Source organism: Micromonospora sp. NPDC005553 (genome assembly GCF_042871765.1).
Taxonomy (GTDB): domain Bacteria; phylum Actinomycetota; class Actinomycetes; order Mycobacteriales; family Micromonosporaceae; genus Micromonospora.
In genome coordinates, this window is record NZ_JBIAJD010000003.1 from 449,562 (window position 1) to 502,843 (window position 53,282).

Annotated in this window: 52 protein-coding genes, 4 tRNA genes and 1 pseudogene (1 of these 57 only partly in view); 42 read left to right on the top strand and 15 right to left on the bottom strand. The window is 71.6% G+C overall.

The annotated features are described in order from the left end of the window. Positions 1-620, top strand: the 3' portion of a protein-coding gene (locus ACFYPG_RS14585; protein WP_355005711.1) for a hypothetical protein. It extends 307 nt beyond the left edge of the window; 620 of the gene's 927 nt are visible here — the last part of the coding sequence; the start codon falls outside the window, past its left edge; its stop codon occupies positions 618-620. A 122-nt stretch (positions 621-742) separates the two neighbouring features. On the opposite strand, the gene ACFYPG_RS14590 is transcribed toward ACFYPG_RS14585, so the two are convergent. After that, positions 743-1,159: a helix-turn-helix domain-containing protein gene (locus ACFYPG_RS14590; RefSeq protein ID WP_210785506.1), complete on the bottom strand. Its 417-nt coding sequence runs from the start codon at positions 1,157-1,159 to the stop codon at positions 743-745. A 246-nt stretch (positions 1,160-1,405) separates the two neighbouring features. Between ACFYPG_RS14590 and ACFYPG_RS14595 the strand changes: the two genes are divergently transcribed. After that, entirely contained in the window at positions 1,406-1,846 is a 441-nt protein-coding gene (locus ACFYPG_RS14595) for a hypothetical protein (RefSeq protein ID WP_355005710.1), read from the top strand. On the opposite strand, the gene ACFYPG_RS14600 is transcribed toward ACFYPG_RS14595, so the two are convergent. Further along, a complete protein-coding gene (locus tag ACFYPG_RS14600) occupies positions 1,843-3,015 on the bottom strand; it encodes a class I SAM-dependent methyltransferase (protein ID WP_387352256.1) in 1,173 nt (390 codons plus the stop codon). The two genes, ACFYPG_RS14595 and ACFYPG_RS14600, sit on opposite strands and share 4 nt — an antisense overlap. Positions 3,016-3,103: 88 nt before the next feature. Further along, positions 3,104-4,819: a DEAD/DEAH box helicase gene (locus tag ACFYPG_RS14605; protein ID WP_387352258.1), complete on the bottom strand. Its 1,716-nt coding sequence runs from the start codon at positions 4,817-4,819 to the stop codon at positions 3,104-3,106. Between the two features lie 427 nt (positions 4,820-5,246). Between ACFYPG_RS14605 and ACFYPG_RS14610 the strand changes: the two genes are divergently transcribed. Then, entirely contained in the window at positions 5,247-5,888 is a 642-nt protein-coding gene (locus tag ACFYPG_RS14610; protein ID WP_387352259.1) for a ferritin-like fold-containing protein, read from the top strand. 76 nt (positions 5,889-5,964) lie between these two features. Here ACFYPG_RS14610 and ACFYPG_RS14615 read toward each other — a convergent pair whose 3' ends face one another. Then, positions 5,965-6,192: a DUF3107 domain-containing protein gene (locus ACFYPG_RS14615; protein ID WP_179781071.1), complete on the bottom strand. Its 228-nt coding sequence runs from the start codon at positions 6,190-6,192 to the stop codon at positions 5,965-5,967. A 64-nt stretch (positions 6,193-6,256) separates the two neighbouring features. Continuing rightward, a complete protein-coding gene (locus ACFYPG_RS14620; RefSeq protein WP_030489514.1) occupies positions 6,257-6,895 on the bottom strand; it encodes a TetR/AcrR family transcriptional regulator in 639 nt (212 codons plus the stop codon). 1,613 nt (positions 6,896-8,508) lie between these two features. On the opposite strand from ACFYPG_RS14620, the gene ACFYPG_RS14625 reads away from it, so the two are divergent. From ACFYPG_RS14625 to ACFYPG_RS14650, 6 genes are all read left to right on the top strand, one after another. Next, positions 8,509-10,464 carry a hypothetical protein gene (locus ACFYPG_RS14625; protein ID WP_387352712.1) on the top strand — a complete coding sequence of 652 codons (1,956 nt, stop codon included), beginning with the start codon at positions 8,509-8,511 and terminating at the stop codon, positions 10,462-10,464. Positions 10,465-10,487: 23 nt separating this feature from the next. Then, positions 10,488-11,462, top strand: a complete 975-nt coding sequence (locus tag ACFYPG_RS14630; RefSeq protein WP_355005707.1) for an alpha/beta hydrolase — start codon at positions 10,488-10,490, stop codon at positions 11,460-11,462. 5 nt (positions 11,463-11,467) lie between these two features. Further along, on the top strand, positions 11,468-12,316 hold the full coding sequence (locus ACFYPG_RS14635) for a DUF3152 domain-containing protein (protein ID WP_387352261.1): 849 nt from the start codon (positions 11,468-11,470) through the stop codon (positions 12,314-12,316). Between the two features lie 96 nt (positions 12,317-12,412). Continuing rightward, entirely contained in the window at positions 12,413-13,234 is an 822-nt protein-coding gene (locus ACFYPG_RS14640) for a DUF3152 domain-containing protein (RefSeq protein WP_387352263.1), read from the top strand. Between the two features lie 123 nt (positions 13,235-13,357). After that, on the top strand, positions 13,358-14,539 hold the full coding sequence (gene moeZ, locus ACFYPG_RS14645) for an adenylyltransferase/sulfurtransferase MoeZ (RefSeq protein ID WP_387352264.1): 1,182 nt from the start codon (positions 13,358-13,360) through the stop codon (positions 14,537-14,539). 128 nt (positions 14,540-14,667) lie between these two features. Beyond that, positions 14,668-15,555 carry a prenyltransferase/squalene oxidase repeat-containing protein gene (locus ACFYPG_RS14650; RefSeq protein ID WP_387352714.1) on the top strand — a complete coding sequence of 296 codons (888 nt, stop codon included), beginning with the start codon at positions 14,668-14,670 and terminating at the stop codon, positions 15,553-15,555. Positions 15,556-15,717: 162 nt separating this feature from the next. Here the strand turns inward: ACFYPG_RS14650 and ACFYPG_RS14655 are convergent, their stop codons facing one another. Together ACFYPG_RS14655 and proB are read right to left on the bottom strand one after the other, a co-directional pair. Next, a complete protein-coding gene (locus ACFYPG_RS14655) occupies positions 15,718-16,959 on the bottom strand; it encodes a glutamate-5-semialdehyde dehydrogenase (RefSeq protein WP_387352266.1) in 1,242 nt (413 codons plus the stop codon). 27 nt (positions 16,960-16,986) lie between these two features. Next, a complete protein-coding gene (proB, locus tag ACFYPG_RS14660) occupies positions 16,987-18,144 on the bottom strand; it encodes a glutamate 5-kinase (protein WP_387352268.1) in 1,158 nt (385 codons plus the stop codon). A gap of 13 nt (positions 18,145-18,157) precedes the next feature. Between proB and ACFYPG_RS14665 the strand changes: the two genes are divergently transcribed. Genes ACFYPG_RS14665 through ACFYPG_RS14675 form a run of 3 tightly spaced genes read left to right on the top strand, consistent with a single transcriptional unit; the run spans position 18,158 to position 21,410 of the window. Beyond that, positions 18,158-18,472, top strand: a complete 315-nt coding sequence (locus tag ACFYPG_RS14665; RefSeq protein ID WP_355005701.1) for an MGMT family protein — start codon at positions 18,158-18,160, stop codon at positions 18,470-18,472. Positions 18,473-18,504: 32 nt separating this feature from the next. After that, on the top strand, positions 18,505-19,905 hold the full coding sequence (locus tag ACFYPG_RS14670; RefSeq protein WP_387352270.1) for an MFS transporter: 1,401 nt from the start codon (positions 18,505-18,507) through the stop codon (positions 19,903-19,905). Further along, entirely contained in the window at positions 19,902-21,410 is a 1,509-nt protein-coding gene (locus ACFYPG_RS14675; protein ID WP_387352272.1) for a pyridoxal phosphate-dependent decarboxylase family protein, read from the top strand. The genes ACFYPG_RS14670 and ACFYPG_RS14675 overlap by 4 nt, the downstream gene beginning before the upstream one ends. Positions 21,411-21,468: 58 nt before the next feature. Here the strand turns inward: ACFYPG_RS14675 and ACFYPG_RS14680 are convergent, their stop codons facing one another. The 3 genes from ACFYPG_RS14680 to ACFYPG_RS14690 form a co-directional block, all read right to left on the bottom strand. After that, the gene (locus ACFYPG_RS14680) at positions 21,469-22,026 is read right to left on the bottom strand and encodes a SigE family RNA polymerase sigma factor (RefSeq protein WP_387352274.1); all 558 of its coding nucleotides are present in this window, start codon (positions 22,024-22,026) and stop codon (positions 21,469-21,471) included. Positions 22,027-22,314: 288 nt separating this feature from the next. Then, positions 22,315-23,520, bottom strand: a complete 1,206-nt coding sequence (locus tag ACFYPG_RS14685) for a hypothetical protein (protein ID WP_387352276.1) — start codon at positions 23,518-23,520, stop codon at positions 22,315-22,317. Next, positions 23,513-24,073, bottom strand: coding sequence for an RNA polymerase sigma factor (locus ACFYPG_RS14690; RefSeq protein ID WP_387352278.1), 561 nt, complete (start codon positions 24,071-24,073; stop codon positions 23,513-23,515). The genes ACFYPG_RS14685 and ACFYPG_RS14690 overlap by 8 nt, the downstream gene beginning before the upstream one ends. Before the next feature lie 195 nt (positions 24,074-24,268). Between ACFYPG_RS14690 and ACFYPG_RS14695 the strand changes: the two genes are divergently transcribed. Together ACFYPG_RS14695 and ACFYPG_RS14700 are read left to right on the top strand one after the other, a co-directional pair. Continuing rightward, entirely contained in the window at positions 24,269-24,850 is a 582-nt protein-coding gene (locus ACFYPG_RS14695) for an NADH-quinone oxidoreductase subunit B family protein (protein WP_355005696.1), read from the top strand. A 50-nt stretch (positions 24,851-24,900) separates the two neighbouring features. Continuing rightward, positions 24,901-26,217: a DUF2252 domain-containing protein gene (locus ACFYPG_RS14700; RefSeq protein WP_387352280.1), complete on the top strand. Its 1,317-nt coding sequence runs from the start codon at positions 24,901-24,903 to the stop codon at positions 26,215-26,217. Between the two features lie 16 nt (positions 26,218-26,233). Here the strand turns inward: ACFYPG_RS14700 and ACFYPG_RS14705 are convergent, their stop codons facing one another. Continuing rightward, the gene (locus ACFYPG_RS14705) at positions 26,234-27,280 is read right to left on the bottom strand and encodes a glucose 1-dehydrogenase (RefSeq protein ID WP_355005694.1); all 1,047 of its coding nucleotides are present in this window, start codon (positions 27,278-27,280) and stop codon (positions 26,234-26,236) included. Between the two features lie 105 nt (positions 27,281-27,385). Between ACFYPG_RS14705 and ACFYPG_RS14710 the strand changes: the two are divergent. Further along, positions 27,386-27,982 (top strand): annotated as a pseudogene (locus ACFYPG_RS14710) (NADH-quinone oxidoreductase subunit C); the annotation flags it as partial. 488 nt (positions 27,983-28,470) lie between these two features. After that, complete coding sequence (locus ACFYPG_RS14715) at positions 28,471-29,433, top strand: complex I subunit 1 family protein (protein ID WP_355005693.1); 963 nt, start codon at positions 28,471-28,473, stop codon at positions 29,431-29,433. Positions 29,434-29,690: 257 nt separating this feature from the next. Here the strand turns inward: ACFYPG_RS14715 and ACFYPG_RS14720 are convergent, their stop codons facing one another. Beyond that, entirely contained in the window at positions 29,691-30,710 is a 1,020-nt protein-coding gene (locus ACFYPG_RS14720) for a glutathione S-transferase family protein (protein ID WP_387352282.1), read from the bottom strand. 82 nt (positions 30,711-30,792) lie between these two features. On the opposite strand from ACFYPG_RS14720, the gene ACFYPG_RS14725 reads away from it, so the two are divergent. Continuing rightward, on the top strand, positions 30,793-31,221 hold the full coding sequence (locus tag ACFYPG_RS14725) for an ester cyclase (protein ID WP_328652088.1): 429 nt from the start codon (positions 30,793-30,795) through the stop codon (positions 31,219-31,221). On the opposite strand, the gene ACFYPG_RS14730 is transcribed toward ACFYPG_RS14725, so the two are convergent. Further along, positions 31,202-31,777 (bottom strand): Uma2 family endonuclease, encoded by a 576-nt coding sequence (locus tag ACFYPG_RS14730; protein ID WP_387352284.1) that lies wholly within the window; start codon positions 31,775-31,777, stop codon positions 31,202-31,204. The two genes, ACFYPG_RS14725 and ACFYPG_RS14730, sit on opposite strands and share 20 nt — an antisense overlap. A 95-nt stretch (positions 31,778-31,872) precedes the next feature. Between ACFYPG_RS14730 and ACFYPG_RS14735 the strand changes: the two genes are divergently transcribed. From ACFYPG_RS14735 to ACFYPG_RS14770, 8 genes are all read left to right on the top strand, one after another. Beyond that, entirely contained in the window at positions 31,873-32,478 is a 606-nt protein-coding gene (locus ACFYPG_RS14735; RefSeq protein ID WP_387352286.1) for a NuoI/complex I 23 kDa subunit family protein, read from the top strand. Positions 32,479-32,503: 25 nt separating this feature from the next. Continuing rightward, entirely contained in the window at positions 32,504-33,058 is a 555-nt protein-coding gene (locus ACFYPG_RS14740) for an NADH-quinone oxidoreductase subunit J (RefSeq protein ID WP_355005689.1), read from the top strand. Then, positions 33,055-33,417 carry an NADH-quinone oxidoreductase subunit NuoK gene (gene nuoK / locus ACFYPG_RS14745; RefSeq protein ID WP_355005688.1) on the top strand — a complete coding sequence of 121 codons (363 nt, stop codon included), beginning with the start codon at positions 33,055-33,057 and terminating at the stop codon, positions 33,415-33,417. Before ACFYPG_RS14740 ends, nuoK begins: the two co-directional genes overlap by 4 nt. Continuing rightward, positions 33,414-35,345, top strand: coding sequence for an NADH-quinone oxidoreductase subunit L (locus ACFYPG_RS14750; RefSeq protein ID WP_387352288.1), 1,932 nt, complete (start codon positions 33,414-33,416; stop codon positions 35,343-35,345). Before nuoK ends, ACFYPG_RS14750 begins: the two co-directional genes overlap by 4 nt. Further along, positions 35,342-36,850: a NuoM family protein gene (locus tag ACFYPG_RS14755; protein ID WP_387352290.1), complete on the top strand. Its 1,509-nt coding sequence runs from the start codon at positions 35,342-35,344 to the stop codon at positions 36,848-36,850. Before ACFYPG_RS14750 ends, ACFYPG_RS14755 begins: the two co-directional genes overlap by 4 nt. Before the next feature lie 114 nt (positions 36,851-36,964). Next, positions 36,965-38,452, top strand: a complete 1,488-nt coding sequence (locus tag ACFYPG_RS14760; RefSeq protein WP_387352292.1) for an NADH-quinone oxidoreductase subunit N — start codon at positions 36,965-36,967, stop codon at positions 38,450-38,452. Positions 38,453-38,568: 116 nt separating this feature from the next. Continuing rightward, the gene (gene htpX, locus ACFYPG_RS14765) at positions 38,569-39,444 is read left to right on the top strand and encodes a zinc metalloprotease HtpX (protein ID WP_124858758.1); all 876 of its coding nucleotides are present in this window, start codon (positions 38,569-38,571) and stop codon (positions 39,442-39,444) included. A gap of 137 nt (positions 39,445-39,581) precedes the next feature. Further along, a complete protein-coding gene (locus ACFYPG_RS14770) occupies positions 39,582-40,841 on the top strand; it encodes an MFS transporter (RefSeq protein WP_355005685.1) in 1,260 nt (419 codons plus the stop codon). A gap of 187 nt (positions 40,842-41,028) precedes the next feature. Here the strand turns inward: ACFYPG_RS14770 and ACFYPG_RS14775 are convergent, their stop codons facing one another. Next, complete coding sequence (locus ACFYPG_RS14775; RefSeq protein WP_387352294.1) at positions 41,029-41,523, bottom strand: YajQ family cyclic di-GMP-binding protein; 495 nt, start codon at positions 41,521-41,523, stop codon at positions 41,029-41,031. 147 nt (positions 41,524-41,670) lie between these two features. Here ACFYPG_RS14775 and ACFYPG_RS14780 point away from each other — a divergent pair. Next, positions 41,671-41,754: transfer RNA gene (locus ACFYPG_RS14780), tRNA-Tyr, on the top strand. A 141-nt stretch (positions 41,755-41,895) separates the two neighbouring features. Here ACFYPG_RS14780 and ACFYPG_RS14785 read toward each other — a convergent pair. Further along, the gene (locus ACFYPG_RS14785; RefSeq protein WP_387352295.1) at positions 41,896-42,204 is read right to left on the bottom strand and encodes a hypothetical protein; all 309 of its coding nucleotides are present in this window, start codon (positions 42,202-42,204) and stop codon (positions 41,896-41,898) included. A gap of 695 nt (positions 42,205-42,899) precedes the next feature. On the opposite strand from ACFYPG_RS14785, the gene ACFYPG_RS14790 reads away from it, so the two are divergent. From ACFYPG_RS14790 to rplL, 16 genes are all read left to right on the top strand, one after another. Further along, positions 42,900-43,025 (top strand): hypothetical protein, encoded by a 126-nt coding sequence (locus tag ACFYPG_RS14790; RefSeq protein ID WP_355005684.1) that lies wholly within the window; start codon positions 42,900-42,902, stop codon positions 43,023-43,025. A 61-nt stretch (positions 43,026-43,086) separates the two neighbouring features. After that, on the top strand, positions 43,087-45,615 hold the full coding sequence (locus tag ACFYPG_RS14795; protein ID WP_387352297.1) for a putative bifunctional diguanylate cyclase/phosphodiesterase: 2,529 nt from the start codon (positions 43,087-43,089) through the stop codon (positions 45,613-45,615). A gap of 93 nt (positions 45,616-45,708) precedes the next feature. Further along, a tRNA-Thr gene (locus ACFYPG_RS14800) sits at positions 45,709-45,781 on the top strand. Between the two features lie 24 nt (positions 45,782-45,805). Beyond that, a tRNA-Met gene (locus ACFYPG_RS14805) sits at positions 45,806-45,878 on the top strand. Positions 45,879-46,010: 132 nt separating this feature from the next. Beyond that, entirely contained in the window at positions 46,011-46,178 is a 168-nt protein-coding gene (rpmG, locus tag ACFYPG_RS14810; protein WP_007073056.1) for a 50S ribosomal protein L33, read from the top strand. A 126-nt stretch (positions 46,179-46,304) separates the two neighbouring features. Then, on the top strand, positions 46,305-46,751 hold the full coding sequence (locus ACFYPG_RS14815; protein ID WP_091402433.1) for a MaoC family dehydratase N-terminal domain-containing protein: 447 nt from the start codon (positions 46,305-46,307) through the stop codon (positions 46,749-46,751). Between the two features lies 1 nt (position 46,752). Then, complete coding sequence (locus ACFYPG_RS14820; protein ID WP_387352299.1) at positions 46,753-47,145, top strand: MaoC family dehydratase; 393 nt, start codon at positions 46,753-46,755, stop codon at positions 47,143-47,145. A gap of 129 nt (positions 47,146-47,274) precedes the next feature. Beyond that, positions 47,275-47,347, top strand: a tRNA-Trp gene (locus ACFYPG_RS14825). 213 nt (positions 47,348-47,560) lie between these two features. Next, the gene (secE, locus tag ACFYPG_RS14830) at positions 47,561-47,950 is read left to right on the top strand and encodes a preprotein translocase subunit SecE (RefSeq protein ID WP_091403530.1); all 390 of its coding nucleotides are present in this window, start codon (positions 47,561-47,563) and stop codon (positions 47,948-47,950) included. Between the two features lie 38 nt (positions 47,951-47,988). After that, positions 47,989-48,711 carry a transcription termination/antitermination protein NusG gene (gene nusG / locus ACFYPG_RS14835; protein WP_387352301.1) on the top strand — a complete coding sequence of 241 codons (723 nt, stop codon included), beginning with the start codon at positions 47,989-47,991 and terminating at the stop codon, positions 48,709-48,711. Between the two features lie 186 nt (positions 48,712-48,897). Further along, a complete protein-coding gene (gene rplK, locus ACFYPG_RS14840) occupies positions 48,898-49,329 on the top strand; it encodes a 50S ribosomal protein L11 (protein WP_354946522.1) in 432 nt (143 codons plus the stop codon). Positions 49,330-49,407: 78 nt separating this feature from the next. Then, complete coding sequence (rplA, locus tag ACFYPG_RS14845; RefSeq protein WP_238667528.1) at positions 49,408-50,124, top strand: 50S ribosomal protein L1; 717 nt, start codon at positions 49,408-49,410, stop codon at positions 50,122-50,124. Positions 50,125-50,204: 80 nt separating this feature from the next. After that, complete coding sequence (locus tag ACFYPG_RS14850) at positions 50,205-51,095, top strand: ATP-binding cassette domain-containing protein (protein WP_387352304.1); 891 nt, start codon at positions 50,205-50,207, stop codon at positions 51,093-51,095. Further along, positions 51,092-51,781, top strand: a complete 690-nt coding sequence (locus ACFYPG_RS14855; protein ID WP_387352306.1) for a hypothetical protein — start codon at positions 51,092-51,094, stop codon at positions 51,779-51,781. The genes ACFYPG_RS14850 and ACFYPG_RS14855 overlap by 4 nt, the downstream gene beginning before the upstream one ends. Before the next feature lie 334 nt (positions 51,782-52,115). Further along, on the top strand, positions 52,116-52,661 hold the full coding sequence (gene rplJ, locus ACFYPG_RS14860; RefSeq protein WP_112584808.1) for a 50S ribosomal protein L10: 546 nt from the start codon (positions 52,116-52,118) through the stop codon (positions 52,659-52,661). Positions 52,662-52,716: 55 nt separating this feature from the next. Continuing rightward, positions 52,717-53,103, top strand: a complete 387-nt coding sequence (gene rplL, locus ACFYPG_RS14865; RefSeq protein ID WP_387352308.1) for a 50S ribosomal protein L7/L12 — start codon at positions 52,717-52,719, stop codon at positions 53,101-53,103. Positions 53,104-53,282 lie beyond the last annotated feature (179 nt).

The following is a 53,282-nucleotide window of genomic DNA, read 5'->3' on the forward strand; positions in this document are numbered from 1 at the left end:
AGCTCCGCTTCCAGGTGCGCGACGCGCAGCGCCGGCCGATCAGCCGGTTCGCCATCGTGCACGACAAGCCGATGCACCTCATCGTCGTCCGGCGGGACCTGACCGGTTACCAGCACCTGCACCCGACCATGGCGGCGGACGGCACCTGGTCGGTGCCGTTGACCCTCGCGCAGCCCGGCCTCTGGCGCGCGTACGCCGATTTCACAGTGGTCGCCGACAACGGCGCGCAGACCGCTGTGACCCTCGGGGCGGACCTGGTGGCCCCCGGCGACTACCGACCCCGTCCACTGCCGGGGCCGGCCACCTCGACGATCGTGGACGGCTTCACCGTCGGCTACCAGGGCACCGTGCAGGCCGGAGCGACAGTGCCGCTGACCTTCCGGGTGGATGGTGCTGGTGGCGCAGCCCAGTTGGAGCGGTACCTCGGGGCGTACGGGCACCTGGTGGCGTTGCGCGAGGGCGACCTCGGCTATCTGCACGTGCACCCGGAGACCGAGTTGGTGGACGGTCAGATCAAGTTCTGGTTGACCACCCCTGGCCCGGGCCGCTACCGCCTCTACCTCGACTTCCAGGTGAACGCGGAAGTCCGAACGGCCGAGTTCACCCTGACCGTCCCCTAGCCCCGCTCCGGGCCACTGCCCCGTTGATCATGAAGTTATTGCCCTTCGCTTCGGCGTGTCGTGGCAATAACTTCATGATCAACGGCAGTAAGGGGCGGGGCCCGGGGCCGGGGCGGGGTGGGTTAGCTGGCTCGCCGGATGGGGCGGCGGGCCAGGTAGCGGAGCAGGTCGCGGATGTGGTGCTTCTCCTCGGCGGGGACCGTGGGGTCGGCCAGCCGGTCCAGGATGGCCCGGACGTCGGCCTCGACCGGGCCGTCGTCGTGGCGTCGGCGAGGAGCGGGACCGGCGTCGGGCAGCCCGAGCGCGCGGAACGCGGCAGCGACCGGCAGATCCAGCGCGGCGCAGAAGCCGCGCACCTTGGCCAACTCGGGATAGTCCTGCCAGTCGCCGGCCAGCCAGCGGAAGACGGTGGAGCGGCCCACGCCCGTGTGCGAGGCAAGATCAGTCACTGTCCAGCCACGTTCGTCGCGAGCGTCATCGATGGCGCGCCGGACGAAGCGAGCAAAGGCCATCTGCGGTGATACGTCGGCTGATCCCATCCCTGCGTGTCTTCCCCCCTGCCGGAGCACCGGGACGATGCGCCTTCCGAGGGTAGTACGCGAGAAGCCGGAAACAATTGACTGACCGCACAAACTGTCCCGTGGGCGAGACTTTCTCTGGAAGCGTGTGTGCAGAACGAAAATTGCATCGAGCGATCTTCATCGTTCTTCCATTAAGCTCGGTGCCCGTCCCGACATCGCGTCTGCCGCCTGCCGCCTGTGACCGGACCATCGCCGAGGAGCACCATGGCCGAATTGAGCCGCCCCCAGCCGTACCAGCCCGGTGCGGTGAGCCTCTTCTTCGTCGCCAAGGCCGGCGTCTTCGCCGCCGCGTTCTGGATCTGGTTGCTGGTCCTGGTGCTCCGCACCGATTCCGCCACCGGTCTCCAGGTGCTGGCCGCCACCGGCACCATCACCACCACGCTGGTCGCTGTCCTGCTCGGCGCCCGGATGGCGTTGCAACGCAACGCCGCCATCCGGCACGCCGAGGTGAAGAAGCTGCTGGTCGACATCTCCTGGAACGCCTTCGCGGCGGCCGGCAACGCCGAGACCGAGGGCAAGGTCGTGCCATTCCCGATCGCCCCGGTCGACGGTGACCGGACCGCCCAGCGGCCCGCCGCCGACCGGGTGTCGGTCCTCGACCGTGGTGCCAGCGAGCGCAACGGTGGCCGGGACCGTCGACGCTAGCTACCCAGGAGCTGAGCGGGCGTCTCTCCGGCGGCCAGCAGGGTCTCCAGCCGGGGAGTGACCTGCCACTGGTCCACCAGCTCGCGGTACTCCGCGCGCTGTGGCCCGGTCGCCTCGGCACCGGTACGACGGGCGCGGATCAGCAGGTTACGCGGGGTGTGCTGCGAGTCCACGAACTCCACCACCTCGGTCCGGTAGCCGTGCACCCGCAGCAACCCGGCGCGCAGCGCGTCGGTGAGCACGTCGGCGAAGCGCTCGCGCAGGATGCCCTGCCGGGTCAGCAGCTCGTACGGGGCCGGGGCGGGATGGGCGCGGAGCTGCTTCGCCAGATCGTGGTGGCAGCACGGCGCGGCCAGTACCCAGCGGGCCTCCCAGCGCACCGCGCGGGCCAGCGCCTCGTCGGTGGCGGTGTCGCAGGCGTGCAGCGCCAGCACCAGGTCGGGGGCGGGGTCGACGGCGGCGTCGGCGATCGTCCCGGCCACGAAGCTGACCTGGTCGGCCCAGCCGAGCCGCTGCGCCAGCTCGGTGTTGCGCCGCCGCTGGTCCTCTCGGACGTCCACGCCGACCAGTTGGACGTCGAGCCCCCGACTTGTCAGGTAGCGGTACGCGGCGAACGTCAGGTAGGCGTTGCCGCAGCCCAGGTCGACCACCCGTAGCGAACCCGTCAGGTCGTCCGGCAGCGTCGCGGCCAGGGCACGCAGGAACGCGTCCACCTGGCGGCGCTTGGCCGCCGAGCCGCCGATCTCGGCGAAGATCGGGTCACCGGGGTCGAGCAGGTATTCCTTCGCCCGGTCGTTCCCGGTGGGCGTCGCCACCGGACGGGACGTCGCGGCCCGGTGCACCTGCGCCTCGCCGGACTTGGTCACCCGCAGTTGAAGGGTCGCGTCGGCCGTCTCGACGTGCCAGTTGCCGAACGGCTCGGCCAGCAGTTCGTCGATCGCCGCAGCGGCCTCCGGACCGGAGGCGAGGTTGCGGGTGTAGGGGCGAGCACCGTCGGACGTGGTGATCTGCATCCGGGGCCCGGCCTTGAGCCGCACCGGCCGCAGTTCGGCCCGCTCAACTGTGGGGCGGCGACCGCGTCGACGTCCGGCGGCTACCGCCCGGGTCAGCGCGGGGTCGAGCAGCAGCGCCCGAACCTCGGTCAGGGCAGCGTCCAGTGGTTGCAGCATCGTTCCATCTTCGGCAGGTGGGGTGGGAGAAGGGAACATCCCCCGTACCGCGCGAGGCGGTGCGGGGGATGTCAGGTGTGGCTGGTGGTCAGTCCGCTGTCGCCTCGGCCGGCGTACCCGCATCGGAACCGCCACCACGGCGGCGGCGTCGGCGACGCGGCTTGGACGCCTCGCCGTCGGACGCGGTGGCCGGCTCGGACGGCCCGGCGTCGGCGGAGATCACCGCGGTCGTCTCGGCCGTGACCGCCTCGCCGGCCCGGCGGCGACGCCGGCGGCGGGGGGTACGGGTGCCTTCGTCGGTGGCGTCGGCAGCAGGTGCCTCGGCGGCGGCCGGCGTGGCGGCGGCCGGCGCGGCGGCGTCGGAGCGGTCGCGGCGGCCATCGCCCCGACCACGGCGCTCGCCGCGACCCTCACCGCGACCCTCGCCACGGCTCTCACCGCGTCGGGGTCCACGACCACCGCTGTCGCCCCGACGGGAGCGGGTCGTCCCACCCAGATCCTCTTCGATCTCGGCGGACAGCCCGGCCCGGGTGCGCTCGGCGGTGGGCAGCGTGCCGCTGACCTCGGTGGAGATGTGCAGGTCGGTGTAGAGGTGCGGCGACGTGTGGTACGTCTCCGGCGGCTCCGGCATCTCCAGACCGAGGGTCTTGTCGATGATCCGCCACCGCGGCATGTCGTCCCAGTCGACGAAGGTCACCGCGACACCCGTCGCGCCGGCCCGGCCGGTACGACCGATCCGGTGGGTGTAGGTGTCCTGGTCTTCCGGGCAGTCGTAGTTGATGACGTGGGTGACGCCTGTCACGTCCAGCCCACGGGCCGCCACGTCGGTGGCGACCAGGATGTCGATCTTGCCGGCCCGGAAGGCCCGCAGCGCCCGCTCGCGGGCACCCTGGCCGAGGTCACCATGCACGGCGGCGACCGCGAACCCGCGGAAGTCGAGATCCTCGGCGACCCGGTCGGCGGCCCGCTTGGTACGCGTGAAGATCATGGTCAGCCCGCGCCCCTCCGCCTGGAGGATGCGCGCCACCACCTCGACCTTGTTCATCGAGTGGGTGCGGTAGACCAACTGCTGGGTCTGCGGCGACGGGCCGGTCTCGGCGGTGTGCCCGGCGTGGATCGTCATCGGCTGGCGCAGGAAACGTCGCGACAGGGTGACGATCGGGTCCGGCATCGTGGCCGAGAAGAGCATCGTCTGCCGGTCTTCCGGAAGCATCGCGAGGATCTTCTCGACGTCGTCGAGGAAGCCCAGGTCGAGCATCCGGTCGGCCTCGTCGAGGACGAGTGCGTGCACCCGGTCGAGCCGGAGGTGCTTCTGCTTCTGCAGGTCCATCAGTCGGCCGGGCGTGCCGACCAGGATCTCGACGCCCTTGCGCAGCGCGTCGATCTGCGGCTCGTACGCCACGCCGCCGTAGATCGGCAGCACCCGGACGCCACGCGTCCGGCCGGCGGCGGCCAGGTCCTTGGCGACCTGGATGCCCAGCTCACGGGTGGGGACGACGACCAGCGCCTGAGGGACGCCGTCGCTGCCCTCGCCCGGGGCGAACACCCGGTCGAGCAGCGGTACGCCGAAGCCGAGGGTCTTGCCGGTGCCGGTGGGCGCCTGGCCGATCAGGTCGACGCCGCGCAGCGCGATCGGGATCGCGTACTCCTGGATGGCGAAGGCGCGGGTGATGCCAGCCGAGGCCAGGGCCTCGACGGTCTCGGCGCGGGCGCCGAGTGCGGCGAACGTGGGGGCCTCCGGTCGAACCGGGGCGGTGGGGGCCAGTTCCTGGCCGTCCAGCAAATCTTGAGTCAGGTCGCTCATGTGGATGTGGGGGTGCCCTCTCGTGGGTGCGCCCGTCATGTCCTCAGGGCGCGTTCGGTATGACGCGGGCCACACGGTCGGCGGCAGATTGCCGAGCCGGACCGGGCCGCACGCGCGCCGCGGGCTGAGCTTCGATCAGATCGGCGCCCACGGCAACTGCTCCATGTTACCTGAACAGGCATACCCCCGTCCCGATTCCCAGTCGGCCACTCGCCACGCGGGGCAAGCAATTGTGACCCATGCCACACTCGCGCCCAACCCGCCCGCGCCCCCCGCTGTCCCGCGCCCCAGGCCCCGCGCCCCCGCCCGGGTCGATCATGGAGTTGTGGTGGTGGACAAAAGGTTCAAAAATGCACCGAACCGGCACCAGAACTCCATGATCGACGGGGGCCAGCGCGGAGGGCAGCCACGCGATAGCCTGCCGCTCGTGTCCGCCTCCGGTTCCGCGTACGCCGACCTGCTGGGTCTGGTCGCCTTCGGCGAGCTGCTCGCCTTCGAGCGGATGGCGGGCGATGCCCGGCTCGCTCCTGACCTGCGCCGACGGGCCGCGCTGAACGAGATGGCCGCGGCTGAGATCGCCAACTACCGGCGCCTCGCCGACCGGCTCACCGCGTTGGGCGTACCGCCCGAGGACGCGATGGCGCCCTATGTCGAGCCGTTGCAGGCGTACCACGACTCGACCGTGCCGCGGGACTGGGCGGAGGTGGTCACGAAGGCGTACGTGGGCGACGCGATCACCGACGACTTCGTTCGCGAGATCGCCGACGCGCTGGAGGCACCGGACCGGGCGCTGGTGCTGGACGTCCTTCACGACTCCCGGTACGCGGACTTCGCCGCTGCGGAGATCCGGGTGGCCGTCGCCGACGACCCCCGGGTGGCCGGTCGGCTCTCCATGTGGGCCCGGCGGCTGGTGGGTGAGGCGTTGTCCCAGGCCGGCCGCGTCGCCGCCGAGCGGGCCACCCTCACCGCGCTGATCGCACGCGACGGCCGGGTCGACGTGCCGGGGCTGTTCGGCAGGCTCACCACCGCGCACACCGCGCGAATGGCCGCCGCCGGGCTGAACAACTGACCATCCGGCCGGGTTGGCCGGCTCCGGCCTGCGGCAGGTGGGTCGAGTGGCCGACCTGCCGCGATGGCCGGACCGGTCAGCGGACGGTGAACCCGACCGCCCGGGGCGACGCCTCGGCGATCTCGACGTAGGCGACCTTCTCGACCGGAACGATGACCCGCCGGCCCTTCTCGTCGGTCAGGGAGAGCGTGCCGCCGTTGCCGGCGAAGGCGTCGGTCACGATCTGCTCGATCTCGGCCGGCGACTGCGCGCTGTCCACTACCAGCTCGCGTGGCGCGTACTGCACGCCGATCTTGACCTCCACTGTGCCTCCTCAACTGGGGCGAGAGAACCGCCCTGCGAAGGCTATCCGATCACGGGCCCGGCGGTCAGGCTGACTCACCTTGCAGCGGGAAGCTCGCGATGCCCCGCCACGACAGCGCGGCCACCAACGCCTCAGCTTCGGCCTTCGGCACCTGTCGGCCGCCGGCCAGCCAGAACTGTGCGGCCGTCTCCGCCGCGCCGACCAGCCCGGAGGCCAGCAGCTCGGCGTGCGCCCGGCTCACCCCGGTGTCGGAGATGATGGTGTCGGTGATCGCCGCGATGCAGCCCTGCTCGACCCGCTCCACCCGCTGCCGCACTGCCGGGTCGTTGCGCAGGTCCGACTCGAAGACGAGCCGGAACGCCTCGCTCTCGTGGTCGACGAAGTCGAAGTACGCCCGTACCGACGCGCTGACCCGTTCCTTGTTGTCGCTGGTACCGCGCATCGCATCCTGCACCTGAGCGACGATGGCGTCACAGTGCGTGTCGAGCAGCGCCAGGTAGAGATCCATCTTTCCGGGAAAGTGTTGGTAGAGCACCGGCTTCGAGACCCCGGCCCGCTCGGCGATGTCGTCCATCGCGGCGGCGTGGTAGCCCTGCGCGACGAACACCTCCTGCGCCGCAGCGAGAAGCTGCTTACGACGCGCGGAGCGAGGCAGGCGGGTGGGCCTGCCAGCGGTCTGTGCACCGTTCCCCGCAGCGGTCATGGGATCCTCCGAGTTCTCCGTACGAGCCGGCATTTTCCCCCCAGACCGGGCGAGGCCCGTGACCTCGGTCGTGGAAATGGCCCGCCGCTGTAACTTATCGCCACTCTCGGCACACGGTAGCCTCAGCGGGGGCGACCAAGGAGCGCGCGGTGAGTGAAACAGGGCAACCCGGAGCCGCCACCCCGGGAGAGCACGGTGACGGAGCGGGTCAGCACGACGACCCGAGCCGTTCCGTCAGTGGGTGGGCGCCTCAGGCGGGTGGGTGGCCCCGAGCCGCCGACCACGAGGACGCCCGGGATGAGGCGCCGCGCTGGCAGCCCGACCCCGCGTCGGGCTGGCGGACCTCCTCGACACGGCATGGTGACCTGCCATCGCCGCTGGTGGGGCGGTCGGGCGACCCGGAGTCGTCGGCCCGCACCAACGGCCACCAGGTCAACGGCGTGCCCCACCCGGACGACGTCAACGGCGTCCACCACCCCGGTCTCGAACCGCCCTCGGGGCGCCCCACGCCGGTGAGCGCACCGCCCGGGCTGCCCGAGGAGGGTCGCCTCGGGGCGGCCGGCGACCGGCTCGTGGTGCCCGCCCAACGTCCCGCACCGCCAGCGGAGCAGGGTGCCGTCGAGCCCGACCCGGGCCCCGCCCCACACTCCAGTGCCGATCCGGCTGCCGCGCACCGTGCCCGCTGGGCCGAGCCCGGCTTGCCCACCTCGGCCCCGCCGGCCGTCCAGGTGCCACCCGTCGGCACTGCGGCGTCGGGTTTCGAGGTTCCACCCGGTTTCCACGCGCCGATCGCCGAGCGGCTGGCCGCCGACGAGAGTCCGACCGCCCCACGCGACTGGCGGGACCCGCTCGCACCAGAGCCCGCAGCCACCTCGGGACGCAACCCGGGCCCGGCCGCCTCCGCCGACGAGGGCGAGCCCGGTCGCGCTTCCGAGGGTTCCCGCCCGGCAGACACGCATCGCACCGGGGACGTGCACCGTCCCGGCGAAACGCCCCGGGCCGGGGAGTCGTCGGCCATCGAGCCCGACTGGTCGGGGCCGAGCTGGAACCGCCCGAGCTGGGGTGGCGGGTGGGCCCCGCCCTGGTCCCGCCAGGACGACGAGCCGGCTGGCCCGGCTGCACGGGACGAGTCGGCGCCGGACTGGGTCGGCGAACCCCACCAGCCGTACGAGCCCGTGCGCGCCGAGGTGCCCCGTCCGTACGAGCCGGTACGCGCCGAGGTGCCCCGGCCGTACGAACCCGGCCGGGTCGAATCCGCGTCCACCCCGGAACGCCCCGCCGAACCGACCAGCGCACCACCCGCCGACCGTTCCTCCTGGGCCGGTGGCGCGACGCCGACCAGTGGTCCGCCGGCTGACCGTCCGTCGTGGGCGGGTGGCGCGACGCCGACCAGTGGTCCGCCGGCTGACCGTCCGTCGTGGGCGGGTGGCGCGACGCCGACCAGTGGTCCGCCCGCTGACCGTCCGTCCTGGGCGGGTTCCGGGGCGACCGGCGGACCCCGGGCCGACCGCCCGTCCTGGGCTGGCGGGGCCGATCCCGACCCCACCAGCGCGTCGCCCGCGCGACCCTCCTGGGCCGAGGGGTCCGATCCGACGCCGACGAGCCTGCCGCCGGTGCGGCCGTCCTGGGCCGGCGGGTCCGAGGCGGCGACCAGTGTGCCGCCGGTGCGACCGTCCTGGGCCGGCGGTTCCGAACCGCCCGCCACCGGCGCGGCGGCGACGCGCCCGTCCTGGGCCGGCGGCGCCGATCCGGCACCGGCCAGCTCCCCACCGACGCGACCCTCCTGGGCCTCCAGCCCGGCATCGGCCGACCCGCCCGCACCGGCCGAGGCGACACCTCCGGTACTCGCCGGACCGCCTCCGCCTCCGCCTCCGCCTCCGCCTCCGCCTCCGGCTCCGGCCGGGCCACCCCCCACGCTGACCGACGCGCCACCGGCTCCGGCAGGCCCGTCGCTGGTCGCGGAGCGCTCGTCCTGGACCGGCGGTTCGCCGACGGCGAGCAGTTCCGGGGCCGAGCGGCCGGACTGGTCCGAGGGCCGGCTCCCGGCCACCCCGGTCGAGCGCCCCTCGTGGCCGGCCAGCCGGTCGGCCAGCGCCGGTGGGGGCGACGGAGGCGATACGCCTGGCCGGTCCCGGCCCGACGTCCGACCGACCGGGCCGTTCCGGCTCCGGCCGGCGACACCCGAGCCCGGTCCGTCACGCGTCGAGCCGCCCACACCGGCCGCGCCGGTGAACGGCTTGCCATCGACTGACGTCACCCCGCCCTCCACCGCAGCGGTCCTGCCCACCGACAACAAGGGTTCCGGCCGCCGCGATCAGTCCGCACCGACGTCCGCCTCCGCCTCCGCCTACGCGGCGCGCCGATCCGCTCCCGACCCGACGTCCCCGCCCGACGATGGCCGGCAATCGGCTGCGAGCGCTGTGGTGCTGCCGCAGCGCGTCCCCGCGGAACCGGACGTGCCCGTCGTGCCGGAGCCGCCAGCCGTGGAGCCACCCGCCGAAACTCCGGAACTCGCCCGCATCGCCACTCACCTGCGCCGGGACGACGAACCAGCCCCACTGCGCGAGCGCCCCGAGGGGTTCGATGTCAACGCGATCCTGGATGCCGTCCGGGAGGTGGCCGGTGTCCGCGACGCGGCCCTGCGCCGCACTCCGGCGGGTGCGCACAGTCTGCGACTGGACCTGGCCGACGGGGCCGACCCGGCCGAGGTGAGCCGGCAGGTGGCCCGGCTGCTCCAGGAGCGGATGGGGTTGGCCGCGGCCCCGCAGAATGTGCCCGGCCTGCCCAGCACGCCACCACCACCGGTTCGTCGTCGCGCGGCCGAGCCCGCCGAGCGGCGTACCCCGGAGACTCGAAACGCGGCTTCGCGCGATCCCGGCGAGGTTCGGTCGGCCGAGCCGCCGACGGTCGCCCGCCCGTCAAGCGGTCGGGTCGAGTCCCTGCCGGCCGGGCCGGAGCAGCGGACCGGCACGGACCCGACGCGCCGCCGCCGGTCGAACGCTCCGCACCGCGGGCGCGCCACGGTGGAGGAACCAGGGTCGGTCTCGTCCGCGCCGGCTGGCGCCGCGACCGGTAGCCCGGCGACGCTGGGTACGTCGTACTCCGGTGGTCAGGTGACCACGACGGAGTCGGCGCCGTCGCGGCCGCTGGAGACCGGCGGTACGCCGGGGCCCCGGGTGGTGATCGACCACGTGCAGGTCAGCACCTTCGGCCTGGACGCGAACGTGGAGGTCCGGCTGCTGGCCGGGGGCGACAGCGCCTCCGGGTACGCCACCGGGCCGGCGGTGGACGGCTACGTGTTGCGGCTCTGCGCGGTGGCGGCGGCGGCTGCGGTGGACGAGTTGCTGCGCGGTGCCGAGAACGCCGAGCGGGGGCGCTGTTTCGTCGAGCACGCCGCGGTGGTGCCCTTCGGCAATTGCGAGGTGGCCACCGTTGTGGCGCTGCTGGTCTGTGAGGGCTGGGTCGAGCAGCTCGCCGGGTCGGCCCTGGTCGCGGGTGATCCGCGTCAGGCGGTGGTCCGGGCGACGCTCGCGGCGGTCAACCGTCGGCTCGAGGCGCTGCTGTCCTGAGTGGTTCGAGGCAGACTGGAGCAATGAGACGCGCCACCCTCTGGCCGGACCACCTGCTCCCGGACGACCGCGTCCCGCCGCCATGGCCGGGGCGGGAGGTCCGCCTCGACGGCCGGGTCACGTACGTCCGGGACACCCCGGCCACCGCCCCCGGGGCGGAGCCGGCGTTGTACGTGCACGGGTTGGGCGGGTCGTCGCAGAACTGGACCGACCTGGCCGGACTGCTCGCCGACCGGCTGGACGGTCAGGCCATCGACCTGCCCGGCTTCGGCCGTAGCGAGCCGGGCCCGAGCTACACGATTCCGGCCTTCGCGAATCTGGTCGTCCGCTGGATCGAGCATTCCGGTCGAGGGCCGGTGCACCTGTTCGGCAATTCGCTGGGTGGCGCGGTCGCGGTCCAGGTCGCCGCGCTCCGGCCGGATCTGGTCCGCACCCTCACCCTGATCTCCCCGGCGCTGCCGTTCCTGGATTTTCGGCGCTCGTTGCAGGGGCGGATGCTGCCGGTGCTCGCCATTCCCCGAGGTGAGCGGCTGGTCGCCCGGCATCTCACCCAGCTTGCTCCCGAGGTGATGGCCCAGCAGGTGCTGGAGGCGTGCGTCGCCGACCTCAGCCGGATCTGCGATCAGCGCCGGGCGGAGGCGCTGGAGGAGATCCGGGTGCGGTACGAGGCCGAGCACTACGCCGCCGCGTACGTCCGGACGTTCCGTGGGCTGGTCTCCAGCTTCCTGCGGGCGTACCTGCGGGGGCAGGGGTCGCTGTGGCGCCTCGCCGAGGCGGTACGCGCGCCGACCCTTGTGGTGGGTGGTCTGCAGGACCGTCTGGTCGACGTGCGGGTCGGGCCGCAGACCGCCCGGCTCATTCCGGACAGCCGATTGATGATGCTCGAGGGCGTCGGCCATGTGGCGCAGTTGGAGGTTCCCCGGCTGGTCGCCCGCGCGGTGGTCGGTCTGCTCACCGAAACGGGGGACGCCGCGGGGCGGTCTGATCTGGCAGGCTGACCTGGATGCTCAGCTCAGCGCGCCATTCTGCTCGCCGTCGGCGACGCTTCGCGCTGGTCGCCCAACTGGTGGCGGTGGTGGTGGCCGTCGGCGCGGCGGTGACCGTGATCGCCGAAGGGCCGGGTGGGCATCCCGGCGCTGAGCGGTTGGCCGCCGAGGAGATCAGCGCGCCGCCGCCGCTGGTGGCCGGGCCGCTGCCGCCCGCCCCTTCGCCCTCCGGCGCGGTCACGCCGAGCCCGCCCCCGGTGTTGCGGGTGCCGGGCGCGGTTCCGAGCGCGGGCACGGGCGGGTTCGGCTACGACGCCCGTTCCGGCCCGGTGCTGGGTCGGGCGGGTGAGCTGCGGCGTTACCGGGTCGCTGTGGAGTTGGGCAGTGCGGAGGACGTCACCGAGTTCGCCGAGGCGGTGGAGGCGGCGCTGGCCGGGCCGGGCAGCTGGGTCGACAGCGGCAGGTTGCGGCTCCAGCAGGTGCCGGGGGCTGCGCCTCGGGACTTCACCGTCTACCTGGCCACCGCCCGCACCGCGGGTCGGATGTGCGCGAAGGGTGGGGTCGACATCCGGATCAACGGCCGCCCGTACACGTCCTGTCGGGCACCCGGCCAGGTGATCATCAACCTGGATCGGTGGCGGTTGTCAGTGCCGCACTTCGTCTCGGCCGGTGTGCCGCTGACGGTCTACCGGACGTACGTGGTCAACCACGAGGTGGGTCACCAGCTCGGGCATCGGCACGAGCGCTGCCCCGGCAAGGGCCGGCAGGCTCCGGTGATGATGCAGCAGACGCTGTTCCTCGACGGCTGCCGGGTCAACCCCTGGCCGTACCTGAACGGGCGTCGCTACACGGGCCCCGCCCTCTGAGTACGACACGCCGACCATTGACCCCTCCATCAGGCGTCTTGCGGCAATAGCGGCGAAAACGGAGAAATGCCCGAATAATCTGGCAGGCTTGATCCTATGACGCCGTCGTCCCCTTACGGCCCGCCCCGGCCGCCCGAGCCCAGCTCGGCGTTGCGGGATGCGCGTCCCGCGTTCGTCCGGATGCACCGGCGGCGTCGTCGCAGCATGCTGCTCGGTCTCCTCGTGCTCGCAGGCGCCATCGGGGTGACTGTGAGCCGGGGCGGCGAACCGTCGGTCGAGCCTCCGGCCACCACGCAGGGCGGAATGGGCCACGGAGGTGGGGCGGCCGCGCACCCGGCGCCCACCGGCTATCCGTCGGTCGGAGCGGGACGCTTCACGGCAGCCGACGGCGAGACACCGGTGTACGGCACGGACGGGCCGCTGCGCCGATACCGGGTCGTCGTGGAACGCGGCGCCGGCCAGGACGCCGACGTGTTCGCCTCCCGGGTGGACGAGGTGCTGACCGACCCGCGCAGTTGGATCGCGTCCGATGAGCTGCGGGTGCAACGGGTGGCCGACGCCGGGGCCGCCGACTTCACCATCTACCTGGCCACCCCGGTCACGTCCGAGCGGATGTGCGCCGAGGGCGGGTTGACCACCGAGCGCTACACCTCCTGTCGCCTGCCCGGCCAGGTCATCATCAACCTGGCCCGCTGGATGGAGGCGGTCTCCGACTACGGCGCCCCGCTGGACACCTACCGGACCTACGTCATCAACCACGAGGTGGGCCACGAGTTCGGCAAGGAGCACGAGGCGTGTCCGGGTCCGGGGGAGCCCGCCCCGGTGATGCAGCAGCAGACGTACGGGCTGCAAGGCTGCGTCGCCAACGCCTGGCCGTACCTCGACGGCCGTCGCTACGCGGGGGACATCGTCCCCTGATCCGCCGGGTCGTCGGTTATTCCCGCTCCCGCATACCGGACCACGTGTCGTCCCTCATGGCCGAGGAGGGCTCCCGCGAGCAACAATGGCGCGGTTCACACCGCCGATCCCGGGGAGTCCACCGTGTCGTTGCCCCCGCTCGTCGAGCCCGCCGCCGAGCTGACCGTAGACGAGATCCGCCGCTACTCACGCCACTTGATCATCCCGGACGTCGGGGTGACCGGCCAGAAGCGGCTGAAGAACGCCCGGGTGCTCTGTGTCGGCGCCGGTGGCCTCGGGTCGCCCGCCCTGTTGTACCTCGCCGCGGCCGGGGTCGGCACGCTCGGCATCATCGACTTCGACACCGTCGACGAGTCGAACCTCCAGCGCCAGGTCATCCACGGCGTCTCCGACATCGGCCGGTCCAAGGCCGAGTCGGCCGCCGCGTCGATCCGCGAGATCAACCCCCTGGTGAAGGTGGAGATCCACAACACCGCGCTGGACCGGGAGAACGTCCGCGAGATCTTCGCCCAGTACGACCTGATCGTCGACGGCACCGACAACTTCGCCACCCGCTACATGGTGAACGACGCGGCGGTGCTGCTGGGTAAGCCGTACGTCTGGGGGTCGATCTACCGCTTCGACGGCCAGGCGTCGGTGTTCTGGGCCGAGCACGGCCCCTGCTACCGCTGCCTCTACCCGGAGCCGCCGCCGCCCGGCATGGTTCCCTCCTGCGCCGAGGGCGGCGTGCTCGGCGTGCTCTGCGCGTCGATCGGTTCGATCCAGGTGAACGAGGCGATCAAGCTGCTCACCGGCATCGGTGAGCCGCTGGTCGGCCGCCTGATGGTCTACGACGCCCTGGAGATGGAATACCGCAAGATCAAGGTCCGCAAGGACCCGAACTGCGCGCTCTGCGGCGACAACCCGACGGTCACCGACCTGCTGGAAGACTACGAGGACTTCTGCGGCGCGGTTTCCGAGGAGGCCCAGGAGGCGACGCTCGACTCGACCATCACCGCCCTGGAGCTCAAGGAGTGGCAGGACGCCGGCAAGGACATCTTCCTCGTCGACGTACGCGAGCCGGCCGAGTACGAGATCGTCCAGATCCCCGGCGCCACCCTGATCCCCAAGGGCGACATCATCTCCGGTGAGGCCCTCGCGAAGCTGCCCCAGGACCGGCAGATCGTGCTGCACTGCAAGTCGGGCGTCCGCTCGGCGGAGGCGCTCGCCGCGCTCAAGGCGGCCGGTTTCAAGGACGCCGTGCACCTGCAGGGCGGCGTGCTCTCCTGGATCAAGCAGATCGACCCGTCGCTGCCCGCGTACTGACCGATCGAGCCGGCGCGGCCCTGGCGCGGCCACGCCGCCGCGCCGGGGCGGCCCGCGCGACCGCCCCGGCGAATCGACGCAGATGACGCCGAGCGGCCGTCCGGCCGGAGCGACGCAGCCATCCCGGGCTGGCCGATTCTCCGAGGCGGCATCGCGTCTGCGCAGGTAGCGTCTCCGCCGTGGTCGACTTGGAAGCCGCGATCGGGTTCGTCGTGGCGCACGGGGATGCGGTGGAACGCGCCCGCCTCTCCTGGCTCCGCAACGGCACGGCCGTGCCCGCCGAGTTGCTGGAGACGGCCGAGGTCGGCCAGTCACCGGACGGCGGTTGGCCGGCCACCTGGGGCGGCGAGGTCGCCTCGATCGACGCCACCTGCTTCCGGCTCGTCGAGCTGGACGACCTGGGGGCGCTCGGCCGTCCCGCCGCCCGCCGCGCTCTGGACTGGCTGGCGTCCCGGCAGCAGGCCGACGGCGGTTGGGAAGAGGACGCGTCGCTGGCCGACTCGGCACCGGAGTGGGCCCGTCCCGGCGACCCGGAGGCCGGGTTCCTCGTGTCGGCCAACGCCGGCTTCTGGCTCACCGTCGCCGGCCTGGACGCCCGGGCGTCCGGTCCGCTCGACCATCGGGTCGGTGGGGCGTACGCCGGGGTGGTGTACGCGGCTGCCCACTCGCTCGCCGCGCGGCTGCGCCCGGACGGCAGCTGGCCGTCGTACCTCGCGGCGGGCTGGCTGAGCGCGGCCGTGCTGCACCGGCAGGAGATGTTCCAGGAGTCCGCCCGGATCCAGGTGGCGCTCGCCGAGCGGATGCCGAAGATGTCCCCCGGGGACGTGGCGTGGCTGGCGGCCACGTTGCGCCGCGCCGGCGTCGACCCACAGGACTGGATCATGGTGCGGGCGCTGCGTCGGCTGACCGAGACCCAGCGCAGCGACGGCGGCTGGGAGAGCGACGACGGCCACCAGTTCGACGTGCACGCCACGCTGGCCGCGATCCGGGCGGCCCGCCCCGCGCCACCCCGCTGAGCCACCCGCGCCCCGGCCCCGCCCCGGCCCTCCAACCTCGGCGATCTTGCAGTTTCTGTCGCGTATTTGCGAATAAATGCCCCTTATGCCGGGACAGCAACTGCAAGATCGCGGGCGGGCGGGCGGGCGGGCGGGCGGGCGCGGAAGGGGGAGGGCGAGGGCTTAGCGCACGTGACCGTCGCCGGTGACGACGTACTTGGTGCTGGTCAGCTCGGGCAGGCCCATCGGGCCGCGAGCGTGCAGCTTCTGGGTGGAGATGCCGATCTCCGCGCCGAAGCCGAACTCGCCGCCGTCGGTGAACCGGGTCGACGCGTTAACCATCACCGCCGCCGCGTCCACCCGCGCGACGAAGTCACGGGCCGCGCTCGCCGAGTCGGTGACGATCGCCTCGGTGTGGCCGGTGCCGAAGCGGCGGATGTGCGCGACCGCCGCGTCCAGCGAGTCCACCACCGCCACCGAGATGTCTGCGGACAGGTACTCGGTGGCGTAGTCCTCATCGGTCGCCGGGACCACTGCGGCGGAGTGGGCGGCCACCTCGGGTGAGCCGTGCACTGTCACCCCCGCCTCGGCGAACGCGGCCAGCACCAGCGGCAGGAACGCGTCGGCGATGCCCGCGTGCACGAGCAGCGACTCGGCCGTGTTGCAGGTGGACAGGCGTTGCGTCTTGGCGTTCAGCGTCACCGCGACGGCCTTCGCCAGGTCGGCGGCGGCGTCGACGTAGACGTGGCAGTTGCCCACCCCGGTCTCGATCACCGGCACTGTCGACTCCTCGACCACTGTGCGGATCAGCGACGCGCCACCGCGCGGGATGAGCACGTCGACGAGACCCCGGGCGCGCATCAGCTCCTTGACCGAGTCACGGGAGCTGGCGTCGAGCAACTGCACCGCGTCGGCGGGCAGACCGGCCCCGGCGACCGCGTCACGCAGCACCGCGACCAGCGCGGCGTTCGAGTGCGCGGCCGACGACGAACCGCGCAGCAGCGCCGCGTTGCCGGACTTGAGGCAGATCCCGGCGGCGTCCACCGTCACGTTGGGCCGCGCCTCGTAGATGATGCCGACCACCCCGAACGGCACCCGGATCTGGCGCAGCTCCAGGCCGTTGGGCAGGGTGGACCCGCGGACCACCTCGCCGACCGGGTCGGGCAACGCGGCCATCTCCCGCAGTGCGTCGGCGATCCCGGCGACCCGACCCGCGTCGAGCGCGAGCCGGTCCAGCACGGCCGCGCTCAGCCCGGCCTCGCGGCCGGCCGCCAGGTCCGTCTCGTTCGCGCTCAGGATCTCCGGGGTACGCGCCACGAGCGCGTCGGCCATCGCCACGAGCGCGGCGTCCTTCACGGTACGGGTGGCAGTGGCCAGGTCGGCGGCGGCGTCCCGCGCCCGCTTCGCCTGCTCGACGACGCTCATCGACTACTCCTCAGCTGGGCAGTTGGCTTACAGCAGCACCAGGTCGTCGCGGTGGACGACCTCTCGTTCGTACGCCGGGCCGAGCGCCGCGGCGAGTTCGGACGTGGAGCGGCCGAGCAGCCCGGGTAGCTCCACCGCGTCGTAGTTGACCAGCCCTCGGGCGACCGACGCGCCGGCGGTGTCCACCAGGTCCACCGGGTCGCCGGCGGTGAACGTGCCGTCCACGGCGGTGATGCCGGCCGGGAGCAGCGACTTGCGCCGCCCGACGACGGCGGCGACGGCGCCCGGGTCGAGGTGCAGCCGGCCCCGGGGTGAGGTGGCGTGGGCCAGCCAGAACAACCGGGCCGTCGGACGTCGCCGCTGCGGGTGGAAGAGCGTGCCGACCGGTTCACCGGCCAGCGCCGGCGTGGCCAGGTCGGCGGCGGTGAGCACCACCGGGATGCCGAAGCCGGTGGCGATCCGCGCGGCCTCGACCTTTGTCACCATGCCACCGGTGCCGACGCCGGACCGGCCGGTCCCGCCGATGGTGATGCCGGCGAGGTCCGTGTCGTCGCGCACCTCGGCGATTCGGGTCGAGCGCGGGTTGGTGGGGTCACCGGTCCAGAGCGCGTCCACGTCGGAGAGGAGCACCAGCAGGTCGGCGTGCACCAGCGCAGCCACCAGGGCGGCCAGCCGGTCGTTGTCGCCGAAGCGGATCTCCTGGGTGGCCACCGTGTCGTTCTCGTTGACGATCGGCACCGCCCGCAGGTCGAGCAGCTTGCGCAGCGTCCGGTACGCGTTGCGGTAGTGCGCTCGCCGGGTCACGTCGTCGACGGTGAGCAGCACCTGCCCGACGGTGCGGCCGTGCCGGGCGAAGCTGGCCGCGTACCGGCCGATCAGCAGCCCCTGCCCGACGCTGGCGGCGGCCTGCTGGGTGGCCAGGTCGCGTGGGCGTCGGGACAGCCCCAGCGGGGCGAGCCCGGCGGCGATGGCGCCGGACGAGACCAGCACCACCTCGCGCCCCTCGGCGGTGAGTCGACCGAGGGTGTCGACCAGCGTGTCGACGCGCTCGTCGGCCAGCCCGCCGGTGGCGGTGGTCAACGAGGAGGATCCGATCTTGACGACGACCCGCCGGGCCGTCGTGACTGCGTCGCGCACCCGACCATTCTGCGTGGTTACCGCCGCACCGCCCGGCGGCGTTCCCATATGGTGGCGGATTGTGACTCCAGACGAGTACGTCGAGGCGGTTCTCGACCTGGTCGAGCGGATCCCGGAGGGCCGGGTCATGTCGTACGGCGGGGTGGCCGACGCCCTGTCCGAGCGCTCGGGCCGCGCCTCGGCCCGGTTGGTCGGCAGCATCATGGCCCGGCACGGGGGCTCGGTGCCCTGGCATCGGGTGGTGACCGCGAGTGGTCGACTGCCGCCGGGACACGAGCGGGAGGCGCGGTCCCGACTGCGGGCCGAGGGGGTGCCGCTGCGCGGCGAGGGTGTGGACATCGCGGCGGCGGGCTGGTCGCCCGATGAGGGGATGTGACCCCCGACTCAACGTGAGTAATGTTCGGCCCCATGAAAACGCCGCCGGGCCCCGGCTCGCTGCCTCGACGGGTGCACGCCGGCTACGCGCTCGGCTCCCTGGCGACCGGAGCGTTCGGCACAGTGCCCGGTCTGCTGCTGCTGCCGTACCTGACCGACACGCTGGGCGTGGCCGCCGGGCTGGCCGCGCTGCTGGTGCTGCTGCCCAAGGCCTGGGACGTGCTGGTCAACCCGGTCGCCGGGCGGATCTCCGACCGCACCCGGTCGCGGTGGGGCGCCCGCCGGCCGTACCTGCTCGTCGCCGGCCTCGCGCTCGCCGTCCTGTTCGCGTCGATCTTCGCCGCGCCGTTCGGTAACGGCTCGGGCGCCGCGGCGTACGTGGCGTTCGCCTTCCTCGCCACCGCCACCGCGTTCGCCTTCTTCCAGGTGCCGTACGTGGCGATGCCGGCGGAGCTGACCGGCGACTACGCCGAGCGAACCCGGTTGATGACCTGGCGGATCGCGGTGCTGGCGCTGGCCATCCTGGTCTCCGGCGCGGTCGCGCCGCTGGTGGTCAGCGCCGGTGGTGACGGCGTGGCCGGGCACCGCTGGATGGGCCTGTTCGTGGCGGTGCTGATCGCCCTCGGCGCCCTCGGCGCGTTCCTGGGCACCCGGTCCGCGCCGACCGGCACCGTGGGCGAGAGCGAGCCGACGCTGCGCGCCCAGCTCGCCGTGGCCGGCGCCAACCGTCCGTTCCGGGCACTGCTGATCTGCTTCGTGGTGCAATCCGCCGGGGTGGCGACGATCCTGGCCGGGGTCAACTACTTCGCGGGGCAGATCCTGCGCGACGAGGAGAGCGGGCCGACCCTGCTCTTCGTCTGCTTCGTCGGGCCGGCGCTGCTGGTGATGCCGGTCTGGAGCCGCATCGGTGCCCGGCTGGGCAAGCGCACCGCCCTGGTGGTCGCCTCGCTGATCCTTGCCGTCGGGGCCTTCGCCCTGGTCGCCGCGCCGCTGCTGCCGGCGGTCGCCGTCTATCTCCTGGTCGCGCTGATCGGCGTGGGGTACGCCGGACAGCAGGTCTTCGCACTGGCGATGTTGCCGGACTGCATCGCGCACGAGACGGCGCGCACCGGCCGACGGCAGGCGGGCGTCTTCACCGGGCTGTGGACCGCCGGTGAGACCTTCGGCCTGGCGCTCGGCCCGGGCATCTACGGACTGGTGCTCCAGCTCTCCGGCTACGTGTCCTCCGACACCGGCTCGGCGGCGGCCCAGTCCGACACGGCGAGGCTGGGCGTTCTCCTCGGCTTCACGCTGATCCCGGCCCTGCTGATCGCCCCGCCGATCCTCCTGCTCCGCCAGTACACCCTCACCGCCCACAGCGACCTGGCCGATCAGGGAGTTGTGCTGGGGGACGAAAGCGTTGACCGCCACGAGAAGGGCACCGTTACCCCATGATCGACGAGAGCAGGGTTGAGGCCGGAGCGCTTTCCGCCACCGGGGTTAAAGCGGAAGAGGTTCTGGAAGAGGTGCGCAAGCTGCGGGCGGGTGACGCCCCCACCCACGGGGGACGGCTGTTCGCGTACGTCTACGACCCGGCGGTCCCGGGACTGGACGAGCTGGCCGCCGCCGCCCACCGGGAGAGCGCGCACGTCAACGGGTTGGACCCGACCGCGTTCCCGTCCCTGCTGGCCATGGAGAACGCGCTCGTCGGCGCCGCCGGCCGGGTGCTGGGCGCCGGCCCCGGCACCACCGCCCCGGACGTCGTCGGCAGCGTCACCAGCGGCGGCACCGAGTCACTGATCCTCGCCGTCAAGACCGCCCGGGACGCCCACCCGGAGATCTCCGAACCCCGGATCGTGGTGCCGTCGAGCGCACATGCGGCATTCGCCAAGGCGGCGCACTACCTGCGGGTGGCGCTGGACGTCGTGCCCGTCTCCCCGGAGACGCTGCGTCCCGACCCGGCCGCGATGGCCGCCGCGATCCGCCCGGAGACGGTGCTGGTCGCCTGCTCCGCGCCGTCGTACGCGCACGGGGTGGTGGACCCGGTCACGCAGATCGCGGCCGCCGCGGCCGAGGCCGGGGTTCGCTGCCACGTGGACGCCTGCTTCGGCGGCTGGACCCTGCCGTACCTGCGTCGGCTCGGGGAGCCGGTGCCGCCGTTCGACTTCGCGGTGCCCGGGGTCACCTCCATCTCGGTCGACCTGCACAAGTACGCGTACGCGCCGAAGGGGGTGTCGGTGCTGCTGCACCGCGACGCCACGCTGCGCGCCCCGCAGTACTTCGCGTACGCCGACTGGCCCGGCTACACCATGATCAACCCGGTGATCGCGTCCACCCGCTCGGGCGGCCCGATCGCCGCCGCGTACGCCACCCTGCGGCACCTCGGCGACGAGGGTTACCTGCGGCTGACCGCCCTCACCCGGGACGCGGTGGCCGGGCTGGCCGACGCGGTCCGCGCCGTCGACGGGCTGCGGTTGATGGCCGAGCCGGAGTCGACGGTCGTCTGCTTCACCGCCACCGACGGTGGCCCCGACCTGTTCGTCCTGGTCGACGAGCTGACCGCGCGGGGCTGGCACACCCAACCCCAGCTGTCGTACGACGGCCTGCCCGCCAGCGTGCACCTCACGGTGACCGCCGCTGTCGCGCCCCGGGTCGCCGAGTTCGGGCCGGACCTGACCGCCGCTGTGGCCGCAGCCAGGGCCGCCGGCCCGGTGCGGCTGCCCGCCGAGCTGGCGGCACTGGTCGGTGCGCTGACCCCCGAGGCGCTGACCCCGGACCTGATCGTCGGTCTGGCCGCCGGGCTGGGCCTGGGTGGCGAGGAGGGGTCGGACGCGGGACCGCTGCCGGAGCGGATGGCACTGGTGAACACACTGCTCGACGCCGCGCCATCGGCGCTGCGCGAGCGGTTGCTAGTGGAATTCGTCAGTCTGCTGCAACGCCCCAACTGGGCGCCGAGCTGACCGTGCGGCAACGGGCCCGGCCTTCGGTGTCGGCCGGGCCCGCAGCCGCGGGGCGATGTCAGACCTTGCCCGTCTCCTCGATGCTCTCGTCGAGCAGTTCCGCCAGCGCTGTCCGGCCGCGGTGCAGCCAGGACTTGATGGTGCCCTCGGCCACCCCCTCCTGACTCGCTATCTCATTGACCGGCAGGTCGGCGAGGTAGCGCAGGATGACGGCCCGCCGGTGGTGGGCGGGCAGTTGGGCCAGCGCAGCGTCGATCGCCACCCGATCGGGCGTCGGCCCGGCCATCGTGGCCTCGACCCGCCGTTGCCGGAGCAGGTGGTTGCGCGCGGTTTGGAGCCGCCGCCAACGGCTCCGGGCGAGGTTCAGGGCGACCTGCCGGACCCAGGCGACCGGGTCGTCGTACCGGGCCAGCCGGTCCCACCGGGTCAGGGCCCGGCAGAACGCCTCCTGCGCGAAATCCTGGGCCTGTGAGAGGTCGCCCACGTAGGCACTCAGTTGGCTGGTCACGCTGCGAAAGTGCGCGTGGTAGAAGTCGTCGAAGCTCTCGGTCGTGCTGCGCTCTCCGGCCATCGCGGCAATTGCCGCCGGTGGCTCGTTGGCACGGGTTCCCGTCATCACTGTCACTGCCTCCCCGTTCGCCGTCGGGCCCGTACCCGAGGCGGTCGTACCACTCGCTCAGCGGGGATCGTTTCCGTGGTCCCCGCTGTCGGCGGTCCTGCTCGGCGCGCCGTACCCCCGTAGAAGCCCGGAACGGGCCTCGGGGTTGCCGCCGACGCTGTGGATCGACTGTCGTATGGGGGACTGAGTGGCGAGGCGGGGTCGGACGCGGGGCCAGCGCCCGCGTGGTGAGCGGAGCGCGGCCGCGTCGTACGCCACGGGGGCGTACGACGCGGCCGGCGACCGTCAGCCGTAGGTCAACGTCATCTGAACCAGGTTGTCGGCTCTGTTGACGTCCGGCAGGACGTCACGTTCGCTGTCCATCGGCTGGACGTCCACGTCCGCCTTGTTCGTGCTCAGCGTGATCCCTTCGAGCACCCGGAAGTCCAGGTCCAACCGCATCTCCGCCCCGGCGGCCAGCTGACCCAGGCGGCAGGTGATCGGTTCGACGCTGTCGTGGACGCCCGCGCACGTGCCCCACCCGTCGACGTCCGCGCGCACCGCCGCGGGCACGCCCAACCGCAGCACCACGTGGGCGACCGGGCCCGTGCCCCGGTTACGAATCCGTACCGTGGCCGTACCCGTCCGGGAGCCGTCGTCGGCAGTTCTCAGCACGAGGTCACCGGTGGTGACGGAGACGTCCGCCAGGTTCGGGTTCGGACCGAAGCTCGTCGGCCCGGAGACCTGGCTGAAGGCGTCACCCTTCCAGCGGTAGCCCCGCCACTGCCGTTGTGACCACCTGGCGTTCCAGCCACCCCCGGGAGCGATGTCACCGACCTGAACACGAACCGTGCCGTCGCCCACGACATCCAGCGCGAACAGCCACTCCGGCTTGTCGATGGTGGTCGCGACCACCCGGCCGACAGTCGTGGCCTTTCCTTCCTCGTCGCGGTCGAAGGCGACCACCTGCATCGGCCCGCGGGTGCCGAGCACGCACTGCACGAGAGCCACTGTCTCCACCGCGCCGTCGCCGTCGATGTCGCCGTGGTCGAGCGCCAGGAGCCAGTTCGCGCCCTCCCGGGCGTCGGCGGTGAGCCGCGTCTGCGACGTCGGGCAGCCTCGTCCGGCCCGCCATGCCGGCAGGGTCACCGGCACCCCCAGCAGTTGGGCCCGGCTGAACCGGCCGTCCGGAACCCCGATGGTCGGGCTGGCACTGGTCCCGGCAGGGCTGGGGGTCGGACTCGTCGGCGTCGGCGTCGGTGACGCCGAGATGCTCGGCGTCGGGTCGACCGGACCGGGCCGATGGTCCGGGCCGCTCAACGCCGCGTATCCGACGGCCGACCCGCCGAACAGGGCGAGCGCCGTCGTGGCGGTGGCAGCCAGCCGGCGTCGGCCGCGGCCTCGTACGGTCCGTCGAACGGCGGCGGGCCCCGGCGCCTCGACCTCCGCCAGCGCGGTACGGCGGTAACGGGCGAACTCTTCGGCGAGGTCAAGAATCTCCTGCTCAGACATCCCGCACCTCCTCATTGGTGTCGCGTAGGTGAGTGGCGAGCGCGGTTCGGCCCCGGTGCAGCCAGGACTTGACGGTCCCTTCGGCGACCTGTTCCTGGGCGGCGATCTCCGCGACCGTCAGGTCGGCGAGGTAGTGCAGTACGACGGCCCGCCGCTGTTTCGGCGGCAACTTCGCCAACGCGGTGTCGACGGCGACCCGGTCGGGGCTCGGCTCCGCGGCGTGTGTCTCGCGCTGCCGCAGCAGCCACTGCTGGGCGGTCCGCAGCCGCCGCCAGCGGTTGTGTCCGAGGTTCCACGCGACCCGACGGACCCAGGCCAGGGGGTCCTGGTATCCGGCGAGCCGGTCCCAGCGGGCGTACGCCCGACAGAACGCCTCCTGAACCAGGTCCTGTGCCTGCCCCCGGTCACCTGTGTACGCGGTCAGCTGCACCACCAGGCCGCGGTAGTGGGCGTGGTAGAAGTCGTCGAAGACCAGCTCTGCCGGCGCGGAGGTTGCGGCTCCCGGTGGGTCCGGTGGGCGCCCACCCACCGGCACATCTCGTGTCACAAGCACTTGTCCTCCCCGTGGCGACTGCCGGCATCGTGTTCGCCAGCACCGGTCACACAAGCGAGCGCACCGGTAGGTTGCGCGTCAATCGCTGCCGATCTTTGTCGGCTCGGGGACAATTGGTGGGCCGCTCGGGCCGATCACCGCCGGACCGCACTGACGCCGGCTGTGATTCACTGTCGGTGAGGAGAGGGGGCGGTCGTGCAGCTGCCGGCAGTGCTCGGCGAGCCGATCCGGTTCGTGCTGAACTGGGGGCGCCGCTACTCGCTCTGGGTGTTCAACTTCGGTCTGGCCTGCTGTGCCATCGAGTTCATCGCCACCAGCATGGGTCGGCACGACTTCATCCGACTCGGCGTGATCCCGTTCGCCCACGGCCCCCGCCAGGCCGACCTGATGGTGGTCTCCGGCACGGTGACCGACAAGATGGCCCCGGCGATCAAGCGCCTGTACGACCAGATGCCCGAGCCGAAGTACGTCATCTCGTTCGGCGCCTGCTCCAACTGCGGCGGCCCCTACTGGGATTCGTACTCGGTGACCAAGGGCGTCGACCAGCTCATCCCGGTCGACGTGTACGTGCCCGGCTGCCCGCCCCGGCCGGAGGCGTTGCTGCACGGCATCCTGCGCCTGCAGGAGAAGATCGCCGCCGAGCAGTCCGGCATCGGAGGTGTGCCGCAACGGGACGTGCTGGCCGCGCCGCTGGACGCCCCGCCTCGCGAGGCCGCCGCGCCCCGCTCGGTCGACTCGCTCACCGCCCCGCCGGTACGCCCACCAGCCGCGACCTGACAGCGTGCGTCGCCACCCTGTTGTGGACCCGCCGCACTAGCCTGCGCACTATGAGCAGCTCAGGGGACCAGCGCTCCGCCCACATCGTCGACGTGCTCTCCGAGGAGTTCGGCGCGTCGATGGCTATCGACCCGGCCGCCTTCCGCCGCAAGTTCCGCAAGATGGCGGCGTCGCCGTTCGCCTTCTACCGGGGCAGCGCAGCGCTGTTCTACGCCGACCAGCTCGGCGACTTCGCCGACGACCGGTTCTCCGACGAGCAGACCAGCCGGGTGTGGATCCACGGTGACCTGCACGCGGAAAACTTCGGCACCTACATGAACGCCTCCGGACAGCTCGTTTTCAACGTCAACGACTTCGACGAGGCGTACGTCGGGCCGTTCACCTGGGACCTGCGCCGGCTCGCGGCCAGCGTGGCGCTGCTCGGCTACGGCAAGGCGCTCTCCGACACGGCAATCGGGGAGCTGGTGGCCGGGTTCGCCCGGTCGTACCTGACCGAGCTGCGGGCCATCGCCGCCGGCGGTGACGACGCGATCGGTTCGATCACCCTGGACAACGCCGACGGGGTGCTACGCCGGGTGCTCCAACGGGCCCGGCTCAACACCCGCGTGGACCTGCTCGCCGCGCAGACCACCATCGACAACTACGAGCGACGTTTCTCCATCGGCGACGGCGTCTTCGAGATCGACGACGCCACCCGGGACCTGGTCAGCGCCGCCTTCCAGGATTACCTGGGCACCCTGCCAACCGCCTCGACGCAGCTGCGCCCGGTGGCGGCGCGGATCAAGGACGTGGTGCTGCGTAAGGGGGTGGGCATCGGCTCGGCCGGGCTGCCGTCGTACAACCTGCTGCTGGAGGGGCACACCCAGGCGCTGGAGAACGACGTCGTCATCTACATGAAGCAGGCGCAGGTGCCGGCCGTGGCGCGGTACGTCACCGACGAGTCGGTCCGCGGCTACTTCCAGCACCAGGGGCACCGGACCGCCGAGTCGCAGCGGGCGTTGCAGGCGCACGCCGACCCGTGGCTGGGCTTCACCGAGCTGAACGGGGCCGGTCAGCTGGTCGCCGAGGTCTCCCCGTACGCCGCCGACCTGGACTGGTCGGACGTGAACGAGCCGGAGGAACTGACCGGCGTTCTCGTCGACCTTGGTCGGGCGGTGGCCCGGATGCACTCGGTCGCCGACGACGAATCCAGTCACGACCTGGTGGACTACTCCACCGAGGAGGCGATCGTCGCTGCGGTGGACGCCGACGAGTCGGGATTCGTCGCCCACCTGGTGGACTTCGCGCACGCGTACGGGGTGCGCGCCCGCCAGGACCACCAGCTCTTCGTCGACCTGTTCCGCAACGGTCGACTGCCGGGCATCTGATCGGGCGCCGCGTCGCTCAGGACGCGAACTCCAGCACCACCTTGATGTCGTCCGGCCCCGGGGTGTACGCGTCGGCGTACCGGTTCACCGGCACCCGCCGCGTGATCAGCGACTCGAGCCAGACCTGGTCGGCGCGGGCGAGCGCCTGCGCGGCCATGGTCCAGTGTCGTCGGTTGGCGTTCACCGAGCCGAACACCACGTTGTTCTCCAGCACCAGCGCCCGGTTCAGCGCCCCGGCGTCGAAGTCGATGCTCCGGCCACCACTGGACACCCCGGCCAGGCAGACGATCCCGGTGGGGGCCGCCTTGCACATGACGTCGAGGACCACTGTGGGAGCACCGGTGCACTCGATCACCACGTCCGGCTCGAAGGGCAGGTCGTTGACCGGCACCGTGTGGTAGGTGGCGCCCAGCCCGGCGACCAACTCCGGCTTCGGCCCCTCGGTGTTGCGGTCCAGCACGTGGACGGTGAGCCCACGCTGGGTGCCGAGCAACGCGGCCAGCAGACCGATCGGCCCGGCCCCGGTCACCAGGACGGTCTGCGGCTGCCACTCGGCCCGGTGCCCGATCCGCTCGATGTGGTCCCAGGCCTTCGCCACCACACTTGTCGGCTCCAGCAGCACGCCGACCTGGGCAAGTGTCGGATCGAGTTTGACCGCGAACTGGGGTTCGATCCGCCAGCGGTCCCGGGCGAACCCGGGAAGCGCCTTGATGCCGTGTTCGGTGTACTGATCGTTGCGGCACATGTCCCACTCGCCGACCGCGCAGTTCGGGCAGGGCACCGGATCGGGGTGTCTGACGATGCCGGCCACCAGGTCACCGGGTTGCAGGGTGCCGCTGGAGTCCTCGATCACCCGGCCCAGTGACTCGTGCCCGATGACCAGGCGGTCGGCACCCGGCGGCGCCTCGCCGTACTCCCCGGCGATGATCTCGTGGTCGGTGCCGCAGATCCCCACCGCCAGCGCCTCGACCAGAACAGAGCCCTCCTCGGCAGCCGGCTCCGGCTGATCGTCGACGAGGCTCAGCGAGTTGGCGACCCCAGGTCTTACCGTCACAGCGCGCACGTCCTCATCTTTCCCCGCCCAGGTGCGCGCCACGCCCAAAGCCGGCAGATCGCCGGGCATCGGCGGCGGCCAGGTGCGGCCTCGGCCGGCACTAGGATCAGCGGCATGACTCCCGAAGAGGTCGGCGCTCGACTGGTCGCGCTGCTCGCGCCGGCTGAGGCGACGCCGTCGGTCTCCGGCGGGCAACGTTTCGCCCGGGCCACCATCGACGTGCCACCCACGAGTTGGCTCACAGCGGTTTCGGCCGCCCGCGACGACGCCGAGCTGGCCTGTGACTTCTTCGACTGGCTCTCCGCCGTCGACGAGTTGACCGAGGGCTTCGACGTGGTGGCGCACCTCTGGTCGACGCGACTGCGGCACGGCGTGCTGCTGCGTACCCGGTTGCCGAGAAGCGCGCCAACTGTCGCCTCGGTGGTCGACGTCTACCCCGGTGCCGCCTGGCACGAGCGGGAGACGCACGAGATGTTCGGCATCGACTTCGCCGGGCATGGGGAGCTGCTGCCGCTGCTGCTGCCGCCGGAGTTCGAGGGTCACCCGCTGCGCAAGGAGTTCGTGCTGGCTTCCCGGGTGGCGAAGCCCTGGCCGGGCGCGAAGGAGCCGGGCGAGTCCGAGGCCGGCGGCGGGCGTCGACCGATCCGCCCGCCGGGCGTTCCCGCTCCGGGCGAGTGGGGGCCCACGCCCACCCCGGCCGGCGCCGGTGGCGTGGGGGAGGGCCCGCGTGGCGGCACCCCCGCCAGACCGGCCCGCGAGCGTCCGGCGCGGCCCGCCCCGGGGGCCCGTCCGGCGCGTACTCCCCGACCGGTCGGCGCCACCGACGGCCCGATCCCTGCCGACCAGCCCGCGCCCGACGCAGACGCGGCCGCACCTGACCAACCTGGCGCCGGCCCGGCCTCCGCGGCCGTGCGCGGCGTTGGCCCGGCCAACCAGCCCGCGCCCGACGCGGCCGCACCTGACGAATCTGGCGCCGGCCCGACTGCCGCGCCCGCGTCCGGCGCGGCCACATCTGCCGAGCCCGTGTCCGGCGGGCCTGCTGCCGAGCCCGTGCCCGGCGTCGACGAGGTCGGCCATACGGCGTCCGGTGCGGCCGCACCGGACAAGCCCGGCGAGGGCTCGGCCGCGCCGGGTGGCGAGCCGGTCGCGGACCCGCCGGGTCGCGACGGCCGGAGCGACCACGACGGGGGTACGGCCTGATGCCGCTCTGGGTGGAGTTGGTGCTCCGGATCGGCGGCGTGGTGGTCGCTTTCCTCACCCTGCCGTTGCTTGTCGGCCAGGCCGAGCACAAGGTGATGGCGCACATGCAGGGTCGGCTCGGCCCGATGTACGCGGGCGGCTTCCACGGCTGGGCGCAGCTCGTGGCCGACGGGGTCAAGTTCGTGCAGAAGGAGGACATCACCCCGCGCGAGGCGGACCGGGCGGTGTTCCGGTTGGCACCGGCGGTGGCACTGGTGCCCTACCTGCTGGTGTTGCTCGTCATTCCGCTCGGTCCGAACGACCTGGTCGGGCAACCGTTGGACATCGGCCTCTTCTTCGTGCTGGCCGTGGTCGGCGTCGGGGTGGTGGCGGTGCTGATGTCGGCGTGGGCGTCGGCCAACAAGTACAGCCTGCTGGGCGGATTGCGCGGGGCGGCCCAGTTGCTCGGTTACGAGCTGCCGCTGGTGCTGGCCGCCGCGTCGGTGGCGATGGCGGCCGGCACGCTCAGCCTGTCGGGCATCGTCGAGGCGTGGCAGCCGTGGTGGCTGCTCTGGCAGGCACCCGCGATGATCATCTTTTTCGTCGCCGGGCTGGCCGAGATCCGTCGACCACCGTTCGACATGCCGGTGGCCGACTCGGAGCTGGTCTTCGGCTACATGACCGAGTACACCGGTCTGCGGTTCGCGTTCTTCCTGCTCGCCGAGTACGTCGGCATCGTGGTGATCGCCGCGCTGACCACTGTGCTGTTCCTGGGTGGTTGGCAGGGCCCGTTCGCCGACGACCAGTTGGGCTGGCTCTGGACGCTGCTCAAGATCTTCGCGGTCTCCTTCGTGATCATCTGGCTCCGGGTCTCCTACCCCCGGCTACGCGAGGACCAACTCCAACGCCTCTGCTGGCTGGTCCTGGTCCCGGCCGCGCTGGCGCAACTGGTCCTGACCGCTGCCGTCCGCATAGCGCTGTAACCCCGCCCCGCCCGGCCCTGCCGCGCGGCCCTGCCCTGCCGCCCCTGCTGCGTCGATCATGGAGTTGTGGTGGGTGACAAAGCGCCCGTACAGGAGTAATCCAGGCACCACAACTCCATGATCGACGGGGTCGAGAGGTCACCGACCCGCGATCTTGCACTTACTGTGCCGACAGAAGGGGCAAATTGCTCGAACCGGCGACCGGAACTGCAAGATCGGCGGCGCAGGCGGGGCGGGCGCGGGGCGGGGTTGCTTGTTCAGGGCAGCGGGGTGTGGGTGGGGTCTACGGGCTCGACCGGGGGTGGGGGTGGGGTGCCGTCGCCGAACGGGCGGCCACCCAGCGCTTCCCGATCGTGTGGGGTGAGCCAGTTGGACAGGTCCGGGCCGAGCGGCACGATCCCGGTCGGGTTGATGTCGCGGTGTACCTCGTAGTAGTGCCGCTTGATGTGGTCGAAGTCGACGGTGTCGCCGAACCCGGGAGTCTGGAACAGGTCCCGGGCGTACGCCCACAGCACCGGCATCTCGCTGAGCTTCTGCCGGTTGCACTTGAAGTGCCCGTGGTAGACCGGGTCGAAGCGGACCAGCGTGGTGAACAGCCGTACGTCGGCCTCGGTGATGGTGTCGCCGACCAGGTAGCGCTGGTCGGTCAACCGCTCGGTGAGCCAGTCCAGCCGGTCGAAGAGCTGGTGGTACGCCTTGTCGTACGCCTCCTGGTTGCCCGCGAACCCGCACCGGTAGACGCCGTTGTTAATGTCCCGGAACACCACGGCGTTGACCTCGTCGATCTGCTCGCGTAGGTGCTCGGGGTAGAGCTGCGGTGCGCCCTCGCGGTGGTACGCCCTCCACTGCGTGGACAGGTCCAGGCTCATCTGCGCGTAGTCGTTGGTCACCACCTGCCCGGTCGGCACGTCGACGATCGCCGGCACTGTGATGCCGCGCTCGTAGCCGGGGAAGCGCTTGAAGTACGCCTCCTGGATGCGCTCGATGCCGAGTACCGGGTCCCGGCCGCCGGGGTCGAGGTCGAAGGTCCAGCTCCGCGCGTCGTGGGTCGGGCCGGCCACCGCCATCGAGAGGGCGTCCTCCAGACCGAGCAACCGCCGCACGATGATCAGTCGGTTGGCCCACGGGCAGGCCCGGCTGACCGCCAGCCGGTACCGGCCCGGCTCGACCGGGTATCCGTCGCGCCCGTCCTCGGTGATCCGGGTGGCGATGTACCGCTGGTCGCGGGTGAACTCGCCGCCCGGCTCGACGTACTTGCCGCCTTTTTCCTCGCCCACGTCGCCCCTCCCGGTCTGGTCTGTTGTCTCTACCCAATCCTCGCGGATCTACGGCGCACAGTGGTCCGGATACCCTGCCGGCATGACGGATGTGGAGGCGGCGGCCCGGCGGTTCATCGCCGATGTGTGGAATGCCCGCCAGGAGGAGTCGGCGTACGAGCTGGTCGCCGAGGAGTGCCCGGGGCTGGGCGGCACCGGGCCGGAGGCGACGTTGGCCTGGCACCGCGAGCGTCGGGCGGCCTTCCCGGACCTCCGCTACAAGATCGTCGACGTGGTCGCGGCCGGTGAGCGGGTGGCGGTGCACTGGCGGGCCGCGGGCACCCACGCCGGGCAGTTCGGGCCGGTGCCGCCGACCGGGCAGGTGGTCAGCTACTCGGGGGCGACGTTCCTGCGCTTCGACACCGCGGGCCGGATCGTCGAGGTGTGGAGCTGCAACGAGTTGTTCCAGTTGTTGCAACAACTCGGTGTCGAGATGCTCCCACCGGCAGTCGTCAGCGGACCCGGGGCGTGATCCGGCTGATCGGCAGATTGATCGGAAAGGGCTCGCCGGTGTCGACGAACTTCGTCCACCGCCCGGTCTCGGTGTAGACCTCGTTCACCGCGTCGATCCGGTACGTCACGACCTCCAAATCGCCACCTTCCGTCTCGATCCGCCAGTAGAAGGGGATGCCGGCCTGGGCGTACAGTGCCGGCTTCAACACCCTGTCGATCGAGCGGGTGCTCGGTGAGACGATCTCGACGGCCAGGACCACCTCGTGCGGCTCGTACTTCGACGGTTCGCGAGCCGCCGCGGTGGCCGTGGTGACCAGGACGTCGGGGATGAACGAGCGGGTGCGGTTGATCCGCACCTCGACCGCCTGGGTCACGTCGTAGCCGTCCGGACAGTCCTCGTCGAGGGCGGCCATCAGCCGGCCGGCGATGGTCTGGTGGGTACGGGTGGGGGAGGGGGACATCAGCAGCACTCCATCGAGCAGTTCCCGGCGGCGGCCATCCTGAGGCAGCGCATCCAGATCGTCGGTCGTCCACTCGCTCTCGGGCGGGTAGTCGGCCTGCAGCGCGGCGGTCATGGCAGGTCCTTCCAGGTGCGTTCGTTCTCCCCGCGACCACGGTACCGCCTTCGACCTGTGGGTGGTGGTCGCGCGCGCAGTGGCCACAGGGCAGGATGGTCGACATGAGCGACCCCAGCGAGCGCGGCGACACCAGCGAGCGCGGCCTCCCCGGCGCGGGCCTGGTGAAGGGGCTGGCGGTCACCCTCAAGACGATGACCAGCCGGTCGACCACTCAGCAGTACCCCGATGTGGCCCCCGAGCTGCCGCCCCGTTCGCGTGGCGTGATCGCGTTGTCGGAGGAGAACTGCACGGTCTGCATGCTCTGCGCCCGGGAGTGTCCGGACTGGTGCATCTACATCGACTCGCACAAGGAGGAGGTGGTGGTGCCCGGCGCCGCCCGCCCCCGCCAGCGCAACGTGCTCGACAAGTTCGACATCGACTTCTCGCTCTGCATGTACTGCGGCATCTGCATCGAGGTCTGCCCGTTCGACGCGCTCTACTGGTCACCGGAGTTCGAGTACGCCGAGTACGACATCAAGGACCTGCTGCACGACAAGGACCACCTCGGTCAGTGGATGGCCACCGTTCCGCCGCCGCCCGCCCACGACCCGAACGGCGAGCCGGCCAAGGAGGAGACCTCCGCCGCGCGCAAGGCGGCCGCCGCACGTCCCGCTCCGCCGGCGGTACGCTCCGACGCCGACCAGGACCCGGCGTCGTGAGCGCCCCAGCCGGAAGGGCGCTCCGGTGACCGGCGCGGACGTGCTGCTGCTCGCCCTCGGCGCGGTGGCGGTCGGCGCGGGCGTGCTGGTGGTGACCACGAAACACCTGGTCCGGGCCGGGCTCTACCTGGTGGTGTGCCTGGGCGCGTTGGCCGGTGACTTCCTGGTGCTCAGCGCCGAGTTGGTGGCCTGGGTGCAGGTGCTGATCTACGTGGGCGCGGTGGTGGTCCTGCTGCTGTTCGCGGTGATGCTGACCCGAGCCCCGATCGGCGCTTCTGACGACCTGGACCGGCCGGGCTGGCCGGCCGCGCTGATCGGTGGCGGCGCCGGGCTGGGGCTTGCCGCGCTGCTGGTCGACGCGTACCGGTGGAGCACGGTCACGTTGCCTGACGCCGGCACCGCCGAGCGGCTGGGCGAGCAGATCTTCCAGTCCTGGGTGCTGCCGTTCGAGGTGCTGTCGGTGCTGCTGCTCTCCGCGCTGGTGGGCGCGATCGTGCTGTCCCGGCCGGACATCGGCCGCGCCGCCCCGCAACGCGACGCAGGCGACCTGGTCGACAGCGAGCCCGGGGGGCGCCGGTGAGGCCGGTCATCCCGTACGTCACCGCCGCGCTGCTGTTCGGCCTCGGCGTGTACGGCGTACTGCGCCGCCGCAACGCGGTGCTGGTGCTGATGTCTGTCGAGTTGATGCTCAACGCTGTCAACCTGATCCTTGTCACTGCGGACACCACGGCCCGCGCTGTGCTCCCGCACTCGGGGCAGGTCTTCGCGCTGTTCGTCATCGTCCTCGCCGCCGCCGAGATCGGGGTGGGGCTGGCGATCGTCCTTCAGCTCTACCGGTTGCGGGCGACCGTCGCGGTGGATGACGTGCCGCTCACCGAGTCGCCAGATCCCTCCGCCGGGCGTGAGCCGGTCGTCGCGGACTCGGAGGTCGGCCGGTGACCGGGCTGCTCGGGGCGCTGCTGCCCGCCGTACCGCTGGTCGCCGGGCTGCTCGGTCTGCTGCTGCCACCGGCCCCTCGGCGCGACAGCGCGACCGGCGGCGACCGGGCCCGGTCGGCCGCCGTGACGCTCGGCGTCACCGGTGCGGCCGGCGCGCTGGCGTTGGCCGTCGCTCTGCTGTTCACCGTGGACGGGCCGACGGAGACGTCGGCCACCTGGGTCGACTTCGGCGGGCTGGCGGTGACCCTCGGCGTACGGCTGGACGGCGCCGCCGTACTGGTCGCGGTGGCGGTCACCGCTGTCGCCCTGGCCGTGCAGGTCTACTCGATCGGCTACCTGCGGCGCGGTCCGCACGACGACGTCGACGTGGACCACCGCTACCCGCCCTACGCCGCCCAGATCAGCCTCTTCACCGGTGCCATGCTGCTGGTGGTGGTCGCCGGTGACCTGATCATGCTGTTGGTCGGCTGGGAGGTGATGGGCCTCTGCTCGTACCTGCTCATCGCCCACGACCGCCGACTGGCCGGCGCCCCCGCCGCCGCCATGAAGGCGTTCCTGGTGACCCGGGTCGGTGACGTCGGGTTCCTGCTCGGCATCGCGCTGCTGGGTGTGTCGACGGGCAGCTTCCGGATCGCCGACGTGCTCGCCCACGACCATTCCGGCGCGACATTGACCGCTGCCGGCCTGCTGCTGCTCGCCGGTGTGGCCGGCAAGAGCGCGCAGTTCCCGCTGCACACCTGGTTGCCGGACGCGATGGCCGGCCCGACCCCGATCTCCGCGCTGATCCACGCCGCGACGATGGTCGCCGCCGGGGTGTACGCGGTGGCCCGGCTCTACCCGCTGTTCACGGCCGCGCCGGTGACGCTGACGGTGCTGGGGGTGCTCGGCGCGATCACGCTGCTGCTCGGCGCGCTCGCCGCCACCGCCCAGGACGACATCAAACGCGTGCTGGCCTGGTCGACGGTGTCCCAACTGGGTTACATGACCGGCGCGCTGGCAGTCGGTTCACCGTCGGCCGCACTGTTCCACCTGCTCACCCATGCCGCCTTCAAGGCGCTGCTGTTCCTCGCCGCCGGTGCCGTGATCCACGCCGTCGGCACCACGCTGATGTCGGAGATGGGCGGGCTGCGGCGCAGCATGCCGGTGACGTTCTGGTGCACCGTGGTGGGCCTTGGCGCGTTGGCCGGGGTGCCGCCGTTGGCCGGTTTCTGGAGCAAGGACGGCGTGCTGACGGTTGCCGAGTCGGCCGCGCTGGAGGGCACCGGGCCGGCCCCGTCCTGGGTGGGCTGGATCGTCTGGATCGCCGGGCTGATCGGCGTGGCGGTCACCGCCTGGTACGCGGGTCGGCTGCTGTTGCGCGCCTTCTTCGGCGCCCCGCGCCTGCCCCTGGTTCAGCCGCACGACCCGCCGGCCGTGCTCCGCTGGCCGGTGCTGCTGCTGGCCGTGCCGGCCGCGCTGCTCGGTCTGGTCGGGTTCGTCGGGGCGTTCGCCGACCGCCTGCGGTTCCCCACGGTCCCGGTGGCGGGCTCCGAGGACGGCCTGGTCCACCTGGGGCCGGGGGTGCTGCTGCCGCTCGCGTTCCTGCTGTTCGGCGCCGCGCTGGTGACGCTGGGCTGGCGGCGCGACCCGGCCGCCGACCCGGCCGCCGCGCTGGGTCCGCTGCGGCCGGTCTTCGCCCGCGCGTTCCGGTTCGACGACGTGCAGCGCACCCTCGTGGTACGTCCCGTCCGCGCGCTGGCCCGCGCCGCGCGCACGGGTGACGAGGTGGTGGTGGACGGCGCGGTCGAGGGCAGTGGGCGAGCCGCGTCCGGTCTGGGCGCGGGGCTGGCCGCGCTGCACCGCGCGGCGCTGCCCCGGGCCGCCGCCGGCGTACTGGCCGGTGCTCTGCTGATCGGCCTGGCCGCCGCCCTGGTTGGAGTTAACCGATGATGTTCGGGCAGGGGTTGCTGGTAGCGGTGCTGGCGGTGCCGGCGCTGGGTGCGGTCGCGGTGGCGGCGACGCCCCGGGACCGGGCGGCCCGGCTGGTCGGCACTGTCGCGGCGGCGTTGACCCTGCTGGCAGCGGTGCCGCTGGTGTTCGACCGTCGGGGCTGGGTCGTCTGGTCGGGCAACGAGCCGGCGGTGCGCCCGTGGCACCAACTGGACCTGCCCTGGGTGCCCGGTCTGGAGTTGCGCTTCCACCTCGGCGTCGACGGCATCTCCTGGCCGCTGGTGGTGTTGACCGCGCTGCTCACGTTGCTCTGCTGCGCGTACACGATGTGGCGGGTCCCGGACGGCGGCAGCGGCCGGGCGCTCGTCGCGCTGCTGCTGGTGGTCGAGGTGGGCATCCTGGGCACCTTCCTCGCCCTGGACCTGGTGTTGTTCTTCCTCTTCTTCGAGGTCGTCCTGCTGCCGATGTACGCGATCATCGCCGGCTGGGGTGGCGCGGACCGGCGTCGGGCGGCCCGGAAGTTCGCCCTCTACACGCTGTTCGGCTCGGTGCTGCTGCTGGTCGGCGTGTACGTCGTGGTCGCCGCCGCCGGCACCGCCGACCTGGTGACGCTGACCGGTGGCGCGGGGATGTCCCGGGGCACCCAGTTGGCCGCGTTCACTCTGCTCGCGTTGGCGTTCGCGGTGAAGAGCCCGCTGTGGCCGTTGCACTCCTGGCTGCCCGACGCGCACACCCAGGCGCCCACCGTGGGCAGCGTCGTGTTGGCCGGTGTGCTGCTCAAGATGGGCACGTACGGCCTGATCAGGGTCGCCGTGGGGGTGGCACCGGAGGGCGCCCGTTGGGCAGCGCCGGTGCTCGGCGTGCTCGCCGTCGCCGCGATCCTGATCGGTTCGCTGGTCTGCCTGGGCCAGTCGGAGGTCAAGCGACTCATCGCGTACTCCAGCGTGGGGCACATGGGCTTCGTGCTGTTGGGCGTCGCCACGCTGACCGCCACCGGCATCCAGGCGGCGCTGATCGGCAACGTCGCGCACGGGGTGATCACCGGCCTGCTGTTCTTCCTGGCCGGGGCGGTGAAGGACCGTACCGGCACGGGCACCCTCACCGAGCTGTCCGGGCTGCGGGAGACCTCGCCCCGGTTGGCGGGTCTGCTCGCGTTCGCGGCGATCGCGTCGCTGGGCCTGCCCGGCCTGGCCGGTTTCTGGGGCGAGGCGTTCGCGGTGATCGCCGCCGTGCAGGTGGGCGGTCCGCTCTGGACCACCCTCGGGGTGCTGGCGGCGGTCGGTGGGGCGCTCACCGCCGCGTACTTCCTGCGGTTGCTGCGCCAGGTCACCCACAAACGGCCGAGCCCCGCCGTCGGTCGGGTCGGCCCCGGCCTGGCCGGTGCGGAGTTGACCGCCTGGGTGCCGCTGGTGCTGCTCGCGTTGGCCATCGGGCTGGCGCCCACGCTGGTCCTCGGCGTCGCCGAGGCTCCCGTCGACGCCCTGATCGGGGTGGTTTCCCGGTGAGCGCGAGGAGTGCAGCGGAGCGGAGCCCCGCAGTCGCGAACGAAGGCGAGCTCCGGTGAGCGCGAGGAGTGCAGCGGAGCGGAGCCCCGCAGTCGCGAACGAAGGCGAGCTCAGATGAACGTCGTGCAGAGCGTGGACAGCGTCGCGCTGCTGCCGGCCTATCTGGCCGCCGGCACGGCCGTGCTCGTGCTCATCACCGATCTGCTCGTGGCCCGGCCACAGGCCACCATCGCCGTGGCAGCGCTCGGCGCGCTCGGCACCGCCGTCGGCTCCGCGCTGGTCGGGGCGGGTGCCGAGCGGCGGACGTTCTGCGTGGGCGCCGACTGCTCCTGGATCTTCGGCGGTCGGGCTGCCCTGGTCGCCGTGGTGGTCGCGCTGCTCACGGTGGGTGTGCTCGGGCTGTCGGTGCCCGCGCTACGGGCCGGGCGGTCACCGGTCGGGGAGTACGCCTTCCTGTTGGCCTGCTCGATGACCGGCGGCGTGGTGCTGGGTGCGGCCGGCGACCTGATCACGCTGATCGTCGCGCTGGAGACGCTGACCCTGCCGCTGTACGTGCTGGTCGGCCTGCGCCGGGGCAGCCTCGCGAGCGCCGAGGCGGCGCTGACCTTCTTCGTGGTCAGCGTGGTGGCTACCACTCTGACCTTGCTCGGCGCGGCCCTGCTGTACGCGGTGACCGGTGGGCTGCACCTGGACCGGCTCGGCGCGTTGATCGCCGAGCAGCCAGAGTTGCGGGACCTGCCGTTGACCACCGCCGCGGTGGCGGTGCTGCTGGTCGGCCTGGCCTTCAAGGTGGCGGCGGTGCCGTTCCACGCCTGGGCGCCGGCCACCTACGACGGCGCGCCGCTGCCGGTGGCCGCGTACCTGTCCACGGCGTCGAAGCTGGGCGGCCTGGTCGCCCTGCTCGCCGTGGTGCAACGGGCGCTGCCGGCGGACCAGACCGGTCCGGTGCTCGCTCTGCTCGCCGTGCTCACCATGACCGTCGGCAACCTGGTCGCCCTGCGTCAGCGGCGGACCGTCCGGCTGCTCGCCTGGTCGTCCGTCGCGCAGGCCGGGTACATCCTCGCCCCGTTGGGAGCGTTGGCGCTGGCCGCCGGACGCACGGACGAGGCACGGTCCGCCGCGTACGCGGCCGCCATCGCGTACGCCGTCTTCTTCGTGGTGTTGGAGCTGGCCGCGTTCGCCGGAGTGACCGCGCTGCGGCCGGCGGGTGCGGACGGCGGCACGCTGGACGACCTGCGCGGGGCAGCCCGGCGGCACCCGTGGCGGGCTGCGGCGTTCGGTCTCGCGCTGGTGGGTCTGGCCGGTCTGCCGCCGGGGCTGGCTGGCCTGTTCGCGAAGGTGACAGTGGTCCGGGCGCTGCTGGACGGTGGCGCCGCCTGGCTGGCGCTGGTGGTGGCGTTGAACGCCGTGATCGGGCTCGCCTACTACCTGCGGGTGACCGCCGCGCTCTGGGCACCGACGCCCCTCGCCGCCCCGAACGTCGGCGGTACCGCGGCCGTACCCGTGGTGGGTGTGGTGGGTGTGGTGCTGGCGGTGGCGACGGTGGCCGCCGTGGTGCTGGGTGTCGCCCCGCAGCTGGTGCTCGACCTGGCCGGCCGTTGACCTGACCTGCGACTTCGGTCTCAGTGAACTCTCAGCGTTGTAACGGATGGTTGGCGGGTACCGGGTTGTTGAACCGGTCAGCGGATCCCGGCGATCCGTGCACCGAAGGAGACATCGTGCACCACAACCGTCTGAAGACCGCAGCGCTGCTTGGCCTGCTCAGCGCCCTGATCCTGGCGGTGGGCTACTGGTTCGGCGGCAGCGGCGGCCTGGTCATCGCCGTCGTCGTGTCTCTGGTCATGAACGGCGTCACCTACTTCTACTCCGACAAACTCGCACTGCGCTCGATGGGGGCGCAACCGGTCACCGAGGCGCAGTTCCCCGAGCTGTACCGGATGGTCCGGGAGTTGGCCACCGACGCCCGGCAGCCGATGCCGCGGCTCTACGTCAGCCCCACCGCGCAGCCCAACGCGTTCGCCACCGGTCGCAACCCGCAGCACGCGGCCGTCTGCGTGACCCAGGGCATCACCGAGATCCTCGACTACCGTGAGCTGCGCGGCGTGATCGGGCACGAGCTGTCCCACGTCTACAACCGGGACATCCTGATCTCCAGCGTGGCGGCCGGCCTGGCCAGCATCATCACCCTGCTGGCGAACCTCGCCTTCTTCATCCCGCTGGGCGGCGGGGACGACGAGGATCGACCCAACCCGGCTGTGCTGCTGCTCACCCTGATCCTGGGCCCGATCGCGGCCACTGTGATCCAGTTGGCGATCAGCCGGAGCCGCGAGTTCCAGGCGGACGCCTCGGGCGCGGAGCTGAGCCGCGACCCGTTGGCCCTGGCCAGCGCGCTCCGCAAGATCGACGCGGTGGCCCGACGTCGGCCGTTGCCGGCCCAGGGGCAGCTCACCAGCACCGCCCACCTCATGATCGCCAACCCGTTCCGGGGTGGCGGCATGGCGGCGCTCTTCTCCACCCACCCCAAGATGGAGGACCGCGTCGCCCGGCTGGAGCAGATGGCCCGCAACTCGGGGCCGGTGCAGTTCCAGCGCTGACCCACTGAAACACCGCCTCCGCCCGTACCCGGCCACGCCGGGTACGGGCGGAGTGCTGTATTTCCGTTGTCTAGCGGCCGAGTGATGGCGTTAGGGTCATAACGGCTCACGCTCATTACATCCTCGGGAGGTTCACGGTGACCGCGCTGCGTCAGTACCTGGGTGTCTGGCGGATCCCCGGCGCGCCCATGCTGCTGATCTTCGGCATCATCGGGCGGCTCGGAATCGGCATGACCCCGCTGGCGCTGCTCCTGGTCGTCGAGCAGGTGACCGGGCGCTACTCGCTGGCCGCCATCGCCGGCGGCATCTACGCCCTCGCCGGCGCCGCGCTCAGCCCGATCGCCGGACGGATCGCCGACCGGGTCGGCCCCAGCCCCGTCCTGCTGCTCACCGCCGTGGCCCACCCGCTGGCACTGATCGGGCTGCTGCTGGCCAGCCGCTCCGGCGACGACGCGCTCCCCGTCATCTACCTCGCCGCAGGCGTGGCCGGCGCCACCTACCCACCCCTCAGCGCCGCCATCCGAGGCGCCTGGAACGACCTGACCGGCCCCAACTCCGGCCGATACCACCTCCGCAACACCGCGCTGGCCGCCGAGACCACACTGTTCGAAATCGTCTTCGTCCTCGGCCCACTGCTCGTCGCCGGCTTCGTCCTCGTCGCCGACGCGGCGGCCGCGCTGATCGGTGCGGCAGTGGTCACCCTGGTCGGCACGACCACCGTGGCCCTCGGGCAGGTCATGCGCGGCTGGCGTCCGCACCCGCAGGAACACCACGCGCGCGGCCTCGGCCCGCTACGGGTCGCCGGCTTCCCGGCCCTGCTGATCTGCGTCGCCGGCCTCGGCATCGCCTTCGGGGCCGCCGGTGTGATCGTGCCGGCGTTCGCGAGCGACCACGCCACCGGCGACCCGGAGAGCCTCGCCGGCGTCCTGCTCGCCGTCTGGGGGATCGGCAGCGCCATCGGCGGGCTCTGGTTCGGCGTCCGCAAGCCAGCACCGAACATGACCCGACAGTTCGCCCTGCTGCTCGCCGCGCTGGCCGCCACCTTCGCCGTCTTCGCGGTGATGCCCAACCCGCTCGCGCTGGGTGTCGCGCTGATCGCCGGCGGGGCCACCATCGCGCCCGCGCTGACCCTGGAGAACACCCTGGTCGGCCGGATCGCCCCGACCGGGATGTTGAACGAGGCGTACACCTGGGTGGTCACCGTCGCTGTGGCGTCGAGCGCCGCCGGCGGCTCGGTGGCCGGCGTGATCGTCGACCACGCCGGTGGCGTCCGCTGGGCGTTCCTGTTCGCCGGGGCGGCGGTCGCCGTCGGGGCTGCGGTCGCCGCACTACCCGCCGGGCCCATCGCCCGTGCGGAAACCACTGCGGTACGCGCCGAACACCCCGTCCCCGTCTGACCTGCTGTCTTCTGGCTGGTCGGCTCCGAGTCGTGGTCGGCTCGTGTCGTAATCGGGTTGCCCTTGATCGACTCGGGTTCCTGAAAGTCGCGGTGTCCCATCCGCCCGGACGCCCCGACTTTCAGGAAGTCGAGTCGATCTCAGCTGGACGCCCTGTGGCCGGGGGCCGGATCGCTGTGTATAGCCGTCAGCGGTAGTTGTTGAACTGGAGGGCGACGCCGAAGTCCTCGCCCTTGAGCAGCGAGATGACCGCCTGGAGGTCGTCCCTCTTCTTGCCGGTGACCCGCAGCTGGTCGCCCTGAATCTGGGCCTGCACGCCCTTGGGGCCCTCTTCGCGGATCTTCTTGCTGATGGCCTTGGCCTTGTCCGTCTCGATGCCCTGGATCACCTTGCAGTCGATCTTGAAGATCTTGCCCGACGCGCGCGGCTCCCCAGCATCCAGCGACTTCAGCGAGATGTTCCGCTTGACGAGCTTCTCCTTGAACACGTCCAGCGCGGCGCGGACGCGCTCCTCGGTCTCCGCCTGAAGGCCGATCGCCTCCTCGCCAGACCAGGAGATCTCAGCGCCGGTGCCGCGGAAGTCGAACCGCGTCGCAAGCTCCTTCTCCGCCTGACGAAGGGCGTTGTCGACCTCCTGACGGTCAACCTTGCTCACGATGTCGAACGACGGGTTCGCTGCCATGATTCTGCTCCTGCTGTCCGGCGGTCTGGGCCTGCCGTCGGCCGCCGACCAGCGGCACGACCCCCTGACCGTACCCGGTTGCGTAGGTGCCGGGGGGAGCCGCTATCCTTGCTTCCGCCGCCGCGTTACGACGCGGTGGGGTGCCCTGGCGGGTTGCCCGAGCGGCCAATGGGAGCGGACTGTAAATCCGTCGCGAAAGCTTCAGAGGTTCGAATCCTCTACCCGCCACCAGGTGCAGACACGGCCCCCGACCAGCAGAGATGCTGATCGGGGGCCGTTGTCGTTGGTCTGGCCAGGTCCTGCTGCGTCCAGCCGATGGCGACTGGTTGTGGACAGATGGGTCTTGCCTCTCGCGCTTCTTCGATTTTGCGGCTACCGGAACTCGCGCGCGACCTCGATCAGTCCGACGATGTGCGCGTTGAACTCGTCCAGTTCCTCGGCCGGCATCCACAGCTCCAGAATGGTCTTTCCGCCTGCCTGGCGGACCGGGTGGCGGCTGAGTAACTCCGGCCCGGTAGGGCGCCACAGCACCGTCGTACCGTCCTCGCTGTTCATCTCGACCTCGCCGCTCGGAATCTTGCCGAGCCCGGACAGGCCCGGAGGGCCGGCACCCGAGGCCACCGCATTCGACTCGCGGTGAGGGTGGGCCAGTGACGGCTCCGACCCTGCCCGGCCTCGCACCCGCCCCGACCTCGGTTGCTCCTCGACGGGGTCGCGGCTGCGTGGCGGCTGCCAAGCTCGATCGACCGAGGTCGCCCGGTGCCTGGGCCGCGGAGCTTCGGCTTCAACGTTGGTGCCCGTGTCCTGGAGCCCGGCCTACCGCTTCGCTGTGATTCGCCCGTTGCGGTGATCGATCTCTTGTGGTCGAGCCAGTTGGCGCTGCCGCACCAGCCTGGGGCCCTGTGCGTTCGGTCCTGCCCGCGCGCTGCATCTTCCACGATCGATGGAACATGGCAACTGAGCTGCTCCTACGTCGGGAGTGGTCAGCTGACGTGCGGGGCGTCGTTCATCTGAAATGAACCCGACGAGGTACTAGCCAGATGGCGTGGAGCCGGTATGGTGGTCGATGGCCGGACTTGAGGCGTGCGTTCGGTCTCACTGCCGGATCTTACTGACAGTGACGTTCGAACCGGATGTGGCGAGTGCTTACAACTGGACCCGAATTGCGTTGAAGGTCGTATTCGACACTGCGTGAAGCAGTGCGCTGTCCCGCAAGCTCGTGATCTGGCCCAGTGTGACGAGGGCGGTCGGCCGAACGGCGGGAAGTAACAGACGGTGGGGCCAGTCGGGCGACCACCACTTCTCTGGTTGCCCGCGCTGTGGCACGATCGTGGAACCTCCACTACCCCACGAGGCCTTTCGACAGGAGCAATCTTATGTCTGGTCGTAGGTTGGGCCGGCTGTATGGCTCGCTCCTCATCCTTGCCGCCGTCGCCACGATGGTCATCAGCAACCACGGTGTCCCCGCCGATCTGAACCTCGGGGACATCATCTGGGTCTGACGGCCCCCTGTCCGACGGGCCACTGCTTGTCACGGGACACGCCACACCGCCAGGGAGCGGAATGATCGCGCGGGACCAGTTGAGGCGCCGGTCGTCGGAAGACGCCTGGATCATCACTGCTCCCCTGATCCTTCTGGCTGTCACCTGCGCAACGCTCACCGGTCTGGTCGCCGACCGTCCGTTCGGCGACTGGCACTGGGCGGCGCTGCTTCTCGTCGCCATGATCGCTGCGGGGCTGCCGCTCCTGGTGCTGGTCGTCCGCCGGCAGTCGGTGGCCATGACGCTTACCGAGTTGCCGCTCGTGTTGGCGCTCTACTTCCTGCCGCCGTTGACGGTCGTCGTCATCTACACGCTCGCGTCGCTGGTCACGCAACTGCGGCACCGGATCACGGCGCCCAAGGTGTGGTTCAACGTGGCGCGGGCCGCCGCGGGAACGTCGCTCGCGACCCTTGTCCTCCAGGCGATGCCGCCGAGATCAGGCGTCGGTCCGACGACCTGGGTGAGTCTCTGCTGCGCGATCAGCGTGGTGATCCTCGTCAGCCTCACCGCCGTCGCCTCGGTGCACACTCTGTTGCAGGGCTGGCAGGGCGGTCGCGAAGCGCTCCGCGCGGTGCCCTCACTGCTCCTGACCGCAGGCATCAACGTGGCCGCCGGTCTGGTCGTCCTGATCCTGATCCAGGTGTCCTGGTGGTCGTTGGTGCCCCTGGCCGCGCTGGCGGCCGGGCTCGGGTTGGTCTACCGCTCGTACACCCAGTTCTTCCGCCAGCACCGCACGCTCACCGACATGTACGAGTTGAGTAGGGCGGTGGCGGCCAGCGGCCAGGACGGCACCCTCGTCGATGCCCTGCTCGGCCGGGTGCGCGCGCTGATGCAGACTGAGTACGCGACCCTGTGGCTGCCCGCGCAGGGCCGCCACCCCGAGATTCTGCTCACCGCGCGAGTCGAGGATTCCGGCCTGCTGGATCTGTCCCTGACCCCGTCGGCGTTGCGGGAGAAGGTGTTGGAGACCGCTCGCCCAGTGACGGTCGGCCGTGGCGTGACCAGTGATCCCGAGTTCAGGGCCAGCCTCGCCGAGCGGGGGGTCAAGGACACCGTCGTCGTGCCGCTCCGCTCGGGCGGTGTGGTGATCGGGACTCTCGAGGTCACCAACCGGCTGGCCGATCCGCTCTACTTCACCCAGCGTGACATCTCGGTCTTCGAGACGGTGGCCGCGCACGCGGCGATGGCGTTGGAGAACTCCCGACTCGTCGACCGGCTTCGTCATGACGCGTACCACGACGCGTTGACGCGCCTGCCCAACCGACGGCGCATCACCGGGGCGTTGGACGAGTCGGTCAAGATCCGGGCACCCGGCGAGGTGGTGGCGCTGCTGCTCTTCGACGTGGACGGGCTGCGGCAGGTGAACGAGGCGCTGGGCCACGCCGCGGGGGACAAGGTCCTCGCCGAGGTCGCCAGCCGACTGCGCGCCAACGCGCCGTCGTCGGCGCTGGTCGGCCGTGCGAGCGGCGACGAGTTCCTGGTGACGTTGCGGTTGGAGAGCGCCGAGGCCGCTGTCGAGTTGGCCGCCCAACTGCGCGACCAGATCCGGGACGAGATGGTCTTCGACGCGCTCACCCTCGACGTGGACACCGCCGTCGGCGTGGCCGTACACCCGGATCATGGCAGCGACGCGGCGACCCTGCTGCTTCGGGTGGACCTCGCCGCCACCGCGGCCAAGTTGGTGCCAGGCAGCGTGCAGCTGTTCAATCCCGCGCTGGAGTCCCGTTCACTGCGCCGATTGGGTCTGGCCGGCGATCTGCGCCGAGCATTGGACCAGGACGAGCTGGAGGTCTACTTCCAGCCCAAGGTGACTCTGCGGGACCGCCGCCTGGTGGGTGTGGAGTGTCTGGCCCGCTGGGAGCACCCGGCGCACGGCACTGTCGCGCCCGAGGACTTCGTGGCGGTGGCCGAGCACACCGGCCAGTTGAGCCGGCTCACCGAGGTGGTGCTCCGGGAGGGCCTTCGGCGCAGCCGGGACTGGGCGCTGGCCGACCAGCCGTTGCCCATCGCGGTCAACCTCTCGGCTCGTACGCTCATCGACCAGCACTTCCCTGACCGGGTGCAGGAGCTGTTGACCGAGTACAAGGTGCCGGCACAGCGCCTCACCCTGGAGATCACCGAGTCGGGGGTGCTGGACGGTACGGACCGGCCCATCCCCACTCTGCAACGGCTGCGGGATCTCGGCGTGCGGCTGTCGGTGGACGACTTCGGCACTGGTGACTCGTCCCTGGCGCACCTGCGCCGGCTGCCGGTGCACGAGGTGAAGGTGGACCGCTCCTTCGTGCAGGGCATGGCGACCGACCCGGGGGACCTGGCGATCGTCAACGCGGTGGTCACCCTCTCCCAGCAGTTCGGCCTGGCGGTGGTGGCCGAGGGGGTGGAGAGCGAGCTGACCCTGGAGCTTCTCCAGGACATCGGCTGCGAGATCGGGCAGGGTTTCCTGTTCAGCAGGCCGCTGCCGTACGAGCGTCTGGCTGCCTGGTTCGGTGCCCAGGTCGAGCCGGAGACGGTCGCCAACGGGGAGCTTCCGCGCCTGCGTGTCGTGCCCTGAGCAGGGCACGGACGATCACCGGGGATCCGATTTCACCTGTCGAGCCGGGCCGTGTACTCTTACTCCTGCGCGCCCCACGGGGAGATCGCGCAGGCCCCCTTAGCTCAGTCGGCAGAGCGTCTCCATGGTAAGGAGAAGGTCTACGGTTCGATTCCGTAAGGGGGCTCGAGGGTTCAGCTGGACCCATCGCAGCGGTGTAGCTCAGATGGTAGAGCAAGCGGCTCATAATCGCTGTGTCGCCGGTTCAAGTCCGGCCACCGCTACTCTCGTCTTCCGGGCTCGTTGCCGGTGGTCGTAAGAATGGGCGCTTCCGGCGCCCACTTTGCATGTCCGCGCTGTCAGCGTCTAGGCTGGCGCGTCGTAGTTGTTTCCGTTAGCGAGGAAGGCACTCCGCCGTGGCGAAGGCTACCGATGTCCGGCCGAAGATCACTTTGGCGTGTGTGGAGTGCAAGGAGCGCAACTACATCACGCGCAAGAACCGGCGCAACGACCCCGACCGCATCGAGCTGAAGAAGTTCTGCCCGCGCGACGGTCGGCACACGGTCCACCGCGAGACCCGCTGACTGCTGGCCGGCCTCAGGGCCGGCCGTTGTCGAAGCTTTCCGATCGCCGATCTGACCGGTTTGGTGCGGCTCCGCCGCCGCCTACCGATCAGGTCGGCGATTGGGCTTTCCGTGTAGGTTCGCGGCATGCCTCTGGACCCTTCCTTCGTCGGCCGGACGTATCCGCCGACCGCCCCCTACCAGGTGGGCCGAGAAAAGATCCGCGAGTTCGCCAGCGCCATCGGCGCCACCGACCCGGCCCACCACGACCCGGAGGCCGCGCGGGCGCTGGGCCACCCCGACGTGGTGGCCCCGCCGACCTTTCCGGTGATCGTGACGATGGCCGCGAGCAGCCAGATCATCGAGGACCCGGCCCTGGGTGTCGACTACAGCCGCCTGGTGCACGGTGACCAGCGGTTCGCGTACACCCGGCCGGTGGTCGCCGGCGACGAGCTGGTCTGCACCAACACCATCGAGGACGTCAGCACCAGGGGTGGGCACGGCTTCCTGACGACTCGCACCGACGTGAGCACCGTCGGCGGGGAACCTGTGGTGGCGGTCTGGGCCAGGTATGTCATTCGCGGGGAGGCGTGAGATGGATTTGCCAGCGCAGACGTTTCAGGTGACCCGCGCGGACCTGGTCCGCTACGCCGGCGCCTCGGGTGACTTCAACCCGATCCACTGGAGCGACCGGGTCGCCACCACTGTGGGTCTGCCCGGGGTGATCGCCCACGGCATGTTCACCATGGCCCTGGTCGGGCGGGCGGTCACCGAGTGGGCCGGGTCGCCGGACGCGGTGGTCGAGTACGGCGTGCGTTTCACCCGGCCGGTGGTGGTCCCCGACGATGACCAGGGGACCGAGATCGAGGTGACCGCGCGGGTCCGCGAGGTGACCGAGGACGGTCTCACCCGGCTTGAGGTGACCGCCACCTGCCTGGGTGAGAAGGTGCTGTCGCAGGCGCGGGCGACCATCCGGACGGCGGGCTGAACCGAGCCCGCCACGCGTGGCGGAGAGACCGGTTGGGAAAGTCGGGCGGCTACCCGTACACTGGTCCGCCGTGGGGCAAGTGACCCCTGCTCGGTCGTCTGTGGCCGCGTGGGGCGAGTGTTGCCACATAGGGGTGTAGCTCAATTGGCAGAGCAGCGGTCTCCAAAACCGCAGGCTGCAGGTTCAAGTCCTGTCACCCCTGCGCCTCAGGCCTGACCGTTCCCGTGGGTCGCGCCGCCACCTGGCGGCGTCCGGCCCGTGGTGGTGGCATCGGCGGGGTGGCTCCGAGGCAATCGGGGCCCTCCGGGTGATCCACCGGCCGCGGCCCGTCGCGGGACGGTTGGGTCCGGCCGGCGTGACCAGCGCCGCGTGCGCCACTCGGCGTACGACCCCAGATTCCGCGACGGAGGGCGAAGTGGCCGACAACAAGCGGCGCGACGACGACGGCGACGATCGTCTGGACGACGAGGTCGTCGACGACGTGGCCGACGACGACGCCTCCGGCGCGGACGAGCCGGTTTCCCGGGGAGGCACCGCCACGCGGTCCCGTGCCCGGGCGGAGTCGGCGGACAGCCGGCCGACCACGCGGTCGGAAACGGGTCGGGTGGGCGTCTTCGGCCGCATCGCCCGGTTCTTCCGCGAGGTCGTAGCTGAACTGCGTAAGGTCATCTGGCCGACCCGCAAGGAGTTGCTGACCTACACCGCCGTGGTGGTGGCGTTCGTCGCGGTGATGCTGACGATCGTGGGTGTGCTGGACTTCGGCTTCGCCAAGGTCGTGTTGTTTGTCTTTGGCAACTCGGACTGACCGGCTGCCTCCAGCCATAGTGACGGAAGTGAGCGAGCGTGCCTGAGTACGACGAGACCGCCGGACCGGTGGACGAGCAGTCCACGGTCGCGACGGCGGCTGGTGACGAGTCGGTCGAGGCCGCCAGCGAGCCGGAGTTCCCTACGACCGAGCCCGCACCGGACGAGGACTACGACCCTGTCGCGGAGCTGAGGCAGAAGCTTCGCTACGCGCCGGGTGACTGGTACGTGGTGCACTCGTACGCCGGCTACGAGAACAAGGTCAAGACCAACCTCGAGACCCGGATCACGAGCCTCGACATGGAGGACTTCATCTACCAGGTCGAGGTGCCGACCCGGGAAGAGATCGAGGTCAAGAACGGTAAGCGTTCGCAGATCCAGGCCAAGGTCTTCCCGGGTTACATCCTGGTCCGGATGGAGCTGACCGCCGAGTCGTACTCCTGCGTCCGGAACACCCCGGGTGTGACCGGCTTCGTCGGCGCGACCGACCGGGCCGACCGGCCCGCTCCGCTCTCGCTCGACGAGGTGCTGAAGTGGCTGGCGCCGGCTGTCGAGACCGAGCAGAAGAAGTCGAAGCCGGAGATCAAGGTCCTCGACTTCGAGGTGGGCGACTCCGTCACCGTCACCGACGGCGCGTTCGCGTCGCTGCCGGCCACGATCAGCGAGATCAACGCCGACCAGCAGAAGCTCAAGGTGCTGGTGTCGATCTTCGGTCGTGAGACTCCGGTGGAGCTCAACTTCAACCAGGTCGCCAAGATCTGATTGGTCGTCGGCGGCGGGCCCGGCCCGCCGCCGACGTCGGCGTACGCGCTCTCGCTCGACCTCGGCGGACGAGTGGGCTGCGGCCTGCGCTACTCTTGAATGTCGCCGCTGTCGCACCGCGCTGACCGTGCGCGCCCGAGGGCGGCGACAGCCGCATTTTCCCAGCTCCAAGCCCCAGGAAGTGACATGCCTCCGAAGAAGAAGCTCGTCAAGACGTTCACGCTTCAGTTGCCGGCGGGCCAGGCCACGCCGGCGCCGCCGGTCGGCCCCGCGCTCGGCCAGCACGGCGTCAACATCATGGAGTTCTGCAAGTCCTACAACGCGCAGACCGAGTCTCAGCGGGGCGACATCGTCCCCGCCGAGATCAGCGTGTTCGAGGACCGGTCCTTCTCGTTCGTGTTGAAGACCCCGCCCGCCGCCCGGCTGCTGATCAAGGCCGCCGGTGTGCAGAAGGGCTCGGGTGTTCCGCAGTCCGAGAAGGTCGGCTCGGTCAGCCGCGCCCAGCTGCGTGAGATCGCCGAGAAGAAGATGGCCGATCTCAACGCCAACGACATCGCCCAGGCCGAGAAGATCATCGCCGGCACCGCCCGGTCGATGGGCATCACCGTCAACGACTGACGTCGGCCCCGACCTTCGTTCCGACCGTGGGAGGGTTCGCGCCGAGCGGCCCGCCAGAGACCACAGGAGTAATCAGCAATGCAGCGCAGCAAGAGCTACCGCAAGGCCGCCGATGTCATCGACCGGTCGAAGCTCTACACCCCCACCGAGGCCGTGAAGCTGGCCAAGGAGACCACCAACGTCAAGTTCGACGCCACGGTCGAGGTCGCCATGCGCCTCGGCGTCGACCCCCGCAAGGCGGACCAGATGGTCCGCGGCGTGGTCAACCTGCCGCACGGCACCGGTAAGACCGCCCGCGTGATCGTGTTCGCCAGCGGCGCGAAGGCCGAAGAGGCCGCCGCCGCGGGTGCGGACGAGGTGGGCACCGATGAGCTGGTCGCCCGCATCCAGGGTGGTTGGCTCGACTTCGACGCGGCGATCGCCACGCCGGACCAGATGGCCAAGATCGGCCGGATCGCGCGGATCCTGGGCCCGCGCGGTCTCATGCCGAACCCGAAGACCGGCACGGTGACCATGGACGTCACCAAGGCGGTGTCGGACATCAAGGGCGGCAAGATCACCTTCCGGGTGGACAAGCACTCCAACCTGCACCTGATCATCGGCAAGGCCTCCTTCACGGAGACCCAGCTGGTGGACAACTACGCTGCGGTGCTCGACGAGGTGCTGCGTGCCAAGCCGTCTGCGGCCAAGGGCAAGTACCTCCGCAAGGTCATCCTGACCACCACGATGGGCCCGGGCGTCCCGGTCGACCCGAACCTGGTGAAGAACCTTCGGGAGGACCAGGCCGACGCCTGAGTCGACAGTTCGCTCCACCGGGGCGCCGCCACGACCGTGGCGGCGCCCCGGCGCGTTCGAGGTGTGGCAGGCTCGACGCCATGCGGCTGGAGAACGTCTGGTTGCGGTACCACCGGCGCGGGCCGTGGGTGCTGCACGGCATCGACGCGCGGATCGGTCCCGGCGAGGTGGCGATCGTGCTGGGTCGCAACGGGGTGGGCAAGTCGACACTGCTCCAGATAGCCGCGGGGGTCCTTCGCCCGGGCCGTGGCCAGGTCACCGGCCGGCCGGCGCGGGTGGGCTGGGTGCCGGAGCGTTTCCCCGCGGACCAACCGTTCACGGTGACCCGCTATCTGACCGGGATGGCCCGGGTGGCGGGGTTGGGCAGGGCCGCGGCCGACGACGCGGTGACCTCCTGGACGGACCGGCTCGGGCTGTCCGCCTTCCGCTCGGTCCGGTTGCCGGAGCTGTCCAAGGGCACCGCGCAGAAGGTCGGCCTCGCCCAGGCGCTGCTGCGCCCACCGGGCCTGCTGGTGCTCGACGAGCCGTGGGAGGGGCTGGACGCCGCCACCCGTGAGTTGGTGCCCGAGCTGATCGCCGAGGTGCTCGCCGCCGACGGGTCCGTCCTGGTCAGCGACCATCGTGGCGAGACGGTCCGGCTCCCGGCCGCGCGCCGCTGGCTGGTGGCCGACGGCTCGCTCTCCGAGGAGACGTCGTCGACGGGCGAGACGATCGCGGTGGTCGAGGTCGCGGTGCCGGCCGCGCGGGTCGCCGGCACCGTCGCCCGGTTGCGCGCCGAGGGCCATCAGGTGCTGCGGGTACGCTCCGACGCCTCCACCGCCGCGTCCCAGGCCCTACCCGTCGAGCCGCTCCGGTCGGCCGGTGCCGCCCGACCCGCCGAGCCGTCGCTCGGGATGGCCGGGGAGTTGACAGCGGGCCGGCCGGACACCGCCGACGCGGCTGTCGAGTCGGCAGCGGGGGAGACCCGGTGAGCGCCCTGGTCCGGATGCGGTTGGCCGGTTTCCTGCGAACCGGCCGGGCGTTGGCGCCATTGCTCGCCGGCCTGATCACGCTCGGCACCCTCTACGGCGGTGGCCGCGCCCAGCCGGCGGAGGCGTACGGGGTTTCCGCGGTGGTGCTCTTTCCGGTGCTCGCCTGGCAGACCAAGATCCTCTTGGATGTCGAGCCGGACGTGCAGCGTCGGCTGGCGCAGGTGACTGTCGGAGTGGCCCGGGAGCGGTTGGCCGGGCTGGTCGCCGCCGCGGTGGCGGCGCTGGTGACGGTGGCCGTCGCGCTGCTCTTTCCGTGGCTGGTCGGCGGGGTGTCCGGCCCGGTCGACCCGGGGGACCGGTCGATTCCGGTCGGGCTCGCGCTGGGATTGTGGGCGCACGTGCTGGTCGTACCCGCTGCGGTTGCTCTTGGGGCGCTGGCCAGCCGGGCGTCGGTGGGCGGCGCCGGGTACGGCGTCGCGGTGTTGGCCCTCGGCGGGGTCGGGGCTGTGGTGTTCGGCCTGACCGGCTCGGTGGCGCCCTGGCTGGCACCGCCGATCATGGCCGCCGCTCGCACCACCGGCGGCGAGGCCGCCGCGCTGACAGTGCTGGGCTTGAGCGGGTGGGCGCTGGCCTGGAGCGCCGCGGTCGTCGGCGGCTACCTGTGGCGTCGGCGGGCACAGGGCTGACCCGAACGGTGACCCAGCTCACCAGGGGCGATTTGGCGCTGGTGAGCTGGGCGCGTACTCTTCAGACCGTCATCCGTGTTCTCATGGATGAGGAACCACCCAGAGACCGCTGGTCATCGTGCTTCGGCACGGTCGAAGGTCCCGCGACAACGGGCGACCCGCGTAGGGCGGCAAGCGTAACTCGGCAGTGAGCATGGTCCGCCGACCATGACGATCCGCCGGCCCTCGCCCCGTGCGCCCTGCGCCGGGGCTTTTTCGTTGTCGCGCTGCCTCCGCCCCCGTTCCGGCTTCGGCCGAGACGGGGACCAGCCTCGAGTAACGAGAGAGGAGGGACATGGCGGACAAGCCGATCCGGGCCGACAAGGCCACGGCCGTCGCTGAGCTGACCGAGAGCTTCCGCAGCTCGGGCGCCACCGTGCTGACCGAGTACCGCGGTCTGACGGTTTCCCAGCTCACCCAGCTTCGGCGCTCGCTCGGCGCCGACACCAGCTACACGGTCGCGAAGAACACGCTGGCCAAGCGTGCTGCGACGGACGCGGGCATCACCGGCCTCGACGAGCTGTTCACCGGTCCTACCGCGCTGACTTTCGTTTCGGGCGACGTCGTCGAGGCGGCGAAGGGGCTTCGCGACTTCGCGAAGGCCAACCCGAAGCTCGTCATCAAGGGCGGTGTCTTCGAGGGCAAGGCCATCACTGCGGCCGAGGTCACGAAGCTTGCCGACCTGGAGTCCCGCGAGGTGCTGCTGGCCAAGCTGGCCGGCGCGATGAAGGGCAACCTGAGCAAGGCCGCGGCCCTGTTCCAGGCCCCGCTGTCGAAGACCGCCCGTCTGGCGGCTGCACTGCAGGACAAGCGCGAGAAGGAGGGCGCCGAGGCGGCCTGAGGCCCCCACGGCGCACCAGTTCTTTACTTAACAGAATCAGGAAAGGACGCCAGATATGGCGAAGCTCAGCACCGACGAGCTGCTCGACGCGTTCAAGGAGATGACGCTGATCGAGCTCTCTGAGTTCGTGAAGCAGTTCGAGACGACCTTCGAGGTCACCGCTGCCGCTCCGGTCGCGATCGCCCAGGGTGGTGGCGGCGGCGGCGCTGCTGCCGAGGCCGAGCCGGAGCAGGACGAGTTCGACGTCATCCTCGAGGCTGACGGTGGCAAGAAGATCCAGGTCATCAAGGTCGTGCGTGAGCTGACCGGCCTGGGCCTCAAGGAGGCCAAGGACGCGGTCGAGGCCGCGCCGAAGGCCATCCTGGAGAAGGTCAACAAGGAGACCGCCGAGAAGGCGAAGGCCAAGCTCGAGGGTGAGGGCGCCAAGGTCACCCTCAAGTGACCTGACGTTCCACAAACGCGTACCCGGCTCGTGAGCTGGGACACCATCGCGTCGCGGGGGGGGGGGGGGGGGGGCGCCCCGCCCCCCCCCCCCCCCGGGGCGGGGGGGGGGGGGGGCGGCGGGGGGGGGGGGGGGCCCCCCGGGCCCCGCCCCCCCCCCCGCGGGCGGGGGGGGGGGCC

Bases quoted from the DNA above. Each gene is read 5' to 3' on its own strand.
- ACFYPG_RS14820 (WP_387352299.1), top strand. From the start codon at position 46,753: ATGGATTTGCCAGCGCAGACGTTTCAGGTGACCCGCGCGGACCTGGTC.
- ACFYPG_RS14640 (WP_387352263.1), top strand. From the start codon at position 12,413: ATGACGCCGTCGTCCCCTTACGGCCCGCCCCGGCCGCCCGAGCCCAGC.
- ACFYPG_RS14655 (WP_387352266.1), bottom strand. From the start codon at position 16,959: ATGAGCGTCGTCGAGCAGGCGAAGCGGGCGCGGGACGCCGCCGCCGAC.
- ACFYPG_RS14620 (WP_030489514.1), bottom strand. From the start codon at position 6,895: ATGACCGCTGCGGGGAACGGTGCACAGACCGCTGGCAGGCCCACCCGC.
- ACFYPG_RS14675 (WP_387352272.1), top strand. From the start codon at position 19,902: ATGATCGACGAGAGCAGGGTTGAGGCCGGAGCGCTTTCCGCCACCGGG.
- ACFYPG_RS14630 (WP_355005707.1), top strand. From the start codon at position 10,488: ATGAGACGCGCCACCCTCTGGCCGGACCACCTGCTCCCGGACGACCGC.
- ACFYPG_RS14775 (WP_387352294.1), bottom strand. From the start codon at position 41,523: ATGGCAGCGAACCCGTCGTTCGACATCGTGAGCAAGGTTGACCGTCAG.
- rplA (WP_238667528.1), top strand. From the start codon at position 49,408: ATGCAGCGCAGCAAGAGCTACCGCAAGGCCGCCGATGTCATCGACCGG.
- proB (WP_387352268.1), bottom strand. From the start codon at position 18,144: ATGGGAACGCCGCCGGGCGGTGCGGCGGTAACCACGCAGAATGGTCGG.
- rplJ (WP_112584808.1), top strand. From the start codon at position 52,116: ATGGCGGACAAGCCGATCCGGGCCGACAAGGCCACGGCCGTCGCTGAG.
- rplL (WP_387352308.1), top strand. From the start codon at position 52,717: ATGGCGAAGCTCAGCACCGACGAGCTGCTCGACGCGTTCAAGGAGATG.
- ACFYPG_RS14850 (WP_387352304.1), top strand. From the start codon at position 50,205: ATGCGGCTGGAGAACGTCTGGTTGCGGTACCACCGGCGCGGGCCGTGG.
- ACFYPG_RS14670 (WP_387352270.1), top strand. From the start codon at position 18,505: ATGAAAACGCCGCCGGGCCCCGGCTCGCTGCCTCGACGGGTGCACGCC.
- ACFYPG_RS14730 (WP_387352284.1), bottom strand. From the start codon at position 31,777: ATGACCGCCGCGCTGCAGGCCGACTACCCGCCCGAGAGCGAGTGGACG.
- ACFYPG_RS14590 (WP_210785506.1), bottom strand. From the start codon at position 1,159: ATGGGATCAGCCGACGTATCACCGCAGATGGCCTTTGCTCGCTTCGTC.
- ACFYPG_RS14685 (WP_387352276.1), bottom strand. From the start codon at position 23,520: ATGTCTGAGCAGGAGATTCTTGACCTCGCCGAAGAGTTCGCCCGTTAC.
- ACFYPG_RS14795 (WP_387352297.1), top strand. From the start codon at position 43,087: ATGATCGCGCGGGACCAGTTGAGGCGCCGGTCGTCGGAAGACGCCTGG.
- ACFYPG_RS14595 (WP_355005710.1), top strand. From the start codon at position 1,406: ATGGCCGAATTGAGCCGCCCCCAGCCGTACCAGCCCGGTGCGGTGAGC.
- ACFYPG_RS14735 (WP_387352286.1), top strand. From the start codon at position 31,873: ATGGTCGACATGAGCGACCCCAGCGAGCGCGGCGACACCAGCGAGCGC.
- ACFYPG_RS14790 (WP_355005684.1), top strand. From the start codon at position 42,900: ATGTCTGGTCGTAGGTTGGGCCGGCTGTATGGCTCGCTCCTCATCCTT.
- rplK (WP_354946522.1), top strand. From the start codon at position 48,898: ATGCCTCCGAAGAAGAAGCTCGTCAAGACGTTCACGCTTCAGTTGCCG.
- ACFYPG_RS14760 (WP_387352292.1), top strand. From the start codon at position 36,965: ATGAACGTCGTGCAGAGCGTGGACAGCGTCGCGCTGCTGCCGGCCTAT.
- ACFYPG_RS14680 (WP_387352274.1), bottom strand. From the start codon at position 22,026: ATGACGGGAACCCGTGCCAACGAGCCACCGGCGGCAATTGCCGCGATG.
- ACFYPG_RS14700 (WP_387352280.1), top strand. From the start codon at position 24,901: ATGAGCAGCTCAGGGGACCAGCGCTCCGCCCACATCGTCGACGTGCTC.
- ACFYPG_RS14725 (WP_328652088.1), top strand. From the start codon at position 30,793: ATGACGGATGTGGAGGCGGCGGCCCGGCGGTTCATCGCCGATGTGTGG.
- ACFYPG_RS14605 (WP_387352258.1), bottom strand. From the start codon at position 4,819: ATGAGCGACCTGACTCAAGATTTGCTGGACGGCCAGGAACTGGCCCCC.
- ACFYPG_RS14755 (WP_387352290.1), top strand. From the start codon at position 35,342: ATGATGTTCGGGCAGGGGTTGCTGGTAGCGGTGCTGGCGGTGCCGGCG.
- ACFYPG_RS14715 (WP_355005693.1), top strand. From the start codon at position 28,471: ATGCCGCTCTGGGTGGAGTTGGTGCTCCGGATCGGCGGCGTGGTGGTC.
- ACFYPG_RS14600 (WP_387352256.1), bottom strand. From the start codon at position 3,015: ATGCTGCAACCACTGGACGCTGCCCTGACCGAGGTTCGGGCGCTGCTG.
- ACFYPG_RS14815 (WP_091402433.1), top strand. From the start codon at position 46,305: ATGCCTCTGGACCCTTCCTTCGTCGGCCGGACGTATCCGCCGACCGCC.
- ACFYPG_RS14635 (WP_387352261.1), top strand. From the start codon at position 11,468: ATGCTCAGCTCAGCGCGCCATTCTGCTCGCCGTCGGCGACGCTTCGCG.